The 57,671-nt window shown below is 33.8% G+C and carries 42 protein-coding genes and 4 tRNA genes (1 of these 46 running past the window's edge); 15 read left to right on the top strand and 31 right to left on the bottom strand.

The window, feature by feature from the left end; genetic code table 11:
• Positions 1-65 precede the first annotated feature (65 nt).
• Positions 66-725 (top strand): ATP-dependent Clp endopeptidase proteolytic subunit ClpP, encoded by a 660-nt coding sequence (clpP, locus tag BM024_RS04530; RefSeq protein ID WP_090678265.1) that lies wholly within the window; start codon positions 66-68, stop codon positions 723-725.
• Positions 726-729: 4 nt separating this feature from the next.
• Entirely contained in the window at positions 730-1,971 is a 1,242-nt protein-coding gene (gene clpX / locus BM024_RS04525; protein ID WP_090678264.1) for an ATP-dependent Clp protease ATP-binding subunit ClpX, read from the top strand.
• 156 nt (positions 1,972-2,127) lie between these two features.
• On the opposite strand, the gene BM024_RS04520 is transcribed toward clpX, so the two are convergent.
• From BM024_RS04520 to BM024_RS04500, 5 genes are all read right to left on the bottom strand, one after another.
• Entirely contained in the window at positions 2,128-2,517 is a 390-nt protein-coding gene (locus BM024_RS04520) for a hypothetical protein (RefSeq protein ID WP_090678263.1), read from the bottom strand.
• A 109-nt stretch (positions 2,518-2,626) separates the two neighbouring features.
• Positions 2,627-2,712, bottom strand: a tRNA-Leu gene (locus tag BM024_RS04515).
• 16 nt (positions 2,713-2,728) lie between these two features.
• Positions 2,729-2,801, bottom strand: a tRNA-Gly gene (locus BM024_RS04510).
• 585 nt (positions 2,802-3,386) lie between these two features.
• Positions 3,387-5,984: a DNA mismatch repair protein MutS gene (gene mutS / locus BM024_RS04505; RefSeq protein WP_090678262.1), complete on the bottom strand. Its 2,598-nt coding sequence runs from the start codon at positions 5,982-5,984 to the stop codon at positions 3,387-3,389.
• A gap of 95 nt (positions 5,985-6,079) precedes the next feature.
• Positions 6,080-6,589 (bottom strand): FUSC family protein, encoded by a 510-nt coding sequence (locus tag BM024_RS04500; protein WP_090678299.1) that lies wholly within the window; start codon positions 6,587-6,589, stop codon positions 6,080-6,082.
• 182 nt (positions 6,590-6,771) lie between these two features.
• Here BM024_RS04500 and BM024_RS04495 point away from each other — a divergent pair, with 182 nt between their 5' ends.
• Positions 6,772-7,323, top strand: coding sequence for an RNA methyltransferase (locus BM024_RS04495; RefSeq protein WP_090678261.1), 552 nt, complete (start codon positions 6,772-6,774; stop codon positions 7,321-7,323).
• On the opposite strand, the gene folK is transcribed toward BM024_RS04495, so the two are convergent.
• The gene (folK, locus tag BM024_RS04490; protein WP_090678260.1) at positions 7,301-8,428 is read right to left on the bottom strand and encodes a 2-amino-4-hydroxy-6-hydroxymethyldihydropteridine diphosphokinase; all 1,128 of its coding nucleotides are present in this window, start codon (positions 8,426-8,428) and stop codon (positions 7,301-7,303) included. The genes BM024_RS04495 and folK overlap by 23 nt on opposite strands.
• A 128-nt stretch (positions 8,429-8,556) precedes the next feature.
• Here folK and sppA point away from each other — a divergent pair, with 128 nt between their 5' ends.
• The 6 genes from sppA to BM024_RS04460 all read left to right on the top strand — a co-directional run bounded on the left by sppA (position 8,557) and on the right by BM024_RS04460 (position 23,446).
• A complete protein-coding gene (gene sppA, locus BM024_RS04485; RefSeq protein WP_090678259.1) occupies positions 8,557-10,323 on the top strand; it encodes a signal peptide peptidase SppA in 1,767 nt (588 codons plus the stop codon).
• 84 nt (positions 10,324-10,407) lie between these two features.
• Positions 10,408-13,032, top strand: a complete 2,625-nt coding sequence (locus BM024_RS04480) for an AsmA-like C-terminal region-containing protein (RefSeq protein WP_090678258.1) — start codon at positions 10,408-10,410, stop codon at positions 13,030-13,032.
• A 670-nt stretch (positions 13,033-13,702) separates the two neighbouring features.
• Positions 13,703-19,663, top strand: a complete 5,961-nt coding sequence (locus tag BM024_RS04475) for an Ig-like domain-containing protein (RefSeq protein ID WP_090678257.1) — start codon at positions 13,703-13,705, stop codon at positions 19,661-19,663.
• A gap of 63 nt (positions 19,664-19,726) precedes the next feature.
• Positions 19,727-20,656, top strand: a complete 930-nt coding sequence (locus BM024_RS04470; RefSeq protein WP_090678256.1) for a PorP/SprF family type IX secretion system membrane protein — start codon at positions 19,727-19,729, stop codon at positions 20,654-20,656.
• Positions 20,657-20,668: 12 nt separating this feature from the next.
• Positions 20,669-22,609, top strand: coding sequence for an OmpA family protein (locus BM024_RS04465; RefSeq protein WP_090678255.1), 1,941 nt, complete (start codon positions 20,669-20,671; stop codon positions 22,607-22,609).
• A gap of 138 nt (positions 22,610-22,747) precedes the next feature.
• The gene (locus tag BM024_RS04460; protein ID WP_090678254.1) at positions 22,748-23,446 is read left to right on the top strand and encodes an SIMPL domain-containing protein; all 699 of its coding nucleotides are present in this window, start codon (positions 22,748-22,750) and stop codon (positions 23,444-23,446) included.
• Between the two features lie 80 nt (positions 23,447-23,526).
• Here the strand turns inward: BM024_RS04460 and BM024_RS04455 are convergent, their stop codons facing one another.
• Positions 23,527-24,321 carry a DUF2797 domain-containing protein gene (locus BM024_RS04455; RefSeq protein WP_090678253.1) on the bottom strand — a complete coding sequence of 265 codons (795 nt, stop codon included), beginning with the start codon at positions 24,319-24,321 and terminating at the stop codon, positions 23,527-23,529.
• 109 nt (positions 24,322-24,430) lie between these two features.
• On the opposite strand from BM024_RS04455, the gene BM024_RS04450 reads away from it, so the two are divergent.
• Positions 24,431-25,939, top strand: coding sequence for a GH3 auxin-responsive promoter family protein (locus BM024_RS04450; protein WP_090678252.1), 1,509 nt, complete (start codon positions 24,431-24,433; stop codon positions 25,937-25,939).
• Between the two features lie 4 nt (positions 25,940-25,943).
• Here BM024_RS04450 and BM024_RS04445 read toward each other — a convergent pair whose 3' ends face one another.
• The 7 genes from BM024_RS04445 to BM024_RS04415 all read right to left on the bottom strand — a co-directional run bounded on the left by BM024_RS04445 (position 25,944) and on the right by BM024_RS04415 (position 31,681).
• Entirely contained in the window at positions 25,944-26,798 is an 855-nt protein-coding gene (locus BM024_RS04445) for an aminoglycoside 6-adenylyltransferase (RefSeq protein WP_090678251.1), read from the bottom strand.
• 202 nt (positions 26,799-27,000) lie between these two features.
• Complete coding sequence (locus tag BM024_RS04440) at positions 27,001-27,234, bottom strand: hypothetical protein (protein ID WP_090678250.1); 234 nt, start codon at positions 27,232-27,234, stop codon at positions 27,001-27,003.
• 122 nt (positions 27,235-27,356) lie between these two features.
• Positions 27,357-29,519, bottom strand: coding sequence for a S46 family peptidase (locus BM024_RS04435; protein ID WP_090678249.1), 2,163 nt, complete (start codon positions 29,517-29,519; stop codon positions 27,357-27,359).
• A 199-nt stretch (positions 29,520-29,718) separates the two neighbouring features.
• Positions 29,719-30,198, bottom strand: a complete 480-nt coding sequence (locus BM024_RS04430; protein ID WP_090678248.1) for a DUF4252 domain-containing protein — start codon at positions 30,196-30,198, stop codon at positions 29,719-29,721.
• 4 nt (positions 30,199-30,202) lie between these two features.
• Entirely contained in the window at positions 30,203-30,718 is a 516-nt protein-coding gene (locus BM024_RS04425; RefSeq protein ID WP_090678247.1) for a hypothetical protein, read from the bottom strand.
• Positions 30,715-31,203 carry an RNA polymerase sigma factor gene (locus BM024_RS04420; RefSeq protein WP_090678246.1) on the bottom strand — a complete coding sequence of 163 codons (489 nt, stop codon included), beginning with the start codon at positions 31,201-31,203 and terminating at the stop codon, positions 30,715-30,717. Before BM024_RS04420 ends, BM024_RS04425 begins: the two co-directional genes overlap by 4 nt.
• Position 31,204: 1 nt before the next feature.
• A complete protein-coding gene (locus BM024_RS04415) occupies positions 31,205-31,681 on the bottom strand; it encodes a DUF4252 domain-containing protein (RefSeq protein ID WP_090678245.1) in 477 nt (158 codons plus the stop codon).
• A gap of 168 nt (positions 31,682-31,849) precedes the next feature.
• Here BM024_RS04415 and BM024_RS04410 point away from each other — a divergent pair, with 168 nt between their 5' ends.
• Positions 31,850-32,689, top strand: a complete 840-nt coding sequence (locus BM024_RS04410; RefSeq protein WP_090678244.1) for an aldo/keto reductase — start codon at positions 31,850-31,852, stop codon at positions 32,687-32,689.
• Positions 32,690-32,901: 212 nt separating this feature from the next.
• Here BM024_RS04410 and BM024_RS04405 read toward each other — a convergent pair whose 3' ends face one another.
• Positions 32,902-34,137, bottom strand: a complete 1,236-nt coding sequence (locus BM024_RS04405; protein ID WP_090678243.1) for a 3-deoxy-D-manno-octulosonic acid transferase — start codon at positions 34,135-34,137, stop codon at positions 32,902-32,904.
• A gap of 168 nt (positions 34,138-34,305) precedes the next feature.
• Here BM024_RS04405 and BM024_RS04400 point away from each other — a divergent pair, with 168 nt between their 5' ends.
• Positions 34,306-35,436: a DegT/DnrJ/EryC1/StrS family aminotransferase gene (locus tag BM024_RS04400; protein WP_090678242.1), complete on the top strand. Its 1,131-nt coding sequence runs from the start codon at positions 34,306-34,308 to the stop codon at positions 35,434-35,436.
• Between the two features lie 72 nt (positions 35,437-35,508).
• Here the strand turns inward: BM024_RS04400 and BM024_RS04395 are convergent, their stop codons facing one another.
• The 6 genes from BM024_RS04395 to BM024_RS04365 form a co-directional block, all read right to left on the bottom strand.
• A complete protein-coding gene (locus BM024_RS04395; protein WP_090678241.1) occupies positions 35,509-36,690 on the bottom strand; it encodes a multidrug effflux MFS transporter in 1,182 nt (393 codons plus the stop codon).
• A 53-nt stretch (positions 36,691-36,743) separates the two neighbouring features.
• Positions 36,744-37,616, bottom strand: a complete 873-nt coding sequence (gene fabD / locus BM024_RS04390) for an ACP S-malonyltransferase (RefSeq protein WP_090678240.1) — start codon at positions 37,614-37,616, stop codon at positions 36,744-36,746.
• 191 nt (positions 37,617-37,807) lie between these two features.
• Entirely contained in the window at positions 37,808-39,913 is a 2,106-nt protein-coding gene (locus tag BM024_RS04385) for a peptidylprolyl isomerase (protein WP_090678239.1), read from the bottom strand.
• 462 nt (positions 39,914-40,375) lie between these two features.
• Complete coding sequence (gene lptC, locus BM024_RS04375; RefSeq protein WP_090678237.1) at positions 40,376-40,939, bottom strand: LPS export ABC transporter periplasmic protein LptC; 564 nt, start codon at positions 40,937-40,939, stop codon at positions 40,376-40,378.
• 5 nt (positions 40,940-40,944) lie between these two features.
• Entirely contained in the window at positions 40,945-42,198 is a 1,254-nt protein-coding gene (locus BM024_RS04370; protein ID WP_090678236.1) for a BamG family beta-barrel-assembly machinery protein, read from the bottom strand.
• Positions 42,176-42,928 carry a type III pantothenate kinase gene (locus BM024_RS04365; RefSeq protein ID WP_090678235.1) on the bottom strand — a complete coding sequence of 251 codons (753 nt, stop codon included), beginning with the start codon at positions 42,926-42,928 and terminating at the stop codon, positions 42,176-42,178. Before BM024_RS04365 ends, BM024_RS04370 begins: the two co-directional genes overlap by 23 nt.
• A 128-nt stretch (positions 42,929-43,056) precedes the next feature.
• On the opposite strand from BM024_RS04365, the gene BM024_RS04360 reads away from it, so the two are divergent.
• Both BM024_RS04360 and BM024_RS04355 read left to right on the top strand, forming a co-directional pair.
• Positions 43,057-43,129, top strand: a tRNA-Phe gene (locus tag BM024_RS04360).
• Between the two features lie 29 nt (positions 43,130-43,158).
• Positions 43,159-43,231, top strand: a tRNA-Phe gene (locus tag BM024_RS04355).
• 710 nt (positions 43,232-43,941) lie between these two features.
• Here the strand turns inward: BM024_RS04355 and BM024_RS04350 are convergent.
• The 7 genes from BM024_RS04350 to purH are packed head-to-tail and all read right to left on the bottom strand — an operon-like array spanning position 43,942 to position 51,651.
• Positions 43,942-44,538: a hypothetical protein gene (locus tag BM024_RS04350; RefSeq protein WP_090678234.1), complete on the bottom strand. Its 597-nt coding sequence runs from the start codon at positions 44,536-44,538 to the stop codon at positions 43,942-43,944.
• Between the two features lie 39 nt (positions 44,539-44,577).
• Complete coding sequence (gene rodA / locus BM024_RS04345) at positions 44,578-45,831, bottom strand: rod shape-determining protein RodA (RefSeq protein WP_090678233.1); 1,254 nt, start codon at positions 45,829-45,831, stop codon at positions 44,578-44,580.
• On the bottom strand, positions 45,828-47,690 hold the full coding sequence (gene mrdA / locus BM024_RS04340; protein WP_090678232.1) for a penicillin-binding protein 2: 1,863 nt from the start codon (positions 47,688-47,690) through the stop codon (positions 45,828-45,830). Before mrdA ends, rodA begins: the two co-directional genes overlap by 4 nt.
• On the bottom strand, positions 47,687-48,211 hold the full coding sequence (locus BM024_RS04335) for a rod shape-determining protein MreD (protein WP_090678231.1): 525 nt from the start codon (positions 48,209-48,211) through the stop codon (positions 47,687-47,689). Before BM024_RS04335 ends, mrdA begins: the two co-directional genes overlap by 4 nt.
• A complete protein-coding gene (gene mreC / locus BM024_RS04330) occupies positions 48,204-49,034 on the bottom strand; it encodes a rod shape-determining protein MreC (protein WP_090678230.1) in 831 nt (276 codons plus the stop codon). Before mreC ends, BM024_RS04335 begins: the two co-directional genes overlap by 8 nt.
• 9 nt (positions 49,035-49,043) lie before the next feature.
• The gene (locus BM024_RS04325) at positions 49,044-50,072 is read right to left on the bottom strand and encodes a rod shape-determining protein (protein WP_090678229.1); all 1,029 of its coding nucleotides are present in this window, start codon (positions 50,070-50,072) and stop codon (positions 49,044-49,046) included.
• 52 nt (positions 50,073-50,124) lie between these two features.
• Positions 50,125-51,651 (bottom strand): bifunctional phosphoribosylaminoimidazolecarboxamide formyltransferase/IMP cyclohydrolase, encoded by a 1,527-nt coding sequence (purH, locus tag BM024_RS04320; RefSeq protein WP_090678228.1) that lies wholly within the window; start codon positions 51,649-51,651, stop codon positions 50,125-50,127.
• Between the two features lie 239 nt (positions 51,652-51,890).
• Here purH and BM024_RS04315 point away from each other — a divergent pair, with 239 nt between their 5' ends.
• On the top strand, positions 51,891-53,141 hold the full coding sequence (locus BM024_RS04315) for an ABC transporter permease (protein ID WP_090678227.1): 1,251 nt from the start codon (positions 51,891-51,893) through the stop codon (positions 53,139-53,141).
• Between the two features lie 74 nt (positions 53,142-53,215).
• Here BM024_RS04315 and accD read toward each other — a convergent pair whose 3' ends face one another.
• The 3 genes in view from accD to tamL are tightly spaced (at most 47 nt apart) and all read right to left on the bottom strand, a layout consistent with a single transcriptional unit that may run on beyond the window.
• Positions 53,216-54,070: an acetyl-CoA carboxylase, carboxyltransferase subunit beta gene (accD, locus tag BM024_RS04310; RefSeq protein WP_090678226.1), complete on the bottom strand. Its 855-nt coding sequence runs from the start codon at positions 54,068-54,070 to the stop codon at positions 53,216-53,218.
• A gap of 47 nt (positions 54,071-54,117) precedes the next feature.
• The gene (gene fbaA, locus BM024_RS04305; RefSeq protein WP_090678225.1) at positions 54,118-55,185 is read right to left on the bottom strand and encodes a class II fructose-bisphosphate aldolase; all 1,068 of its coding nucleotides are present in this window, start codon (positions 55,183-55,185) and stop codon (positions 54,118-54,120) included.
• 46 nt (positions 55,186-55,231) lie between these two features.
• On the bottom strand, positions 55,232-57,671 hold the 3' portion of the coding sequence (gene tamL / locus BM024_RS04300; protein WP_394333267.1) for a translocation and assembly module lipoprotein TamL. 125 nt of this gene lie beyond the right edge of the window; 2,440 of the gene's 2,565 nt are visible here — the last part of the coding sequence; its start codon lies beyond the right edge, outside the window — the gene reads right to left on this strand; its stop codon occupies positions 55,232-55,234.

The following is a 57,671-nucleotide window of genomic DNA, read 5'->3' as shown; positions in this document are numbered from 1 at the left end:
ATTTGAGCGTCTTTCTGATTTTTCAGAAAGGCGCTTATTTTTTCATATAATTTAAAAAAGTAATTATGGATTACGGTAAAGAATTTCAAAAGTTTGCTACTAAACATCATGGTATTAATAGTATGTATTATGATAAGATTGTAAGTAGTATGACTCCTTATATAATTGAAGAACGTCAGATGAATGTTGCCTCTATGGATGTGTTTTCGAGGTTAATGATGGATCGAATTATATTTTTGGGAACGGCAATCGATGATTATGTGGCAAACATAATTCAGGCTCAATTACTTTTCTTGGAAAGTGTTGATAGTTCAAAGGATATAAGTATTTATGTAAACTCTCCAGGTGGGGGGGTGTATGCTGGTTTGGGTATTTATGATACTATGCAGTTTATTAAGCCAGATGTAGCTACTATCTGTACTGGTATGGCAGCTTCAATGGGGGCAGTTTTGCTTTGTGCTGGTGCTGCTGGTAAAAGGTCGGCATTGCCACATTCGAGAGTGATGATACATCAGCCTTTAGGAGGGGCTCAAGGGCAGGCGTCAGATATTGAGATTACTGCAAGAGAGATAATGAAGTTGAAGGATGAGTTGTATGAAATTATTGCAAAGCATTCAGGACAGACTATGGAGAAGGTTCATCATGATAGTGATCGTGATTACTGGATGATAGCTCATGAGGCAAAGGCTTATGGAATGATTGATGAGGTTTTAATTAGAGAATAACTAAATGGCAAAAGAAGAAATGAGATGTTCGTTCTGCGGACGTCCTAAGTCAGATACAAGTATTTTGATAGCAGGTGTAGATGCGCATATTTGTGATCGTTGTGTGGAGCAGGCTTATGGGATTGTTATTGAGGAAGAAGAAGGTGTTGAGTTTGAGAATTTGTCGAAGGAGCTTTTGTTGAGAAAACCGATGGAGATTCGCTCTTTTTTAGATGACTACGTTATAGGTCAAGAACAAACAAAAAAAGTGATGTCTGTTGCTGTTTATAATCATTATAAGCGACTGTTGCAGGAAAAGGAGCAAGATGATGATGCGGTTGAGATTGAAAAGAGTAATATCTTGATGGTTGGTCAGACTGGTACAGGTAAAACGTTGGTGGCGAAAACTATTGCTCGTATGTTGGATGTTCCTTTGGCTATAGTGGATGCAACTGTATTAACAGAAGCGGGATATGTAGGGGAGGATGTTGAAGGTATTTTGACTAAATTATTGCAAGCTGCGGATTATGATGTGGAGAAGGCAGAGCGAGGTATTATTTTTATAGATGAGATTGATAAAGTTGCAAGAAAAGGAGATAATCCGTCTATAACTAGAGATGTTTCTGGTGAAGGGGTGCAGCAGGCTTTATTGAAGCTTTTAGAGGGTAGTATTGTAAATGTTCCACCAAAAGGAGGAAGGAAACATCCTGATCAAAAGTTTATAGAGGTTGATACAAAAAATATTTTATTTGTTGCTGGTGGGGCTTTTGATGGTATTGAACGTATAATTTCTAAGCGATTGAATTTTCAAGCTGTTGGGTATGGTTCTTCAAAAGAGAATGAGCAGTTGGATAGAGAGAATTTGATGCAATATATTATACCGAAAGACGTGAAAGATTTTGGATTAATTCCGGAAATTATTGGGCGTCTTCCGGTGTTGACTCATATGGATCCTTTAGATAGAAAGACGTTAAGAGCTATTTTAACGGAGCCTAAGAATGCGCTTATAAAACAGTATGAGAAGTTGTTTGAGATGGATGGTATCGCATTTACAATTACGGATGAAGCATTGGATTGTATTGTTGATAAGGCTCTAGAGTATAAGCTTGGGGCTCGTGGATTGAGGTCTTTATGTGAGGCTATTTTAACTGATGCAATGTATGAATTACCTAGTCAGACAGAGGTTAAAGAGTTTTGTGTTGATTTGGAATATACACAGAATGCTTTAAATAAAAATTTGATGCAACGCTTGCAGGCGGCATCTTAAGTTTTTAAACATAAAAAAAGGACGGAGATTATCTCGGTCCTTTTTTTATGTTTTAATGCGTGATTGAGTTTTTGTGCTTGTTAAGGTGAATAAAGGGGGTTTTAGCGACATTATGTATTGAGTGAGGCCTATGTATTGATTGCAGAGGATATTGGCTTAAAGTTGGTCTATGGCTTTTACGGCAGTGGTGGGGAATACGTCGGCTAGGTCTGGGAATACGTCGCTAGTGAAATCGAGTATCTCTGCTTCTAAGAATCTTCGTTCAACTTCTTCTATACCTTTTTGAAACCGAAGTTCTGTATTGAATTTTCTGCTAGTGGCATAAATATTGTCTTCGATAGCAAGTTTGAAGAAGAACTTTCCACTTGGTGTTCTGAATTTATAGAATGCTACTCTGTCGATGTTTTGTTTTAAAAAGTTTATGGTCCCATGAATGGCTTCCTTGCTGGTGTATTCCATGCTAGTGAGAACTGTGTTTCCTTTTCTAGAATTAAAGGTGTATTTGAATTTGCCGTTTTCTTTGAGGCTAATGACGAATGCGCTCATATTATTTAAAATACAAGTATTAGGTGTTATTTGTTTGTCTGATTTTTTGGAACTGCACCCTTGGGATAGGGCAAAAAAAAATCCTAAACAAAACTGTTTAGGATTTTTGTACTCGAGGCGGGACTTGAACCCGCACGAACATTACTGCTCACTGGATTTTAAGTCCAGCGTGTCTACCACTTCCACCACTCGAGCAAATACTTTTATGTTGAGCGAAAAACGGGGTTCGAACCCGCGACCTCAACCTTGGCAAGGTTGCGCTCTACCAACTGAGCTATTTTCGCGTTTAATCTCTTTAAGAATGTTTCTTTCTGAGAAGCGAGTGCAAAGTTAGAAATGTTTTTCTTTTTTGCAAAGCTTTTGTAAAATATTTTTTTTTAAAGAACGTGCTTTACTTCTGTATTGCGAGTGCAAATATAGAAGCTTTTTCGAACAAAACAACGTCTTCAAGGAATAAAATTCAATATTTTTTTTAAGAGCTTGATTTGTAGGTGGAAACAAATGTGTTTTTTTTGAAATTGAATGCAAGTTTTGTTTGTATTACTTGAAATGTGGTATAGAGAAGCTTTAAATATTTTGTAAAAACTCGATTTCAGCAATAAGTTTCAAGATATAATAGAGAGATTAGGCTGTCTTAAGATGTTTTTTAAGCTAGAAACTCTTAATAAATGGTAGGAAATAATTTTAAAAGGGTGAAAATAGTTTGAAAAACATTGGTTTTTGGTGTTGTTTTCGATAACAGAAGGTGTTTTTAAATGGAAGATTAGGCTTTAAGTGACATTAGTTTTAAAGAAATTTTAAACAGTAAATAAAAAAACCTCATAAGTGAAAAGTGCTTATGAGGTTTTTGTTAGTCTTGTTAGTATATTTTATTTGTCGAGTAGCTTTTTTAATTCACTGAGTTTCATGAGTGCTTCGATAGGAGTAAGAGTATTAATATCTAAAGAACCAATTTCTTCTTTAATAGTTTCCAATAAAGGGTCTTCTATATTGAAAATACTTAACTGTAATTCTTCTTCTAATGGTTTTAATTCAACATTTCCGCTATGAGAGCGCTCAAGTTGTTTTAGCATTTTTTGAGCGCGCAGAAGTACGGTTTGTGGCATTCCTGCCATTTTTGCAACATGTATTCCAAAACTATGTGCGCTTCCTCCGGGAACAAGCTTTCTTATGAAGAGAACATTGTCCTTAAGTTCTTTTACAGAAACATTAAAGTTTTTAATTCCTTCAAATTGTTCTTGCATTTCATTCAGTTCGTGATAATGGGTTGCAAATAATGTTTTTGGTTTTGCAGGGTGTTGATGAAGAAATTCAGTAATAGCCCATGCTATAGAAATACCGTCATAGGTGCTGGTTCCTCTTCCGATTTCGTCAAGAAGCACCAAGCTTCGGTTTGATATGTTGTTTAATATGGAAGCGGTTTCATTCATTTCTACCATAAAAGTTGATTCACCCATGGAGATGTTGTCAGATGCTCCTACTCGTGTAAATATTTTATCAACTAATCCCATCTTTACAGAACTTGCTGGAACGAAACTCCCCATTTGTGCTAATAAAACAATAAGAGCAGTTTGCCTTAATATTGCAGACTTACCTGACATGTTTGGGCCGGTTATCATTATGATTTGTTGGTTTTCGTTATTTAAAAACACGTCATTAGTGATATAGGGTACATCATGAGGAAGTTGTTTTTCAATAACTGGATGTCTCCCGTCTTTAATATCTAGAACAAAACTATCGTCAATTTCAGGGCGAACATAATTGTTGTCCAAAGCCAATTGAGCAAATGAATTTAAACAGTCTATTTGAGCGATTAGGTTTGCGTTATCTTGAACCTGTTTAATGTATTGTGCGCACCATAAAGTAAACTCTTCATATAAAGTACTCTCAAGTTTTGCTATTTTCTCTTCTGCACCTAATATTTTGTTTTCATACTCCTTTAGTTCTTCTGTAATATAGCGTTCTGCATTGACTAGAGTTTGTTTTCGAATCCAGTCTTGTGGTACTTTATCTTTGTGAGTATTTCTTACCTCGATGTAGTAGCCAAATACATTGTTAAAAGCGATTTTTAGCGATTGTATCCCTGTTTTTTCACTTTCTCTTTTTTCCATTTCGTCTAGGAATGATTTTCCGGACGTTGAAATGGCTCTTAGCTCGTCAAGCTCGATGTTGATTCCTGTTGCAATAGCATTTCCTTTAGAGATAGATACTGGAGCTTCTGGGTGTATGGTTGTTGCAATTTTTTCTCGAAGTAATTCACAGTCATGCAGTTGTTTTCCAATCGATTTTAACGAGGTATTGCTACTTTGTTGGGCCTCTGATTTTATTGGAATGATCGCATCTAAAGATTCTTTGAGATAAAGGAATTCTTTTGGAGAAATCTTACCTATGGCAACTTTAGAAACCAAGCGTTCTAAATCCGATATTTGTTTTATCTGATTTTGAAATCCTTGTAGTAGTTCCTTGTTAGAAGTTAGTACCGTAACTACCTCGTGACGCTCTTTAATTTTTGATTCTATTTTTAGAGGTAATGCCAACCAACGTTTTAGTAAACGACCTCCCATAGGAGAGTTCGTTTTGTCAATAATATCTAAAAGCGTGATGGCATTTTGATTGGCGCTATGATATAATTCAAGATTTCGAATAGTGAAACGATCCATCCAAACATATGCGTCTTCTGCAATTCTTTGGATGTTTGTTATATGTTGTATTTTAGTGTGTTGCGTTTCTGATAAATAATGTAAAATTACCCCACTCGCTATAATTCCTTCTAATAAACTTTCAACTCCAAAACCTTTTAGGGATTTCGTTTCAAAGTGTTGAGTAAGTGATTCGAAAGCAAAGTCTTCTTTGAAAACCCAGTCATCTAGGTAGAAAAGGTTGTAGTTAGGTCCAAAAGCATGTAGGAAATGATTCTTTGTGTTTTTTTGAACTAAGACTTCACTAGGACTAAAATTTTGTAAAAGTTTATCTATGTATTCTTCATTTCCTTCTGAAGTTAAAAACTCTCCTGTTGAAACATCTAAAAAAGCAATTCCAATAGCTTTTTTTCCAAAGTGCAATGCTGCTAAGAAGTTGTTGCTTTTTGCGGTTAGTACTTCATCATTTAGAGCTACTCCAGGGGTGACCAATTCAGTAACACCTCTTTTAACCAGTGCTTTGGTGGTTTTTGGATCTTCTAATTGATCGCAAATCGCCACTCTTAATCCAGCCTTGACTAGTTTAGGTAGGTAGACATTGATGGAGTGATGGGGGAAACCAGCAAGTTCTGTTTCGCTAGATGATCCAGCTCCTCTTTTGGTAAGTGTGATGCCTAGTATTTTGGCTGCTCGAACGGCGTCTTCTCCAAAAGTTTCATAAAAGTCTCCAACTCTAAAAAGCAGGCATGCATCTGGATACTTGCGCTTAATATCGTTGTATTGTTTCATTAAAGGTGTCTCTTTTGGAGTGGTTGCTTTGGCTGCCATAAGTATATTTAAAAATTATAAAACACAAATATAACTATAGATTTTGGAATCTATAGTTTAGACATGTATTCTAATCTAGGTAATATTGAATATGCTTAGTTTAATGGGATATTGTAATGTCTCTTAAGACTTCGAATTCCCATTGAAGTAAGAACAGTGATTAGTAGACCTATAAAACACCCCAATGTAACAGAAATAATTCTTGCAAATGGTGCTATCTCAGCTTGCTCAAAATGGGGTTGCACCATAATGATTAGTAGAGCAACAAGTGCAACACGGGCCATATTCATTATTTTAAAAATATAACAAATACCAATGGTGGCCAATATTCCTAAAATGGTAATACTAAAAGTAGGAGCATGTAAAAGCAAACAAAATAATCCTACTATAGAGCCTATTAGATTAGATTTAAAACGTTCGATAGATAATCTCCTAGAATCTTTTCCTTCGGGGGAAATTACTAATATAATACTAATTAAGGTCCACATAAGTTCATATTCTGGGAATCGAATATATAGTTCATATCCTATTAAAAAGCCTAAAACACAACGTGTTGCATAAATAATGGGAGGAGATGTAATGATAAACTTAATGGGAGAACTCAAAACTTTTTGAAATTTAAATGTAAAAAAGCAAAAATAACAAGCCTTATGTTTTAAAACTAGGGATTTCACAATCTTTAACTCTAATCACAATAAATCAATAGAGAGCATTCGTAATTATAGAGGAACTGATTTTGAAAAAGCTTTTATAAATGGTTATTTTTGCAAGATAAATACAAAATAGTATGCGAAAGTTAGCCAATAGTGAATTAGAACGTAAAAATATAGATGAGTTTAAGGATTCTAATAAAATGCCAATCATCGTAATTTTAGACGATGTTCGAAGTTTGCATAATATTGGGTCTGTTTTTAGAACCAGTGATGCGTTTTTGATTGAAAAAATTTATTTATGTGGAATTACGGCTAAACCACCTCATAAAGAAATACATAAAACGGCATTGGGTGCTACAGAAACAGTAGAATGGGAGTATGTTGAAGACGTGATAACGGTTGTAGATAGATTAAAGAGCGAAGGTGTTGCAGTATACGCCATAGAGCAGGTTGAGAAAAGTATTATGCTGAATAAGTTCGAAGTAGAACAAGAAGTGAAATATGCCTTGATATTCGGAAACGAGGTTAAAGGTGTGTCTCAAGAAGCAATAGATTTATGTAATGGTGTGATTGAAATACCTCAATTGGGAACAAAGCATTCATTAAACATCGCAGTAAGTGCAGGAATAGTCTTATGGGATTTGTTTCAACAAATGATAGATACTACTTCAGTTTCTGTTGAATAGCGTTTAAAATAACTAAATAGTCTTTTTGATTTTCAACAAAGTCTAAATCAGAAATATCAATTACGAGAACCTTACCTTCGGGTAGGGTTTTTACGTAATTAAAATAACCTTGATTCACTTGGTCTAAATACGTGGCAGGGATGTCACTTTCATAACTTCTTCCTCTTTTTTGAATGTTTTCGAGGAGTCTGTCTGTATTTTGATAGAGGTAAATATATAAATCTGGTTTTGGAGTTTTCTTATACATGATATCGAAAACTTGTTTGTATAGTAGGTATTCATCTTCTTCTAAAGTGATTTTAGAAAAAATCAAAGATTTAAATATATAATAGTCAGAGATTATAAACTCCTTAAAAAGCTCAAATTGCCCCAAGTCATCGGAAAGTTGGGAATATCTATCGGCAAGGAAAGACATCTCTAAAGGAAATGCGTATCGGGCATTGTCTTTATAAAATTTTGGTAAAAAAGGATTGTCTGCAAAACCTTCTAATATCAGTTTTGCATTAAAGTCTTCTGCTATTTTGTGAGCTAATGTGGTTTTTCCAGCCCCAATATTACCTTCAATCGCTAGGAAATTAATAGATTGGAAGTTATAGATGTCAAGAGGTTGAGATAATACTCCTGTTTTAGTACACGAAGAGGGATCCTTGCATAGTGCTAATAGTTCATGAAAGTTCATGTTAAGTTGTGGGTGTATCCAATCAGTTTGTAAGTCTGCACAAGGTTGAAGTACAAACTTTCGTTGTTGCATGAGTGGATGCGGAATTTGCAATTCTTCTAAATCGTATACCTCTTCATTAAAAGCAATGATGTCTATGTCTATAATTCTAGCACTATATCCTGACTGTTGACTTCTAATACGGCCTAATTTTTCTTCTATAGACAATACTATTTGTAGTATTTTAATAGCAGAAAAATGACTGTGAACTAATAGAGAACAATTGTAAAAAGAATCGCTGTCAAAACCCCATGACGGAGTTTCGTATACAGGTGATACTCGAATAACAGTTCCTATGGTTTGGTGTATTTGTAAGAGGGCGTTTTCGAGATTTTGAATTCGATTGCCTTGATTACTGCCTAATGAAAGTATGATTTGATGTTGCATAATAAGTAGGCAAAATAACTAAAACTAATTGGATTTTGCGTTATAAAGAGAATTGTGAAATGCTAAATTTTTTTAAATAGATGTAACGTTATAGACCTTTTGACGACAAATTATAAAAAATACAAGATATGAAGTTTTTAAGAAATGTATTAGCGACTCTGGTGGGGTTGTTTTTGTTTTTCGGTATCCTTTTTTTTGGAATACTGATTATAGGTGCTGTTTTAGGCAGTGGCAGTGAAACGGTGATGGTGAAAGATAATTCGGTAATTAAACTTGATTTATCAAAAGTGAAGTATGATTATGCAGGTAAGTTTAACTATAAGGATTTTAATTATAAAGAATCAAGTCCAGAAGGAGTATCGGATATAATTAATGCTATAGAAGTTGCGAAAACAGATGATAAGATTAAGGGGATAACTATCATCAACAATGAAACTATGCTTGGAATTTCACAACGTAGAGCTATCCGTGAAAAGTTAGAAGATTTCAAAGCATCTGGAAAGTTTGTTGTTGCTTATGCAGATGTATATACGCAAGGCGAGTATTACATGAATTCTGTTGCTGATACGGTTTATCTAAATCCAGTAGGGGCTTTAGACTTTAAAGGTTTGGCTACTGAAATTCTTTATATGAAAGGATTGCAAGAAAAAACTGGTATAAAGATGGATGTGATTCGTCATGGGAAATATAAAAGTGCGGTGGAACCTTATTTAGAGGACCATATGAGTGAGGCAAATAGAGAGCAGACAACCGTGTTTTTAACCTCTATATGGAATACTATTGCAGAAGATATTTCTAAAAGCAGAAATATAGCAATTGATTCTATAAACGGTATTGCAAATCATTTATCAGCTCGTACACCTCAGAAAGCATTAGCTGTAGGATTAGTGGATAAAGTGGTTTATGTGGATGAGTTTCATGCTGGTATTAAAAAGGCATTAGGAGTGGCAAAGGATAAGGATTATAATACGATTGATGTTCTAGACTATGCTAAATCTGCTGCGAATGACATGAAACCAAATACCTCTAAAAACCAAATAGCGGTTATTTATGCACAAGGTCAGATTTTAAGTGGAGAAGGTGGAGTGAGTCATATTGGCGAAGGGTCAGTAAATAGAGCATTGAAAAAAGCAAGAGAAAACGACAAGATTAAGGCAATCGTATTGCGTGTAAATAGTCCAGGAGGAAGCGCATTGACTTCAGATATTATTTGGAGAGAAATTGAATTGACTAAAAAAGTAAAACCTGTTATCGTTTCAATGGGAGATGTAGCCGCTTCAGGAGGATATTATATTGCATGTAATGCTGATAAAATATTTGCAGATCCGACTACAATAACAGGATCTATTGGAGTATTTGGTGTGCTTCCAAACTTTAAGGATGTGGCAACTAAATTTGGAGTAAATGCAGAGGTTGTTAAAACTCATAATCTTTCAGTAGGTTATAGTCCTTTTCAAACATTGGATCCAGAAAATAGAGCGATTATTACTGAGGGTGTTGAAGAAATTTATAAAACATTTGTAGAAAGAGTTGCTGCGGGTAGAAATATGAGTTTTGATCAAGTAGATGCATTAGCGCAAGGACGTGTATGGACTGGGGTAGATGCTTTAGAGAATGGATTAATCGATGAATTTGGTGGTTTGGAGAAAGCTATTGCTTATGCAGCAGAGAAAGTGGAAATCGATTCTTATAAAGTAGTTAACTATCCAGAATATGAAGTTAATTTTGAAGATATGCTAAGAGGTTTCTTTGGAGCGTCTATACTAAAAACTCAAGATGAATTATTGAAAGAGAAAATAGGAGCAGAGAACTTTGAATTGATTGAGAGATTAAATTATTTCAATCAGGCGAAAGGTGTTCAAGCACTAATGCCTTGTGAAATAAATATTCAATAAGAACTCACTAACAATACATTTGAAAATGAGCCAACTATCTTAGGGAAGTTGGCTCATTTTTTTTTACTTTGTAAAAAAATGAATATGAAAAAGAATAAAGTTTTAAAATGGGTTGGGGGTTTTGTACTCTTACTGCTATTGCTATTGGTGGCTACCCCGTTTCTATTTAAGGGAAAAGTCCAGAATTTAGTAGTAGAGACTATTAATAAAAATTTGAATGCGAATGTAGCTTTTGATGAGGTTGATTTAAGTTTGTTTAAAAGCTTTCCAAAAGCAACCATAGTTATAAAAAATTTAAGTATAGTGAATAAGGCTCCATTTGAGGGAGATACTTTGTTTAAAGCATCAGATATTGGATTAAGGATGTCGGTGATGGAGTTGTTTAAAGGAAAAAATACCCCTATGCATATTGAGGGAATTGGAGTAAGCGATGCGTTTGTGAATATAGTAGTTAATAAAGAAGGGATTACCAACTACGACATTGCTATTGTAGATGAAGAAGAATCTTCAGAAAAGGACGATAATGCACCTTTTTCATTATCATTGAATAAATATGTACTAGAAAATATAGCTGTAAGTTATGTAGATGAAGCTTCAAAAATGGCTTTTACTATAAAAGACTTATATCACAATGGAAGTGGAAATTTGGCAGCGAATGTACTCGATTTGGATACAGAAACGAAAGCAATTTTATCATTTGAAAAAGATGGTACTAGATTTTTAAATGAAGTGAAGCTGGGTTTAAAGGCGGTTATCGGTATGGACTTAAATACGAATACGTATGTTTTTAAAGATAATGAAGCTTTAATCAATCAACTACCTTTGCGCTTTGATGGTAGCCTGAAATTATTAGAAGATGGACAGGCGTATGATTTGAGTTTTGGAACTCCAGACTCTTCGTTTAAAAACTTTTTAGGATTAGTGCCAGAAGTATATGCGGGTAACATTAGCAATGTGAAAACCACAGGAGATTTCAGAGTAGAGGGGAGGGTTAAAGGACTTCTTACAGACACCACAATCCCTAAATTAGATATTCAGTTGGCTTCAAGCAATGCTTCATTTCAATATCCTGATTTACCAAAATCTGTTGAGAAAATCATATTGGACGCTAAAATAATCAATGAGACAGGGTTGATGAATGATACTTATGTATTGTTGAATAAGCTGTCTTTCCAAATAGATCAAGATGTGTTCAATGCATCTGCTAATATTCGTAACCTTTCAGGAAATGCATTAGTAGACGCGAAATTAAATGGGGTGATTAATTTAGCAAATGTTACAAAGGCATATCCAGTAAAATTAGAAAAACCGTTGACAGGTATCCTAAAAGCAAATGTAGCTACTCGCTTTGATATGGAATCTGTGGAGAAAAATCAATATCAAAACATTCAAAACTCAGGAACCATTAGCTTAACGGGTTTTCAGTTTGAGTCAGATGAAATGGCAAAACCTTTACAGATAGAAGAAGCTGCGTTGACTTTTAATCCTAGTCAGGTTAAACTAAATAGTTTACGTTTAAAAACAGGAACTACGGATGTGTCTGCCACGGGCACTTTAGATAATTTCTATGGGTTTATGTTTAGCAAGCAAAATCTAAAAGGTAATTTTGATGTAAGATCTAATAATTTTGTAGTTTCAGATGTTTTAAAAGCGGATGATAAAGCAGCGAAAACTTCTGAATCATCTGAAGAAGCAGTCTCAAAGAGTGTTTCAGAACCCTTAAAAATACCTGCTTTTTTAGATTGTACTATTCAGGCAAATGCGAAGCAAGTGGTATATGATGATTTAAAGTTACAAAATGTAGTGGGAACGTTAATAATCAAAGATCAAAAAGCCTTGTTGAAAAATATGAGTACGGATGTATTTGACGGAAAAATTGCGTTTGACGGAAGTATATCAACAAAACAGACTGTGCCTGATTTTGATATGACATTAGGAATGAAAGCATTAGATATTGGAAAAGCCTTTACGGGACTTGATGTTTTAAAAGCGATAGCTCCAATTGCTGGAGTGTTGAATGGTAAGATAAATTCTACAGTTACATTACAAGGGAAGTTAGATTCGAAGACAATGTCTCCAGTAATGAGTTCTTTAACGGGTGATTTGTTAGGTCAATTATTGAATACTACTATAAAACCAGAAAACTCTAAATTATTGAGTACTCTTACTGATAAAGTGGATTTTATTGATTTAGAAAAACTGAATTTAAACAATTTAAAGGCGCATTTGATTTTTAAAGAAGGAAAAGTTCAAGTGCAACCTTTTGATTTAAAATATCAAGATGTCGCTGTGGTGGTTCAAGGTGAACATGGGTTTGATCAAAGTATTAACTATAATTTAGATTTCAATGTTCCAGTAAAATATTTAGGAGATGATGTAGAAGGTTTGTTGGCAAAACTGTCTCCGTCTGATATAAATAAATTAGATGCAATTCCTGTAAAAGTGGGCTTGTTGGGTAGTTTTTCAAAACCACAAGTAACAACGGATCTGTCCAAAGTAGTCCAAGGAGTTACGAATCAAATTTTAGAACAACAAAAACGCCAGTTGTTAGATAAAGGAAAGGATGCATTGGAAGATTTGTTAGCTGGTAAAAAGAAAGAAGTTAAGTCGGATGGTGAAAATATACCGGAAGAACCTAAAGGAGTGAAAGAGGAAGTGAAGAATAAAGTGGAACAAGGGTTGAAGGACTTATTTGGTAAAAAGAAGTAGAGATAATTGTTAATAAGGTAAAAGCTAAGTAATAAAAGAGATGTTTAGAAATCTCTTTTATTACTTAGCTTTTTTTATGAATCTGTTAGAGAATGTAAATAAAATAAAGATAAACTATAATTTTATATGTTATTGGGTTTGTATTAGTATTTGTGAAATGGATGTTTTTTGAATCTGTTGTTTTTTATCATAACTTTTGAGTATTTAGAAGAGTTTCTAAAATCTTATTATAAGCATATTTAAAAATCGAGGTTTGTTACAAGTTGGTATTCAAATGCATAACAAAATGTGAATGTCAACAAAGTCTCTATTTCGTGTATCTCATTCTTTTTTGTTTTATATATTCGCAAAATAGAGTATATTTGCGCCAATATTAAAGGGTGGTTATGAGTTAAGTGGCTTATAATCTGTCTTTTTGAAGAAATGCTCAAGCATTTTACCTTACTAACGAATTTTACTGATTATCATATTAATACTTTGATAAAAATTAGATCTGAATTCACAATTTGTGATTATTCATTAAAATTCGGTTTCCCTTATTTTATACATCTAACGACTAGCAAAGTTCTATATTAATTGTTGATCAGTATCAATAATTATTTATGAATGAATTATCTATGGAGATAGGAGCCCATGGATTTATATTAATATTAAACAAAAATTATTAGGTATGAGCAAAAAGAAGACGTTGCTGTCCAGTATTAAGAATTTAATACTAGGAACGGCAACAACTGTCATGGTCGCGCAAGCGGGTTATGCACAGGTGAATTATGTGTACCCGCATAATGCAGTTGGTTCGCATGTTGACAACCCTACAAATGCTTTATCGAGCGATAATTCGTTCGCAAAAGTAAAATCGTATGGTGGATTAGCATTAGGATTAGGAGCTTATGAAGGTAAGTTGGAATTAACTTTTCCAAATACTATTCCAGCAAATCAAGAAGCTTACATTCGATTAGGCTTTAATCCAGATGTTTTAAATGCCATTTTAGGTGGTGGGTTAGGAACCGTCTTAGCCGATGTTCTAGGAACCGTGATTTTAGGAGATCACTTTTTCGATGTTAGAGCATATGAGGCAAATCAAGAAAGGTTGAAAGTTTTAAGTAACAACTTAAATCATTTCACAGACCGTTCAAGAATGGTTCAGAATCAACATGGGCATTATTTGTTAGCTTTAAAACCGTCACAGAGTTACAACAAAATTGTTATTCAAGATAAAACAAGAGCACTTTTATTAGGTTCATCAAATTTTACAGAAGTTTATAATGCTTATACTTCTACGGGAAGCGATCCATGTAATCAAATATTGCATACTTATTATGATGCTAACGGAGGACTGTTAACTCTTGATGCTTTAGGTTTAGCTCGTGGTGGAGTAACAAATGCTTATAAAGCTATAGACTCTGATCCAAATTCATTTTCTGAAATTAGTTTAGGACTCCTTGCAGTTGCCGGTGAAATTAGCCAAACTATCAAATTAGAGACTCCTCTAACCAATGAAATGCAATTTCATTTAACTATGCAAGTAGGTAATCCTGCATTGTTACAGTTAGGGTTGAATTCAGACGCAATAAGTGTTCAAGCATTGAGTAATGGGAGCATAGTTTATGAAAAACCTGTTAATAAAGACTTTTTAAGTTTAGACCTTCTTGGATTATTAAGCAGTAACAAAAAGGCAAGAATTCCTTTTTACCCAAATGCAGCTTTTGATGAAGTGCGTGTAGTGTTGAAATCAGCTGTTGACTTGAATTTAACTAAAACAACTAAGATTTTTGATATCCAATTTACTTCTTATAGTGCAGAGCTTGCATTAGAGGGTTGTGGAAGTGTTAGTTTAAGAGATGCGGTTCCAAATCTTCAAGACAACATTAACTACGAGTTTTTTGATATGGATGGTAATGCTATTTCTGCAGAATTAGCTAATAATATTACTCAGTCTGGTATTTATCAAATAAAAGGAATTGAGGGTAATGGGTTTTGTCCAAATGATCGTGTTACTGTAAATGTAACTGTTCTTCCTTTGCCAATATTAACTGTAAAGACTCCTAATAGTGCTTTAAATATTGGAGAGTCTATTACTTTAGAAGCGACATCAGATGCAACAATAACCTGGTATGATAACGATGGTAAGAAAATTACTAATTTAAAAGTTGGTCCTTTTAATACTGCGGGTTCTTATACTTATACGGTTGTTGCTGATAATGGAGAGTGTTTAAATACTCACTATGTTCATATTAATGTGATTGACCCAGATGATTGTCCTCCATTAATTGCTCGTAATTATGCTACTAAATCCTCTTGGGGATCTATAATTACAGGTGGGGTTTCGAATCAAAATAATGCAATAGACGGAAATCCTCAAACACATTCAACTATTACAACCGGTTTAGGGTTGTTGGGAATTGGAACTACTTGGCAAACGCTACAGTGGGATCATACAATTCCTGCGGGAACTCCAGTAACTATTAAGTTAGGACCTGAATATAGCTTGTTGTCATTGGCAGGAGGTATTTCTGTCGTTGGAACGAAAAGAAATAGTTTAGGACATGCAATTGATGTGGGGGTTCTAAAACCAGTTTCGGGTGCATTGCTAAATTTATTACCGGGGCAAAATATTGTTGAATATACATTTGTGCCATCTACAATTGGTGGAGCAAAGGATTATGATGGTGTTCGTATTTCTATAGGTGCTCTTTTAAGCGTTGCTCAAAATGCAAAAGTTTATGGTGCTTATTATCATGAAGTGGCTACTCAGTTAGCGTGTGATGGTAAAGATATTCAAGATATACTTTATGGTGTTGTTGATTTAGGTATTGGTGCTTTAACTGCAACAGTTGGTGTTTCAGATGCTTGGAATGTCGCAGATAAAAACCCTAGTAGTTATGCAACTATGTTTGCTGGTGTAAACGTATTGGCTGCTACTGAAATGACAACTGTGTTCCATACACCTTCTCAGCCTGGTGATACATTGCGTTTAGATATTTCTAAACCAGGTGTTGTATTGACTTTAGGTTTAATTAAAGGATTAGAAATTCAACGTTACTTGGGAGATGCAAAAGTAGGTGGTGTTATTCATAGTGATTATCATTTATTAGATTTGAGACTTTTGAATAATGGTTCTACAAGAATTTTAATTGCTCCAGAAGATGGTGTTTACGACCGTGTTCGCATTCGCTTAGGTGGTGTGGTGAACGTTTTAGATTTCTTAAGAGTTCATGAAATAAGTAGAACAGCTGCTACTAAAATTATTGGAAGTGATATTGATAATAGTATTGAAGCTTGTCAAAATCAAGAGTTAAGTTTTGAAGTTAAAGATGAGTGTACAACTTATAAATGGTATGATGCAGAAAAAGGAGGAAAAGTTTTAGCAGTTGGTAATAAGTATACAATTCCTGCTAATCTACCTGCTGGAGATTATAAATTCTATATTCAACCTATTCGTTATGGATGTGAAAACTACGATCGAACAGTAGTGAATGTTACTGTTAAAGAAGGAGTTCCTGCTGATGCTGTACTTGATGTAACAGTAAATGGAGGTAACGATATGGAAATTTGTACAGATAGTGGTGATGTTACTTTAAAAGCTACTGTTGATACAAATTTAGAAGATGTTGAATATGTATGGTATAAAGAAGTTAATGGAGTTGTAGAAGTCCTTCCAAATGCTACTTCTAATGAAATTACATTACACAATTTATCTACTGGTAAGCATATCTATTATTTAGGTCTTGTTGCTAAGGGATATTGTGAAACAAACATTTCAGATAGAACTAAAATTGAATTTACTGTTAAGAAAACAAGTTCTGCAGGTTCAATTACAGTTAGTGGTTCTGAATTTTGTTTGTCAGATGCTGTTGTTATTACTCCAACATCGGTTTTGACACCTGTTGTATTTAACTGGTATTTTAGTAATAACAAAACACAACCAATCGTTTCAGGAATGGTTGTAAATGGTGCAACTTATACAATTGATGCGCAAGGAAAATTAACTATTAGCGGATTAGCTATAGGAACATATTCTTATTTTGTATCAGCAAGTAATGCAGATACATGTGAGAATAAAGACGGTGAGTTGAAAGAAGTGGTTGTATTGATTTCTGATGCGCCAACTCCTACAACTACTCAAACTACTCAAGCTTTCTGTGCTGCTGATGCACCAACAGTAGCTAACTTAAATGTTACGGGTACAAATGTTCAATGGTATACAACACCTAATGGAGGAACGCCTTTGGCTTCATCTACTTTATTGGCAAACGGTGTTTATTATGCTTCTTCTTCTGTAGGTACTTGTGAGAGTGCTACAAGATTAAAAGTTACTGTTAACCTTTCGCAAGGTGAATTGTTAACTGGTAATTCAGCTCAAACATTCTGTGTTGCTGATCAACCAACGGTTTCTGATATTGTAACTAATCAAATTGGAGCTAAATGGTATAGCGATGCTACAGGCGGTACTATCCTTAGCGATGCTACACCTTTAGTAAACGGAGTAAAATATTACGGAGTTTTAGGTGGTGGAACAACTTGTGAGTCGGCTATTCGTTTAGAGGTATCGATTACTTTAACAGATGTGAATACACCAACTACGGTTAATACGACTCAAACTTTTTGTGCTATTGATACACCAAAAGTAAGCGACTTAAAAGTTACTGGGATTGCTGTTAAATGGTACACATCTGTTACTGGTGGAACTGCTTTGACTCCTAATACTGCTTTAGTAAATGGAAATAAATACTATGCTGTTTCTGTATCTAACGGATGTGAGAGTTCTGTTCGATTAGAGGTTACTGTGATTGTTAACAATCCTGCAACTCCAACAACTACTAAAACAACACAAGAGTTTTGTACAGTTGATAATCCAACAGTAGCAGAGATTGATGTTAATCAAAATGGAGTTATATGGTATACTGCTGCAGCTGGAGGTACTGTAGTAAGTTCTACGACTGCTTTGGTTGATGGTGCGACTTACTATGGAACTTTAGTAGATGCTAGTGGATGTGAGAGTGCTATTCGTTTAGCAGTTAAAGTTTTGGTGTCGAATGTTTCAACGCCAACAACTGATAACTCTTCTCAAACATTCTGTAAGGTTGATAGACCTACAGTTGGTTCTATTAATGTGAATGAATCAGGTGTTAAATGGTATGCAACTGCAACAGGAGGAACTGTTTTAAATGCAAATACACCTCTTGTTACTGGAACTTATTATGGTGTAATCTCTTTTGGATCTTGTGAAAGTGAAGTTAGGTTAGCGGTTAAAGTAACCGTTATAGATGTTCCAGCTCCAACAACAGATTCAACGCAACAAGAGTTTTGTTTAGTAGATAATCCAACAGTAGCTGATTTAGTAGCTAAAGAAAGCAATGTGAAATGGTTTACTTCTCCAACGGGAGGAACTATTTTAGATTCTACTGTAGCTTTAGTAAGTGGTACTACTTATTACGCTGCTATTATTCAAGAAGGATGTGAAAGCTCTACTCGTTTAGCTGTTGATGTTAGTATTAAAGATGAAGTTGCTCCAACTACAAATAACACTGTACAAATATTTTGTGCAAGTCAAAATGCAACTGTTGCAGATTTGATTACTAATGAAAATAATGTTGTATGGTATTTAACTGAAAATGGTGGTACAGCTTTAGCTCCAACCACTTTGTTAAAAGATAATACAACTTATTATGTAGCTCTTAAAGGAGCAATTTGTGAAAGCTCTGTACGTTTAACTGTTGAGGTTAAATTTTTTGAAAATCAACCAGCTACTTTAGTAGGGGATTTTGAAGCTTGTTTAGGTGAATCATTTACTTATACTACAGAGGCAGGAATGAGCGAGTATGTTTGGACAGTTAGAGGTGGTGATGTTGTTGCTGGAGGAACTGCTTCAGATAATTTTGTAACTGTATTGTGGACATCTTTAGGTGAACATGCAGTTTTGGTAGATTACACTGATAAGAATGCTTGTGCAAATAGTAGCTTATTTGAAGCTGCTGTTAAAGTAATCTTGTGTTCTGATTTAGGTATTGCTATGACAGTTGATAATGAAGAGCCGATTGTAGATGAAAATGTAACATTTACTATCGTTGTATCTAATGAGGGTACTACTGATTTCTTTGATGTTCTTGTTCAAAATGTATTACCTAACGGTTATACTTTTGTTTCAGCAACAACAGCGGAAGGTGCTTATACACTTAATTCAGGTGCTTGGAATATTCCATCTTTAGCTTCAAATACTAAAGCAACTTTAAAAGTAGTAGCTAAAGTGAATTTTGAAGGGAATTATTTGAATGTTGCAGAGATTATGACATCTACACCTGCGGATTTAAATAACGCTAACAATAGAGCAGAGGCAGAGGTAACTCCACATTGTTTAACGATTTACAATGAGTTCTCTCCAAACAATGATGGTTCTAATGACTTCTTTAAAATTGATTGTATTGAATATTTCAATAACAACTATATCGAGATTTATAATCGTTTAGGAAGCTTAGTGTTTAGTGCTACTAATTACAAAAATGACTGGAATGGTACGGCTAATGTTGGTGGTACTGTAGGGGGTAAACAAGTTCCTGATGGTACTTATTACTATGTACTTGATTTAGGTAATGGTGTAGTTAAAAAAGGATGGTTATATATCATTCGATAAACTTATTGGAAAGGGGGAATCCAATTCTCCCTTTTTATAAAAATTCACAAACATTTAGATACTATGAAATTCATAAATAAAATAAGCCAAACAATATTAACATTGGCGTGTGTAGGTACAGCATCGGTTTATGCTCAGCAAGACCCACAGCATACTCAATACATGTACAATATGATGACAATAAACTCTGCATATACTGGATCAACTGGATCGTTAGAAGGAGTATTGTCTCATCGTTCTCAATGGATGGGTGTTGATGGAGCACCATCTACTCAAACTTTATCTATTCATACTCCGCTTGGAAATGAAAGATTAGGTCTTGGTTTTAACTTTGTAAATGACAAAGTAGGACCTGCTACGGAGCAATATTTTGAAGGAAATTTCTCTTATAGTATTCCTACTGGAGTTACTTCTAAATTAGCTTTAGGTTTAAAAGCTGGTTTTCATTTAATGAATACAGATTGGAGTAAAGGTAGATTTGAAGACCAAGGAGATATCAAGTTTGCGGAGAATATAGATAATAAATTTTCGCCTAGAGTTGGAGCTGGTTTCATGCTTTATGACAATAATTGGTATATCGGAGGGTCTGTTCCTAATTTCTTGAAGTCAGACCATTATTTAGATGACAAAGAAGTTATGGTTACAAATGAGCTTCATTATTATTTAATGGGGGGATATGTGTTTGACGTATCTTCAAATTTGAAATTCAAACCTACTTTCTTGTTGCGTGCAGTTAAAGGAGCTCCTTTAACCGTTGATGTATCTGCAAACTTCTTGATTCAAGAAATGCTTACATTAGGTGCGGCTTATCGTTTTGATGATTCTGTGAGTGGTTTAATTGGATTCCAACTTCTTCCAGAACTTATGGTTGGATATTCTTATGACTACAGTGTAACCGATTTCAATAAATATAACAATGGTTCGCACGAATTCATTTTGAGATATCAAATGGGTAAAAAGTACAATAAAACAAAATCACCACGATTCTTTTAATAAAAGATACTTATGAAAAAACTATATGTAATTGCTTTGGTGCTAGCCACTTCTTTTGGGGTAGCGCAAAACAAAAACTTAAAAAAGGCTAATGAGTGGTTTGAAGGAATGCACTATTTAGAGGCTGCAACTGCTTACAATACTTATTTAGACGAGATTTCAGAGCCAACTGCTGAATTTGTGCAAAATGCGGCAGATGCCAATTTTTATGTAAATGATGCTAAAAATGCTTTGAAATGGTATGAGAAATTATACAAAATGAAAGGGGAGCATCTGTCTGATTTATATTTCTTAAGATACCAACAATCACTTAGAGGTGTTAAGAATTATGAAAGAGCTGAGGAGGTAACTAAAGAATATCTACGTCAAAAGGGTAATGCAGATAAAATTGATTTCTATACGAAGCAAAAAAAATATACAGATAGTTTAGCGCAAGCAACTTCTTTATATACCGTGAGTAATTTAGGAGTTAATTCTAATAAGTCTGATTTCGGAGCTTCTTTTTATGGAGATAAAGTTGTTTTTGCTTCTTCTAAAGATAGTTTGCAAGTAGATAGTAAATTGTATTCTTGGAATCAACAACCTTTCTTGTCTATGTTTGTTGCAGATCGCAACGCAGAAGATGGAAGTTTGTTTAATGATAAGGTAGTTTTTCCTGAAATCAGATCTCCTTACCATGATGGTACTGTAGCGTTCAGTAAAGATGGCAAAACAGTTTATTTTACTACGAATATCGTATCTAAGAAGAACAAACAATTAAAGAGTAATAAAGGGTTTAATAACCTACAAATATTAAAAGGTACTATCGAGAACAACAAGGTTGTTAAAACAGAGAAGGTATCTATTAATGATGTTGATTATTCAGTTGGACATCCAGCGCTTAGTCCTGATGGTAAATGGTTGTTTTTTGTTTCAGATATGCCAGGTGGTTATGGTGAAACGGATATCTATGTTGCAAGAGTAACTGAAGATGGAGACATCACAGATGCTAAGAATTTAGGAGCAACTATTAATACCGAAGGACGCGATATGTTCCCATTCTTTGTTGAGAATACTCTTTACTTCGCTTCTGAAGGTCATTATGGACTTGGAGGATTAGATATTTTTTCAGCTAAGAAAATTGGTGATTGGAAATTTGAAAATCCTAAAAACTTAGGAGCGCCTGTCAATAGTAATAAAGACGATTTCTCTTTCATTATTGACGATAAAATCAGTTACGGTTATTTGTCTTCAAACAGAGATGGTGGAACTGGAGATGATGATATTTATAGCTTTAAAAAGGCTCCAGATGTTTGTATTGAAACTATCAGTGGAAAAGTTACAAATGTTAAAAATGGTGTTCCTATTATAGCTTGTTCAGTAAAAGCATTTGATGAGTTTGATGACTATATTGGAGAAGTGAAATCGGACATTGACGGTAAATATAGTATTGAAGTGCCTTGTGGATCTAAAGTGCGTATAGAAGCGTCTAAAGAAGGGCATTCAACAGAAAGCAAAACAGTTCCTTTAGCTGGGAAACATGGTAATGAGATTCCAAATATTAATTTCGAATTAGTGAAATATGAGGATTTAATTAAAGTGGAAGATGAACAAGAAAAAATAGACATCAATCCAATTTTCTTTGAATTCGATAAATCAAGTATTACAGAACAAGCTGCTATTGAGTTGGATCGAGTTGTATATGCAATGACTAAGTTTCCTAACATCAAAATCAAAATTGAATCACATACAGATTCAAGAGGTAGAGATGCCTATAACTTGAAATTATCTGATGATAGAGCGAAATCTACACAACAGTATATAGTTTCTAAAGGAATAGATGCAGCAAGAGTAATTAGTGCCATTGGTTATGGTGAGACTCGTTTGAGAAACCGTTGTAAGAATGGAGTAAAATGTTCAGAAGAAGAGCATTTCGCAAATAGAAGATCAGACTTTATCGTTATCGAAAAGTAGTCTTAATTTTATACTTTTTTATTTTAAAACCTCAAGAGCAATTGTTCTTGAGGTTTTTTTTTATGATGAAGAAGGTTTGTGCAAAAACATTTTTTGAATTGGCATCGTATTTGGTATATTTATAGAAAACATTATAACATGAGAAAGTTTATTACATTATTCACAGTTCTATTTATTTCATTCACTATGACAGCACAGAACAGTCAATCCATCGAAACAAGTCCACAAATTGCCATTACTGGTATTGGTAAAGTAAGTATTGTCCCAGACCAAGTAGTAATTTCATTTGGGGTTGAAAACAGAGCCGATGACGCAGCAACTGCAAAGAAATTAAATGATGCTTCTATAGCAAAAGTTATTTCATTTGTAAAAAGCATGAAAATAGCAGAGAAAGATTATCAAACGCAACGGGTGAATCTTTTTAAGAACAGAGATTACGAAACAAAAACAGATTATTACCAAGCAACTCAAACAATGGTAATCACTTTAAAAGACTTGAAAAAGTATGAAGAGTTGATGGTTGGACTTATGAACGCTGGAATAAATCAAATACAAGGAGTAGATTTTCGTTCTTCTAAAATAGAAGATTATCAGACAGAAGTGCGTACGAAAGCAGTAACCGATGCAAGAAAAAAAGCAGATGATTATGCAAAAGCTTTAGGACAAACTATAGGCAAAGCTATTTTTGTTTCAGACCAAAATACTTCTGTATCACCAATGCCTAGAAACATGATGTTAAAAGGTTATGCTGCGGATGCTGGGGCTATGGAAGAGACATTAGCAATTGGTGAAATTGAAATCACATCAACAGTTTCTATTCGATATATATTGAACTAATATATATAGCGGTATAGAAATTCGCTTTAAACTAAAAGAAGCCTTACTCTTTGAAAGTAAGGCTTCTTTTGTTTTAAAAACTACAGGCTAATGTTAACTACATAGCCTTCATAAGTTCGTATGTTGAAAACAGTACCATCTTCAAATAGTAAATACTGTCCTTTTATCCCTTTTAAAACCCCTTCATAACAAGGTGTTTTTTCAAGGTTTAAACTTTTAATCTTGGTTGGGAACTCTAGGACTGGATAGTCTATGTTTATTAATTCTGAATTTGTCGATTCAAAATAAGGTTGAACTTCATCAGGTAATTTTGATTTTAAATCACTTCTTATTTTTGCTAAATCCACGTCTAATATATCGTTTTGAAGCATTTTTCTCCAATTCGTTTTATCTGTAAACATATCTTTTAAAGCTACTTCCGTAATTCCTGCTAAATAGCGGTTAGGTACTTCAACTATTTCTATAGCCTTTGAAGCCCCTTGGTCAATCCAACGAGTAGGAACTTGTGTCTTTCTCGTTACTCCAACTTTAACGTCACTTGCGACAGCTAAATAGACGATGTGAGGCTGTAGTTGAACTCTAGACTCATAGTTTAGATCTCTATCTTCAATACCTAAATGAGCTGTACTTAATTCTGGACGCATAATCCAATCTCCTACAGCGGGACTACTCATAAAGCAATCATAACAAAATCCTTGTCTGAATATTTTTTTTGCTTGGCCACAGTTTAGACATTCATATCCTTTGAATTCTATCTTGATATTTCTGTCTAATATTTGATTGATATTGATAAAGCTATTTTTAAAAGTCAGGTAGTAGGAAATAGGATGATTCCACTCTGTTTGCATTTTATTTAAAACTCCTTCGTATTGCATAAAGAAAATTGTTATTTTTGGGTACGGGGTAAAAATACGAAAACATTTTTTGTTGATAGAATCCCTACTTCTAGAAAGAAGTAAATTGCTATAATATAAACCTTAGAATATGGCTTTCACTATTATTAACTCCATAGCTTCTTGGATATTAAAGAAGAGAATACATCAGATTGATTTATTTCGAAAATTTCCAAATGAAGTGCAACAGGAGTTGCTATTTAATTTGATTCAAGCCAATTCTCAAACTGTATTGGGGAAGAAGTACGATTTCTCGTCTATTAAGAATTATCAAACCTTTGCATCAAGAGTTCCATTGTACACTTATGAAGAATTTGAACCTTACATTGAAAGAAGTCGTAGAGGTGAAAATAATGTACTATGGCATGAGCCTATAAAGTGGTTTGCTAAGTCTAGTGGAACAACAAATGCTAAAAGTAAGTTTATTCCAGTGAGTAATGATGCTCTTGAAAATTGTCATTACAAAGCTGCTAAGGACTTGTTGTGTTTATATTTGAACAATAATGAAGACTCACAATTATTTACTGGTAAGAGTCTTCGATTGGGTGGTAGTAAGCAGCTATATGAAGATAACAATACGATTTTCGGTGATTTATCAGCAATCTTAATTGATAATTTGCCTTTTTGGGCAGAGTTTAGCAGTACGCCAAGTAATAAGACTTCTCTTATGAATGAGTGGGAAAGTAAGATGAAGGCAATCGTCAAAGAGACAAAGAATGAGAATGTAACTAGTTTAGTAGGCGTTCCTTCTTGGATGTTAGTGTTGTTGCATAGAATTGTTCAAGATTCCGGATATGATAATCTGTTGGAATTATGGCCTAATGCAGAAGTGTATTTTCATGGAGGTGTTAGTTTCGAACCATATAGAGAACAATATAACAAGTTGTTTCCTAAAGCTGACTTTAAGTATTATGAAACTTACAATGCTTCGGAGGGATTTTTTGCCATCCAAGATCAAAGTGATTCGAATGAGTTATTGTTAATGTTAGATTATGGTATTTTTTACGAGTTTATTCCTATGAGTAACTTTGGTACTTTAAATCAACGGGTAATCCCATTGTCAGAAGTTCAATTGGGCGTTAATTATGCAATGGTTATCACTACCAATGCAGGTTTGTTGCGCTATATTATAGGTGATACTGTTCGCTTTACTTCACTATTACCATATAGGCTAAAAATTACAGGTCGTACAAAACATCATATAAATGTTTTTGGAGAAGAATTAATGATTGAAAATACGGATCGTGCTTTGGCCATGACGTGTTCCAAATTTAATGCTGCTGTTGCAGAATATACGGTTGGTCCTATATTTATGGATGGTAAGGAAAAAGGAGCACATGAATGGCTTGTGGAATTCACAAAAGCTCCAGAAGACGTTCAGGCTTTTGCAAAAGCATTAGATATTAATTTGCAAAGTTTAAATTCAGATTATGAGGCTAAAAGAGCTAATAATATGACCTTGAACCCTTTGGTTTTTCATGAGGCACCTATAGGTTTATTTCATGACTGGCTTAAGAAAAACGATAAATTAGGTGGGCAGCATAAAATACCAAGACTTTCTAACGATAGAAAGTTATTAGAGGAACTATTGGTGCAATAATACTTTACAAATCTAAAGGTTTGTGCTTATTTAGATAGTGCAAACCTTGATGTGTTTCAAAAAAGTTTTGTTTAAAATTAAGTTTCAATGATATTTTCGTTTGTAGTTTACTAAAATAAGTTGCCATGGATAGAAGGGCCTCCCAATTGGCTTTAAGATTTGCATCGGAATAGGTTTTCAAAACATTGATATAGTCCTCAGTAGGTAGAAGTTTTTGAATGTTCTTTCCTGATTTTCCAAAAGAAATAGAAAAATCATGCTCAATTCCTATGTTCCATTCAATCATTTTCATGAACATGGGACGACAAACAGTTTCCATCATGTCTTTTGCATAAGTGATTTCTTTTCTTAATAGTCCTTTTACCACATAGGTGCTAACCCACCAAAATTCATTTGAAACTTCTAGAAACTCAATTTCTGTAGGTTTCTGGATATGATAATCGCAATCATTGGATTCGAAAGAATCTACAAAGAAGTTGTCTTTGTCTAATAAAACCTGAGTTAAACTGTCAATTTTAAAATGAGAATGAAATTTTTCTACTGGAAATAGGGTTAAGTCTATGCGACTACCGTCTTCAAAAATCATTAAATATGCAAATGAAAGTCTATTTTGGTTGTCTTCATTTCCGAGTGTCATAGTGTCGGGTAATTGCTGTAAGATTGGGGTTCCTAGAAAAGAACGCCAACTGTCATCATTCTTAAAGCTGTCAATGTCTTCAACTATAAAAAGGATGTCGTAATCTTGATAATCATCCTCGGCAATTAATGGATTCGCTCTCGAACCATTTAAAAGCACAACCCTAATTTTGGAGTTTTGCTGTGCAAATTCTAAAAGTAATTTCTCAGTATCTCTCATCATTTTCAAGTTGAATATTTTTACATATCTACTCAAAAATAATAAATATAGAAGGAAGTTTTTAAATAATAAAATAAGCGTTGTTAGAAAAGTGCAAATTACTGCCTAGAGATCCACTATTTTTTCTGAAATACAGATGCGAAATGGTATAAAAGAAAAAATCCTCGACTAGCGAGGATCTTTTTATAAAGCTTGAAAGCAAAGATTATTTTACTTCTTCTACTTTTACTTCTTCTGTAGCTACTGGAGCAACTTCTTCAGTTCCTTCAGTTACAACTTCTTCTACTTGAACTTCTTCAGTTACTGCTGGAGCAACTTCTTCAGTTGTAGCTTCGATTGTAGTTTCTTCAACAGCAGGCTCTTTTGCAGTATCTTTACAAGATACAAAAGAAACACCCATCATAGCTACTAAAGCAACGCTTAATACAATTTTTTTCATCTTACTAAATTATAAAAGTTAATTATTAATTCGAGACAAAGATATAAATTTTTTGATTCGTAAAACTTTTTGCAACTTTTTTTTTAAAAAAAATAATAGCACGTAAGTTGTTGGAAATCAATCTATTTTGTTGTTGTTTTCTTTGGATGAACTAGTTTCATCTCTTCAATCAAATGAGAAGCATTCGCAAACTTGTCTATGATGAACAAAATGTAGCGTGCGTCCACCATAATATTGCGACAAATCTCTGGGTCGTAATAAATGTCACTCATAGTTCCTTCCCATACTCTGTCGAAGTTTAAACCGATTAAATTACCTGAAGCGTCAATAGCTGGGCTTCCTGAATTTCCTCCAGTTGTATGATTTGTTCCAATAAAATTCACAGGTAGTTTTCCGTTTGTATCAGCGTAAATTCCGTAATCTTTATTCTTGTAAAGGTCAATCAGTTTTTGATTCACATCAAATTCGTAATCATTTGGAACATATTTTTCCATAATACCTTCTAAATAGGTAACTGGCTCATAATATACTGCGTCTTTAGGAGCATATCCTTTTACTTTACCATATGTAATACGCAAAGTACTATTAGCATCTGGGAAAATACGTGCATCAGGATATAATTCTAGTTGTGCTTTCATATAGGTTCTTTGTAATGCCTCTATTTCAGTATTTAAACGGTCGTATTCTGGTTGTACTTTTTGAAGATAGTTTTCAGCCATAGTTTTCGTTAACGCATAACCAGGGTCTTTTTGCAATCTCTTAAATACTGCTTTAGAATCTCCTTTTAAAAGTTCTTTGAAACCTTCAAAAGAAGTTAGTTTACTTTCTTTATAGATATTAGTTCCAAGTTTTGAAACATCTACATTGGTTAAGTTCGGGGCTAGAAATTCACTTGGAGATTTTTTTGCGTATAATCCAATTACAGCCTCAAAAACACTTTCATCTACTTTGCTGTTGTAATTCTTGTAAAAGCTCTCCATGCTTGCTAGTAAGTTCTCTTTTCTATCATTAAACGATTGTTCGCCTTTAAAGGAACGTTCTAATTGATATAATCGGTAACCTGCAACAAGTAGTTCTACATTTCGTAAACCTGCTTCCATGTAAAAATCTCTAGCTAATGCATAGGGTGCTATTTCTGTATAAAGCTCGTCAAAGGACGAAAGTAAAGTTCCGTATTCAGCTTCTTTTCCTTTTTCTTGAACTCGTTTGCTGAAATCTGCTTCAAATTCTTTTTTAGCACCTACTGTGTTTGATTTTTCTAATCCTTGACTTTCTCCAATCCACTTTTTCCAATAGTTAGCAATTCCAGCATATTTAGAAGCGTATTGAATTTTAATTGCTTCGTCATTTCTCATAAACTCATTAGTAACTTTTAAGGCTACATCTCTAATACCAATTTTTGCTGGGTTTAAATCATTTAGTATTTGTTCTACTGCAAATGATGGTAAGTATTCTTGAGTTCTGCCAGGATAACCAAACACCATAGTGAAATCATCTTCCGCTACACCATCTAAAGATATAGGTAAGAAGTGTTTTGGAGTATAAGGGACGTTGTCTTTTGAATAGGATGCAGGTCTGTTGTTTTTATCGGCATATATGCGGAATAATGCGAAATCTCCTGTATGACGTGGCCATACCCAGTTATCTGTATCTGAACCGAATTTACCTATTGAAGATGGTGGTGCCCCTACTAATCGAACATCTTTGAATGTTTCAGTTACAAATAGGATATATTGATTACCTTCATAGAAGGATCTGATTTTATTTTCTTGCCAATTTTCTTTTGCAAAATTCGACGTGGTTTGTGCAATGTTGTATTGAATTTTGCCTTGTTTCTCACTTTCTGAATCATTTGGTTCAATTCCAGCAAGTATTTGAGGAGTTACGTCTTCAATTTTAACGATAAATGTAACTTCTAAATCATTATTAGCAAGTTCTTCATTTTTAGTTTTCGCCCAAAAACCATTTTCTAAATAATTGTTTTCAACAGATGAGTGAGCTTGAATTTGTCCATAACCACAATGGTGATTAGTCAATAAAAGACCTTCAGGAGAAATAACTTCAGATGTACATCCACCATTAAAGTGGGGTACAGCATCTTTTAAGCTTGATTCGTTTACATCATAAATGTCTTTCACAGACATCTTCATTCCTAAACTCTCCATTTCGGTTGCATTCATACCTTCTAATAAAGAAGGAATCCACATACCGCCTTGTTGTGCATAGATAGGAAAAGCTACACATAGTACTAGTGCTTTGAATAAATTTTTTATGCGTCTATTCATTGTATAATTGTTATGAAAATTTTCAGCAAGATACAATTTTATAATAAAGCTCGGAAATAGAACTAATTAACCGAACTATAGATGAATTTCACTACTTGTGTTAGATAGGTTTCGTGGTTTTAAGAAGCATGTATAGAGTGTGTTATAAAAAAAGAACGCCTTGTAAAACAAGGCGCTTATAATATTTAATGAGATTGATTTATTTGGTACTAGTTTTTTTTATTACATCTTTCACATCGTCAGAAGTAAAATTACCTTTGATTCTTATTATTGTGACAGATTTTCCTTCATCTACTGTCATTATAAGATCTTTATAGCGGTCATTTTGTTTATTCCCGAAGAAATTCACAAATTGGTTCTTTTCTTTTATACTCATCAAGGACGCATAGGATTTATCTTGTAATAAAGCTTTCATTTCTGTTTGCATCAACTTAATCGTTTTTGAATCATCATCACAAGTGTAGATTTCTATCTGCTCTAGTTTGTTAGCTAGTTTTTTTAAATCTGTATTTCCAGCTGTGGCTTCTAAATTGGGCATCATGTCTAATAATGCTTTTGAAATATAAACTACTGTTACATTATCATTGTTTGCTAGTTTGTCAAATAATTTATTTTGAGCATACAACCCTTGTATTCCTAAAAATAAAAAAGAGATGATATATAAAATGTTTTTTCTCATAGTATTATGGATTTGAAATAATTAGGTGTTTATTTAATGCACGCGTACTTTCTGAAAGAGTTTCTTGTGACATAGTCAACTGTTCAAGACCCTTATTGTAATTTTTGGAAAGTAACAATAGTGCTTTCTGTGCTTCTTGAATTTTGTTCTTATCTACTTGTGATATTTGTGCCGTTTCATCATGTTGTGTTATTTGGTTAAAGTACAATGGCAGCGAAATAGCAATAGTTAAAATAGCGGCAACTGCCATCCATTTCCATTTATTAAAAGCAAAGAGTTTGTGTTGTTTTTCTTGGAGCGCCAAAGAATTAATAGTGGAATGTAGTTTCTGCTCTAAATCAGTCGGAATTGATATATCGTCCTTTTGAAATAGTGCCTGCATTAGCAATTGCTCTTTTTTGTAAGCTTCGGGTATATTCTCTTGGCTGAAAAATTCTTTAAGAAAAGATTCTTGTTGAGTGTTGGTTTTACCCTCAAAATATAAAGTAATAAGTTCCTTTATGTTTACTGTGTTTTTCATCCTTTTCTCCACTTTAAAAATTGTTCTTTAATTGTTTTTCTTGCTCTTGACAAACTAACCCTAAGGTTAATAGCACTCATTCCTAGCTGTTCTTCAATCTCTTCATTCGAATATTCTTCCCAATGCTTTAACCAAAAAGCAGTTCGTTGTTGCTCTGGTAATGTTTCTAAAATTTTTTGAATGACTTTAGTCTCATCTGACCAGTCTTGTACTTCTTCAATAGCCTTCTTGTCTGATAATTGTTCAAAAGAAATCTCTTTTTTAGTTTTCTTCAAGTGGTCTAGGCATAAGTTTCGCAAGCAGGTTACGGAGTAAGCTTCAGGATTCTTAATGCTACCCAGTTTGTTTCTTTGAGACCATAGTTTAATATAAACTTCTTGAACCATGTCTGAAGCAACATCAGAGTCTTGAACAAATCGAAAGGCAATTCGATATAGCTTTGGATGATAAGGGATGAAAATATTTTTGAATTCATCTTCTTTCATCTTATTGAGAATCGTATTTATTCATTAACGTTGCTAAATCTTTTTCATCAATGTTACCGAAAATTCTAATAATCTTAGGAGAATTATCTTTAGAAACTAATACTAGAAACTCTCTAATAGATTTTTTTTCTTTTCTTAATAGTACTTTAATGTTTTCTCCTTTATTTTTAATGTGACTTAACGTTTCATAATTGCCACTAGAATTTAGACTTTTAATCTCTTCATTAACTTCAAGTTTAAGCTTCTCATCACTAGTTGATAAGTCATGTATTTCAATTTTACTTATGCTTTTTAAAGAGCTTGGAAGTTCCGAAGCTGCTCCAAACATCTTTCCCAACCATAAAACAAGTCCATCTACTTTAAAGCTATCGACATTCTCTGCTTTTGCAGCCTTTTTTAATAATTTGTCTAGATTTTGAGCAACTCCGACTTGACTAAAAAGCGTGATGCATACGATTGTTATAAATAATTTTTTCATAATAATAAAGTTAGTTGTTTAATATTGTATTTCGACGTCGTTTATATGTAAGACTTTGTAATCATGTTTTTTGTTACAAAATGAAGTAAGTTTTTTTCTTTCTCTAAAGTTTTTGTAATTTGAACCTCTAGTTTTTCTTAGCAGAAGACATTTTTAAAAAATGAAATTATGAAAGTATACAAATTGAAAAATGGGGTTACTGTACCTCAAGTTGGATTCGGAACATGGCAAATAAAAGAAGGTGAATTAGCCTTTAATGCGGTTAGTACAGCTTTAGAAGTGGGATATAGACATATTGATACTGCTGCGGTTTATGGTAATGAAGTGAGTGTTGGAAAAGCAATTAATCAATCAAATCTAAAGCGCGAAGAAATATTTGTAACTAGTAAGCTATGGAATTCCGATAGGGGGTATGAAGAAACTTTAAAAGCTTTTGAAGTGAGTTTGAAAAAGTTGAATTTAGAGTATATGGATATGTATCTATTGCATTGGCCTGCTAATGCGAAGCAATTTGATAATTGGCGAGATATTAATGCATCTTCTTGGAAATCATTGGAGAAACTATATGAGGAAGGTAAGGTTAAAGCTATTGGTGTGAGTAATTTTATGAGAGAACATTTAGAAGCGTTATTACCAACTGCTACTATAAAGCCAATGGTTAATCAAATTGAGTTTCACCCTGGTTTTATGCAAGAAGATACAATTGCTCTGTGTGAAAAGGAATCAATATTAATTGAGGCTTGGAGCCCTTTAGGATCGGGAAAAATGCTAGATAATGAGGTTCTGATTGCGATAGCTAAAAAGTATAATGTTAGTGTGGCACAATTATGTATCCGCTGGGTGCTTCAAAAAGGACATCTTCCGTTACCAAAATCTGTGACTCCTGAACGAATTAAAAACAACCTAGATGTTTATGGTTTTATTATTTCTGATGAGGATGTAAATCGTATAGACGCACTTCCTTATATTGGAGGTTCAGGGTTGAATCCGAGTGAAGTGGAATTTTAAAGAATGAGAATTTCTTTTATAAGGTTAGAAAACAAAACTCCCATCTGTTGAAGATGGGAGTTTTATTTTTGGTAGCTACATAAGTATTTTTAAAAGCGTTCAAATTTAGTCTAACTCAACTATATTGGAATAGGGCAATTGTAGATTCTAGATTCTATATAAGAGTTATTAGCTAGCATTCATCTATGTATAGTGATGCTTTGTAAAAGGAATTATTTAAAAATGTGATTTATAATTTTATCCGTCGCATTCTTGTTTTTTAGTATGAAGCTACTATTAATCGAAGCTGTTTTTATGCGGTCTGCTTTATTGTCTAAGAAATAATCAAACTGGAATTTCATTTCTTCTGCATCATGAACAACGAAACATCCTTTTAAAGAAATTAAGTCTTTAGCCTCTTGGAACTTTTTATAGTTTGGACCTATAATTACAGGTACTCCAAAGGTAGCTGCTTCTAATATATTGTGAATACCCGTACCGAATCCACCACCTATATAAGCAATGTCAGCATAGCTGTATGCTTTAGTTAGAAGGCTGTAAGTGTCGATGATAAATACTTTGTAATCTTCAATGTTTTTGTCTGAACGTTCAGAATACAGAATATTTGGAACTTTTAGCTTAGATACTAAATCCGTTATTTCAGTTTCCTTTATATTGTGAGGAGCTATTATAAACTTAGTTTTTTTAGAGGTGTTATTTATATACTCTGTTAATAGTAAGTGATCCTCAGGCCACGAGCTACCTATTACAATAGTAGGAATGGTTTTAGAGGAAGTGAATTCATCTAAAAACTCTAATTTATTATCATTCTCTAATATTTGAGATACTCTATCGAAGCGTGTGTCACCGACTATTGTAATATTAGTGTGTTTTAATCGTTGAAGCAATAATTCCGACTTTTCATTTTGTACAAAAAAATGAGTGAATGCGTAAAGAGCTTTGCGATAAAAACCTCCATACCATTTAAAGAAAACCTGATTTGGACGAAAAATACCTGAAACAAGATAGGTCTCTATTTTTCTTGTTTTTAAAGCGTTTAAGTAGTTTGGCCAATATTCATATTTTATGAAGAATACTTTTTCAGGATGCACTAAATTTAAAAACCTTTTGACATTGCTTTTTGTATCCATCGGAAGATAGAGAACTATATCAGCGATTGTGCTATTTTTTTTTACTTCATAACCAGACGGAGAGAAGAAAGTTAATACGATTTTATAGTTTGGAAACCTCTTTTTTAGTTCTTCTATTAATGGAAGACCTTGTTCGTATTCTCCTAATGAGGCTGCGTGTATCCAAAAAACACGATCCGTTGGTTGAATGTGTTCTTCTATTTTTTTCCACCATTGATTTCTTCCATCAACGAATAATTTCATCTTAGGGTTAAAAAACGCAATGAAAGAAAGAAAAGTAGTAGCGAATTTTATAAGGAGATTGTATATAAAAAACATATAAAAATATTTGAAAAACGAAATTACGTTTCTTTTGATAATTAATATCGGTTAAACCGATAAATTATTACTTTTGTAGGGCTTAAAAAATTAAATAATAGAAAGTAGGTGTAACGTGTAAGGTGTTGTTAAACAAGGGGATGTCTGCTTAAAAATATAAAAAATAAAATGAGAAAAATTCAAATGGTTGACTTGAAAAGTCAATATGAAGGAATTAAGGAAATCGTAAACCAATCGATTCAAGAGATTTTGGAAAACACTTCTTTTATAAACGGACCACAAGTGCATACTTTTCAAAAGGGCTTAGAAGAATATCTAGGAGTGAAACACGTAATCCCATGTGCGAATGGAACAGATGCTTTGCAAATAGCAATGATGGGATTGGGATTGAAGCCTGGAGATGAGGTGATAACTGCAGATTTTACTTTTGCTGCAACTGTTGAGGTTATTGCATTGTTACAATTGACTCCGGTTTTAGTAGATGTTGATCCTAGTAATTTTAATATTTCTGTAGAGGCTATTAGAAATGCTATCACTCCTAAAACAAAAGCAATTGTTCCTGTTCACTTATTTGGTCAAGTGGCACCTATGGAAGAGATAATGAAATTGGCTGAAGAACACAATTTGTATGTAATTGAGGACAATGCTCAAGGTATTGGTGCTTCTTATACTTATAGTAATGGGACAAAGAAAAAAGCTGGTTCTATCGGACACATAGCTGCGACGTCATTTTTCCCATCTAAAAACTTAGGTTGTTATGGAGATGGAGGTGCTATTTTTACAAATGATGATGACTTAGCTCATGTTATTCGTGGAATTGTTAATCATGGAATGTATGAACGTTATCATCATGATGTGGTAGGAGTAAATTCTAGATTAGATAGTATTCAAGCTGCGGTTCTAAATGCAAAACTGCCAAAATTAGACAGTTATAACACTGCAAGAAGAAATGCTGCAAATGCTTATTCTAATGCATTAGCTAATCATCCAAACATCATTACACCTATTGTTGAAGGAGATGAAGATAGTCATGTGTTTCACCAATACACATTGCGTATCGTAAATGCAGACAGAAACGGATTAATGGCTCATTTACAGTCTAAAGATATTCCATGTGCTATTTATTACCCTATTCCTTTGCACAGACAAAAAGCGTATTTAGATTCACGCTATAATGAAGCTGATTTTACGGTGACGAATCAATTGGTAGAAGAAGTACTTTCTCTTCCTATGCATTCAGAACTTGATGAAGATCAATTAGTGTTTATTACAGATGCTATTCTTGAATTCTTAAAGTAAGATAATATATATGTAAACAAAAAGCCACCTATTTATAGGTGGTTTTTTGTTTACATACGAGTTGAAAGTATATTATTTGGATGTTGTGGTTTGATTAATAATAAAGCCAGTAAATGCACAAACAAATAAAGCAAGAGCTACTATAGTCATAGAGCCATTATTAAGGCTGTTTAATAAGAGAGAAGTTAAAAAGGTGAAAGCTAATTGAGATGATCCAAAAAGGGCAGAGGCAGTACCTGACTCAGCTTTAAAAGGTTGCATAGCTAATGCAGTCGATGTTGGGAACAACATACCTAGGGGCATTACAAAAAAGAATAGTGGTATCAACTGCAGAAAAATGGATGCATCCATTAATAATAACATTAATAAAACCAATGCGGAAATTGACTGCATTGATGTTCCTAGTTTTAATATGTTTTTTGGTTTCAATCTTCTGTTTAAAATAGTAGAAGTTAAAAAAGCTCCTATTAAAATTCCGCAAGAATTAAGTCCAAACACAAAACTAAAAGCGGTACTGTCTAAACCGCCAACTTCCATGACTAATACTGGTGAGTTTGAAATATATAACATTAAACAACTAAAGGCAATACTGCCTATAACTGTATAAGTTATAAAATGTTTATTTTTAAATAGAAGAGCATAATTTCTAAAAACCTCTAATAAGTTTAGAGAGGGAAGTCTATTGGAAAAGTCTTCTTTTAAAAATGTAAATACCATCATTATACTTAAGATTGCAAAACCTGCCATAGCAGAGAAAACGTGGCGCCACTCAAGGTATTTTAAAATAACGTTTCCTAAAATTGGAGCTACTATTGGGGCTATTCCCCCAATTAAAGCTAAAATCCCGAATATCTTTAACGTTTGGTCTTTTTCAAAACGTTTGTTTACAATGGATCTAGCAATTACTAAACCACCACTACTTCCAAATGCTTGTGTAAATCGATAAAACCACATCCATTCTATATTTTTTACTTCTATGCAAGCGTAAGAAGCCAGAACAAAAATTGAAAGAGAAATTAGTATTGGTTTTTTTGCTCCAAAACGGTCAGATATTGGCCCCCAAAATAATTGTCCTAAGGCTAATCCCCCTAAAAAGGTAGAGAGCGAAATTTGAACTTTTTGTATATCAGTTTGCAAATCATGAGCGATGGTCGGAAATGCAGGTAGATACATGTCAATGGCGAGAGGACCTAAAGCCGTTAAGCTGACTAATGTTAGGATTAGAATCCATTCTTGTATGTTGAGTGTTTTCAAAATGCTATTATCAAATAAAAAATCCTTGAGTTTATCAAGGATTTAGAGGTTATTTAAGCTGAATGCGTTTCAGCGTCTTTGTCAATCTTTTTTATCAAGCCTACTAAAACTTTTCCAGGACCAACTTCTGTAAAAGAACTAGCTCCATCAGCTATCATTTGTTGTATGGATTGTGTCCAACGAACAGGTGCAGTTAATTGAAGTATTAAGTTTTTCTTTATTGATTCAGCATCACTAACCGCATTCGCAGTAACATTTTGATATACTGGACATGTTGGTGTAGAGAAGGTGGTTGCCTCTATGGCAGCAGCAAGTTCTTCTCTTGCTGGTTCCATCATTGGAGAGTGAAATGCACCTCCAACAGGTAGTAATAAAGCTCTTTTAGCTCCTGCTTCTTTAAGTGCTTCACATGCTTTCTCAACAGCAGTTGTTTCTCCAGAGATTACAAGTTGACCAGGACAATTGTAATTTGCAGCTACTACAATACCGTCAATTGATGCACAAATATCTTCAACAACTTTATCTTCTAGCCCTAATACTGCTGCCATAGTTGAAGGGGTAATTTCACAAGCTTTTTGCATTGCTAAAGCTCGTTGAGAAACTAATTTTAAAGCATCTTCAAAAGTAAGAGTTCCATTGGCTACTAGAGCTGAAAATTCTCCTAAAGAGTGTCCTGCTACCATCTCTGGTTTAAAGTTTTCTAATGTCATCGCTGAAATAACAGAATGTAAAAAAACAGCAGGCTGCGTTACTTTTGTTTCTTTAAGTTGTTCCGCAGTTCCTTCAAACATTATGTCTGTAATTCTAAAACCTAAGATTTGATTCGCTTTTTCAAAAAGCTCTTTCGCAACTTCTGAAGTTTCGTATAAGTCTTTACCCATTCCTGTAAACTGAGCACCTTGCCCAGGAAAAACATATGCTTTCATACTGTGATGTTTTAATTTTAGTAAGATTCTTTTTGAGGGAAGAATCGTTTTTCTAATTATAAATAAAGCGACAAAAATAAGCTATTTATCTAACTTTTCATACTAATGAGAAAAGGGGAGTTGACCTATAAACATAAAAAAAGCTGTCTCTTTTGAAGAAGAGACAGCTTTTTTAAAATGTGAGAGTTGGTTTATAAAACTGTTCCGACTCTGTTATCTTTAATTTCAGCAGCATTTTTCAAAGCATTTAAAGCTTTTGAAGATGCGCTATTTTTATTAGCAATAGATTCTTTTTGCTTATAGTTGTTGTAGTTTGGTAATTCAGGAGCTTTGTTTATAGCTTTTGTTTTAACCATATAAACACCTTTTGTTCCATCAACTAATTTTGAGTTTTGACCTACTGCGGTTGCAAATGCAGTTCCAACTACTTTTGCTTCTTGACCGATATTAGTTATTAGTGGGTTTTGTAGAGTTGCATCACTTACTGAAGCTATTGCAGCTCCACTTTTAGAAGCTATTTCTTCAATTGTTGCTCCATTCATTTTTTGGCGAATTAAAGTTGCTTTCTTTTCATCCATTAATATTGGTTCAACAGTTGCTCTTGCTTCAGTTACTGAAAGTAGACCTGTGTCATTTTTAGATTTTAATCTCGCTACGATATATCCATCAGAGATGTCAAAACGTTTGATGTCACCTACTTTTGAATCTCTACCAAAAGCCCATGAGATAACAGTTCTTTGGTTACCAACAACTGGAAGTTGTTCGTCAAATGGACGTACTGTTATGTCTTTTTGGAAAGCTAACTTCATTTGAGTTGCTAATTCTTCTAAATTACCTGAAGCTGCATCTTGTTCAAGTTTTGTCGCTTGTGTGTATATTACGTCTCCAGTTGCGTCAGAAATTTCTATCTTTTGAGCAATAGTAGCTAATTGAACAGCCTCTTTTTTCTCGATAACTTTTATTACATGGTAACCGAAATCAGTTTCTACAACTCCTATTTTACCAACTGGATTGTCGAAAATGAATGCATCAAATTGAGGTACCATTTGTCCTCTTGAGATATTATCATACTCACCAGCTGTGTTTTTTGAACCTGGATCTTCTGAATTTAATTGCGCTAATTCTCCAAATTTCTCTGGATTAGCTTGCACTTCCTTAAGTAGTCTGTCAGCTTCTGCTTTTGCTTCTTCTTTAGAACGAGGATTTGATTGTGGAGCTTGAGATCCTTCAAAAGTAATTAGGATGTGAGCAGCTTTTACTTTTTCACCTTGTTTTTTATTAACCAAACGAGTTAAGCAGTAATGGTCATTAAAATAGTATGGACCAAATACTTCTCCTGGAGTAAGATTGAATAATTGTTCTTGAAATTCTAAAGGTAAGTCGCTTTTAGTGTAGTAAACGCTGTCAAATTTTACATCTGAGTTTGTGTTTACATAATCGATAACGTTTTTAGTTGTCTTAAAACCTGCAACAGTATCGTTTGTGCTTGTTGAAGCATTATATACAACTGTAGGCTTTAATAAATCTGCAACTCGTTCTTTAACTTCTTCCTTGTCTTGTTCTGATGGAGAACCGTCTATGAAAGCATATTCTATCTCACGCGTAAAGTCAGATTTAAATTTATTTTCATGTTGCTTAATGTAAGTAGAGATTTCATCGTCACTTACTTTTACTTCTTCGTTGTTGATAGTTGAGTAAGCAACAGTAACATAGTCAAAGCTTACTTTATCGTTTTCACTTTTGTATACTGCTTTTGCATCTGTAGACGTAGTGTAAATAGATGCAGTAATTAAAGCATTGTACATTTGTTGAATACCTACTTTTTCTAATTCTTTTTCATAGCTTAACCATGAGTTCCATTGATCTTGTCCAGCATTTTTCATACCTAAAACAAACTCGTTGAATTTAGCTATATCAAATTGACCAAGTTGGTTTTGAAATTGTGGATTACTTGCAAAGTTTGGATTTTGCTTAATTACATTTATCAATTGGTCTTTACCAATTTGTAAACCTAATTTTTCGAACTCTGATGTAAGAATTATGGAATTTAGCTCTTGATTCCAAACAGCTTGGTTAGCTTGAGCGTTGCTCATCTTACCGTTTTGTTCGGCTTGTGCTACTTTGTGTAGGAATTCCTGTGTGTTTATTTCTACGCCATTAATGCTTCCTACATTTCGAGAGCCTGAATTTAAACTTCCACTGTTTACCAAGTCTCCGATTATGAATGCTAGTAATGCAATTCCAATCACCGCAATTAATAATACGGATTTCTGTCTAATTTTTGATAAAACTGCCATGTTTATTTGTTATGTGTAAATTTTTCCGTGAGCGAAAATACAATTATCTATTTAATAATGAAAGAAGACTTCTTTATTTTTTAATATATAAAGAAATACAAGGTATTTCATTTGCCATTATAGCTAAAACATGATAAAAATTATTGTTTTGTAGTTATTGGAAAAATAGTGAATGTTAATATTTTGGTTTTTTTTTGATGAAAAACAATCTTTATAAAGATTGTTAAGTCGAGTATGTTTTTAAAAAAAAACTAGTTTGATTACTAGTTTTTACGATTTTGGTGATCTTGCATTTTCTTAAGGTTTTTTCTTCTAAAAAAGAACATGAATGCTGCTATAGCGGCAATTAAGAAACTCATCCAGAATTTTTCACCATTTATGATTTGCTCAATGCCAAGGTAGATGAATAATATAGCAAACGCTAAATAGAAATAAGATATGATTTTTATTATTGTCATGTTTTTAGTCTTTTTTTATGCTTTCTGCATAGCTGTTCTTAGCTTTTATAGTTTTGAATTCACTGTCCGAATCTAATCCAATACCTTGTGTAAAGCTTTGGTCTTTATCCGATATTTTGTACTTTCCTTCTGTATATATCCAGCTGTTTTTTTGGTCGAAGTATAATTGGTCGGCCTCAAGAACATTTCCGTCATGAGTTGTGATTACAACATTTCCTCTCAAATCTATTAGTTCCGTAGTTGCATAACTTATAGCGTAGTCTGAGACTACGTAATTTTTATTAAACTCATCATCGAAAAATGTAAGATGAATCCCAGTTGGAAATTCTGTAAATGGATATTTTACTTGTTGATAGTCGAGCATTTTAGTGCTCTTTAATATAGCTTTAGTTTTTCCAGAGTCGACGTAGTTTAATAAGATATTTTCTGCATCTCCAGAAGGATAGAAGGTAACTTTATTAATACGCTGAATGTCTTTGAAATTGCTTTCACAAGAAAGTAGCATAGGTAATGTTAAGAACAATAGTCCCCACTTGTTTAAAAGTGTTTTTTTTAAAGTTCTATCCATTGTGTTTATTCGAACTTTCTTTTAACAAACCAAAGGTCGTTTAGAGAAACACCAACAGATAAGTTAAAATAATTTTCTTTAATTAAGTTGTTTTTGTTAGTTCCTTTTTGTCCGTATTCAACACCAATATTTAGGTTTGTTAGATTTCTTCCGATAGGGAAACCCGCTCCTAAACTAAAAGCATAGTCATTAATTGCTTGGTCATTTAAAATAAGACCTGTGTTTTCATATCTGAAACCACCTCTATAAACGATTCGATCAAAATAGCTAGTGAATGAATTGTATTTAGGTATGTAAAATCCTCCTATAGAATATCGTTGTGAATCTTCGTAGTTAGCATTTTTAAATACATTGTTCTGGTTTAGCTTATTGGTTTGTGTTTGAGTGAATTCTGCACCTACAAACCATTTGTGTTCTTTACCAATTCCTAAACCTGCTGATAAGCTACTAGGGTTGATTGTTTTGATTGTATTCTCTTCTGTAGTTTTTCTTTCTAAAACAGTATTGTTGTAATTAATAATTGATAGAACCGTACGATTATTCGTGTTTAATTTTGTTTCAGGACTATATGTTAGGCTTGCACTCCAATCATAATTTTTTAATTTTCCACTATATTGAAGTCCTGTATTAATTGTAACGCCACTGTATTCAGAGCTTTTAACTTCAGATGTTCCATTTGGAATGAAGTAATCGTCTCCATTGTCTATTACAAAGACAGTTGTTTTATTGTCAATTTGTCCGAAGTTGTATCCCATGTCTATTCCGAACTGTAAATTTGGTAATATAGAGTATGCAACACCTGCGAAAACTTTATTGATTCCCCCGTCTCCGTTAAATTGAGTACTGTGTTTTTGTCCGTTTACTTCTTTTAAAGAATTTATTTTATATCCAGTAGCAGAGTAAGGTAGCAAGCCAAACGAAACACCAAATTTACCTAAAGGTAGGCCTAATGCTAGATAGTCAATACTTGCTCTATTGGCCTTTTCAGTAGCATCTGATGATTTTAGAGTATAGTTTTTAAAAGTAGTTCCTATAGAAAAGGTTGTAAGTTTTAATTTTGAATAAGAAGCAGGGTTGTTTAGGTTGATATGTATAGAATCTGAATATACACTCATGCCTCCCATTGCTTTATATTCATTTGTATTGTTCGAGTTAATGTCTCCCACTCCATAAAATGAATATGGTGATGCGGTGCCTTGTTGTGCTATTGCTGTTGTTCCAACTAGCAAGCTCAGGCTAAGGAAGATTTTTTTTATCATTTTCAATAATTAGGTATTGATGTAAGGAATTTAAACTCTCTAATAAAAAGTTTGAATTAGCAAATATGGTGCTTTTTAGTCTTTTCGCCAAAAAATCTGTGTCTCCTCCTGTTAAAATAACTGTTAAATTCGGGTATGTGTCTAGGTATTTATTTATAAATCCATCTAATTCATACAGAATTCCATTGATAATTCCAGAATGGATAGCTTCTGTGGTTGAGTTTCCTATTAAAGTGTTCGGATATTTGGACGTTAACAATGGCAGTCTATCCGTATAGTCGTTGAGTGATTTGTATCTTAATTGTATTCCTGGGGATATGGATCCTCCTAGATATTCGTTTTTTTTATTTACAAAGTCAAATGTTATACAAGTTCCTGCGTCTATTATTAATTTGTTGTTAAGAGGATATTTTAGAACAGCACCTGCAACTAATGCCATGCGATCTATGCCTAAAGAAAGAGGAGTTTCATATAGGTTTTTGAATGGCATGGTGGTTTGTGGTGAAATAATGATTGTTTTTCCGAGATTGTGCAACCATTTTAGATTCTGTGAATTCCATTTACCTACTGAAGAAACGATGATTTCGACAGGAGAATTGATTTTTTTTAAAATATTTTCAATTTCTTTTTTAATTTTTTCAGTGTCTAAAATTAAATGTTGAATTAACGTATCTTTCTCAAACAAAGCTAATTTGGTTCGAGAGTTGCCAATATCAAGTGCTAGAATCATTCGATTTATATTTGAAATACAAAGATAGCGAATGATTTTTTCTATTAAAAGTTTTGTTTAAATGAAATTGTGTTCTATATTTGCAACCGCTTAAGAGAACAACAGCTCTCAATACTTAGAAGCCAAATGGTGCCTTAGCTCAGTTGGTAGAGCAAAGGACTGAAAATCCTTGTGTCCCTGGTTCGATTCCTGGAGGCACCACAATAAAACTTCTAAGAAAAATAAGGCATGGTGCCTTAGCTCAGTTGGTAGAGCAAAGGACTGAAAATCCTTGTGTCCCTGGTTCGATTCCTGGAGGCACCACAAAAAGTAACCCACTCAAACGAGTGGGTTTTTTTGTTTTTAAAAATTTATAGTTTAAAATATCTTACACTACTTTCTCAATGAAGCTACAAGTACATCTGTTGAGTTTTTAGTGCTAAAATATAGCACTTTTGGTTGCTGTATAGGGGGTGTGAAAGATATAAGAATTGAAATTGTAGATTTCTACATAGTAAATTAAGCTTTTATTGTTGTTTCCTTCTGGGCTACTTAAGGATGGAGTATAGGTGCTTTTACTCGTGACCGAAATAGGGCTGAATCCTGAGCGGAATTTAAGCGAGGTGAGTCTATGTTGCTATGGGGTAAATAACGTTCTTAGAACTGTCCTTCACAAGAATTAAAAAGCTTTTCATTTTATTTATTCCTCAGTTTTTGTAATTGATGCTATATGTGATTCGGTGACTGATGTCATCTCTTTTGTTTTTTAGTATCTCTTTGAGGTGTTAATCTCTATGATTAATGTGTTCAAGGAAGTGGGAATTACTTAGCTTTCGGTTTTTGTTTTGAGACAAGAATAGTTTTTGTGAATTAAAAAGAATCATGTTGATTCTAAAAATACTAAGCGAAAGAGTTGTTGTTAATATTCGTTTCGTTGATTAAGAGGGTAAGTGACTATAAGTTTTGTAGAATGGAGTAAAAAAAAACAGCCATCATAGGTTGACTAAGATGGCTGTTTTTTTTGGTTAAATCGATTAGTTTATCGCTTTGTATTTCAATTCAAGTTTATTTACTTCGAATTCAAGTTTTTTCTTGTTATTTGAAAGTTTAAGAAGGTTTTCTCTCGCTTTTAATTCTTTGATAGGTGTTAAGCTACCTTTTGAAAGATTTCTTTCAAATTTAAGGTTTGCTTTATTGTATTTATCTTCTGCTTTGTAAAGCTTTGATTTTGCTTTGTCTAATTGTTTTTGCGTTTTGATTAAAGTAGCTTGTTGTTTAAGCGCTTTTTTATTTTCTTTTTCAATTCGCTTTTGATCTCTTTGTGCAGCTTTTTCTTTTTTAGAAGCTAATTTTTCTTCAGCTTTAATACGTTTTTGTTCGTCTTTTAAATTTTTTGCTTTTAACTTATCAAGGTCAGCTTGTTTTTTAAGTTGGTTAGCTTGTTTTTGCATGTCTGCTGCGGTTGTTTCAACTGCTTTGGTTGTTGGTTCAACAACAGCTTCTTTTATTGTTTCTACTGATTCAGAAGGTGTAATCTTAGTTGCTGGAATAGTAGTCTCGCCTTCTTGAGCGTAAGTGTTAGTTACCAATGCAATTGTGAAGAACGAAATTAATGTCAATGTTTTTTTCATATGTATTTTTTTTTGCAAATATATCAATTTATATGCCATTTACCACTCATTGATTTTATTTGCATCCAATTTAAGAAAGATAAACAATAATAATGTAAAGGCCATTAAACTAGATCCTCCATATGAAAAGAAAGGTAACGGTACTCCAATTGTTGGAAATAGTCCAATTAACATTGTTGTATTTAATGCAAAATGGATGAACAAGAAACATACCACACAATAGCCGTAAACTCTATTGAATTTTGTCTTTTGATTTTCAGTTAGATATAAGAGTCTGAAAAATAGAGCAACGAATAAAATTACAATCACGGAAGCTCCAACAAAACCCCATTCTTCTCCTACTGTGGTAAAAATATAATCGGTATGTTGTTCAGGGACAAAACCACCTTTTGTTTGTGTTCCTTCTAGAAAGCCCTTACCGGTCCAGCCTCCGGATCCTATAGCAATTTTTGATTGATTTAGGTTGTATCCTTCTTTTTGTAAATTGATATCCTCTCCAATTAAAACATTGATTCGGTCTTTTTGATGTGGCTCTAATACCTCGTCATATACGTAGTCAACTGAAAGTACAAAACCAGACATAACCACACCTAGTATGATGTATAAGAAAGGATTTCTATTAATTTTTTTATTGAAGTAAAAATGAATTCCCAAGCATACAAAGATGGCGATAAGTATATAAACAGGGATGACTATTAAAGATGCAGTAAATAAGACAATAGTAATGAATCCAGTCCAGAGGTACCAACTTGGTAAACCTTCTCTGTATAATACAAATATTAATGAAGCGAAAAGCATAGCACTACCTGTGTCGTGTTGTAATATGCTTATTGTTGGTATTCCAATTATGGCTAGGGCAATAATTTGTTCTTTATAAGAGCTGAGACTGTCCTGTATGTCAGACAAATATTTAGCTAATAGTAGTGCTGTAGTTGTCTTTACAAATTCTGATGGTTGTATACCGAAACCTGCTATTTGATACCAATTGGTTTGTCCTTTGACTGATTTTCCGAAAAAGAATAAGCCCAATATGGAAAGTAGCCCTATGATATAGAATATGATAGCGTATTTCTCGTAGAATTTAGCATCAATAGAAAGGATTAAGATGATAAATGGGATACAAATGATTACGAACATTAATTGTCGTCCATATATTTGATTTAAATCAAATATAGATGTTATCTCTAGTGGAAGCGAAGCAGAATAGATGTTAAGCCATCCTGCTGATACTAATAGTATATATAATACAATTGAAATCCAGTCTAGATTTTTTTGTACACTGATTGCTCTCATTTGGTTTTCTTATCTGCCATTTGTTGAAGTGTAATTACCTTATTGTATTCGCTTTCAAGGCTTCCTTCAAACATTCTTTTTTCTAAATCTTTCCGAGTTATTTCTTTTCTTAAATATTTTTCTATCATCAAACTCGTTATAGGTGCTGCCCATCTGGCTCCCCAAACTCCATTTTCTATAAATACAGCAATTGCAATTTGTGGGTTGTCTTTTGGTGCAAATGCAACAAACACGGAGTGATCTGCAAGCTGATATCTCTTACCATTGATACGAGTGAAGTTTTCAACAGTTCCCGTTTTACCACAAATATCTATGCCTTCGACTTGAACGCTTCTCCCAGTACCGAAATTATAAACATCATGAAGTCCTTGAATTACTGGAGCAAAGTGTCTAGGGTCTATGGAGGTAACGTGTTTGGTTGTGAATCTAGGGTCTATTTTGTCGTGTTCTATGTTTTTTATAATATGTGGAGTGTAATAGTAGCCTCTGTTTGCTACAGTTGCCATCATATTTGCTAGTTGGATTGGAGTCATGATAATTTCTCCTTGTCCAATTGAATTAGATATTGTTGTTGTGCTTCTCCATCCGCCGTTTGGATACCAACGATCGTAATAATCTGATGATGGAATGTGGCCTTTTCTTCCTTCTGGAAGGTCGTAGCCTAAGAATTGTCCAAGCCCAAAACTTTTTAAATGTTCGCTCCAATGGTCCATTCCTTCTCTTGAGTTTTTGTACTTTTCAATGACTCTTTTATAGGTCTGTGCGAAATAGGTGTTACAGGAACTTGCAATAGCTTGATTTAATGCAATATTTCCAGAATCATGACATTTCATAAAAGCTCCTCTTCCGTAATAGAAACCATGATTACATAAAAAGCGAGTTTGTTCGTTCACAACACCTTCTTGCATTCCAATTAAACCGGTTAGGATTTTGAAAGGAGAACCAGGTGAGTATTCTCCTGATAAAACTCTGTTGTATAAAGGTTTGGATATAGAGTCTCTATAAAGGTTAGTATAGTTTTTAGAGCGCTCTCGTCCTACTAAAAGACCAGGGTCATAACTAGGAGCGGTTACTAAACTTAATATTTCCCCTGTTTTTGGTTCAATGGCAATAATTCCTCCTCTTTTGTTTTGCATTAAAAGTTCACCGTATTCTTGAAGTTCAATATCTAAAGTTAGGGTAATGTCTTCTCCTTTAACAGCAAGTGTATCATAGAATCCATCTTTGAAGGAACCAATTTCTCTGTTAAAACGGTCTCTTTGAATATACTTGACTCCCTTAACTCCTCGTAGGATATTTTCGTATTCTTGTTCGATTCCCTGAATACCAATTAAGTCTCCACTTTTATAGTAGGGATTTTGTTTTATATTACCTTCATTAACCTGTCTAATGTAACCAAAAACATTGGCTCCAACAGAAACTTGATAGTCTCGTAAGTTTCTCTTTTGGATATAGAAGCCGTTAAAATGTCTGATTTTCTCTTGAAAAGCAGCGTATTCTGCTTTGTTTAGTTGTGGTAAGAATACAGAAGGTAGTCTAGGGCTGTATACTCTAGCTTTCTGTAATTTATTGTTAAATTCTTCTAATTCTATCTCTAATATTTTACACAAGGCAAGAGTGTCGATGTTTTTGACTTCTTGTGGAATAACCATAATGTCGTAAGACGGTTGATTAGCTATTAATAGTTTTCCGTTTCTATCGTAAACATAGCCTCTTTCAGGGTATTCGTAAACAATTTTTAAAGCATTGTTTTCCGATTTTTTTATATAGGTATCGTCAATGATTTGTAAATAGAAAAGCCTCGATAGAATAGCAATCGTTACGAGTATGATTACAATAGGAAGCAGTGCTTTTCTCATTTCTTAGTTGGTTTTATCAAATAGATAATTATAATACTGGTAAGTATTGTGAATAAAGTAGTGAGCAAAGTTCGTAAAAGTATTTCCCAAATAAAGTTAAACCTAAGAATTTCCAATGCAAATAAAGAGCAATGGTGAATAATAGTTGCTAAAATAAGATATGTTAGAACTTCCATTCCTTTAAATAGCTCTTTGCTAACTTTATCATTCAGATTTGTTTGATGATATTGAAAGCTGACTCCAAATGAAAATTTCAGCAGGTTTGGACGAACAAAGGCTAGTATTAATGATGCTGCCGCATGTACACCTCCAGAGTTTTCGAACATATCTACAGATAGTCCCAAAAGAAAACTGAGGACATATAAAAAAGATCTATTTCCGGTGGAAGGGTATAAGAGTATGAAAAGAATGTATGGAAAAGGATTGATAAAGCCAAACAAGTCAATGTTGTTGAAAATCAATACTTGGGCAGCTAGCAAAATTATGAAGCGCGATATATTGGAGAGTATTACATTATTCATTGCCTGTGTTTTCTTCTAATTCTTCAATCTCTTCGCTGTCTTTATTTTTGATGACATACACGTATCCTATGTTTGTCATATCATTGAATAAACGAACATTAATGGTATAATAGTTAGAGGTTTCATTTGTATAAGCTTTTTCTATAACTCCAATTGGAATATTCTCGGGAAATATAGTTGAAATACCTCCTGTTACTATAGTATCGCCTTTGAAAATGTCTGCTAATCGGGGAATGTCTGTCAATTGAACGTATCCCGTGTTTTTGCCATCCCATTGTAGGGTTCCAAAATGATTAGCTCCTTTTATCTTCGCATTAATTCTAGATTCTGTATTTAGAATACTTTGAACAGTGGCGTATCCATTAGATGCTCTTTCGATGATTCCTATCACACCGTTGCTATTGATAACACCTAAGTCGGCTTTTATGCCATGTTTAGTTCCTCCTTTAATAGTTAAATAGTTCTCTTTAAGATTGAAGGAATTTCGAATTACTTTAGCTGGAATAACATCAAATTCGTCACTAGGTGTTGGAAAACGTTTTAAAACTTCTAATGAATCAGAAGGTCCTACTGAATTGTATAACAATTCTCTTAGTTGAGCGTTTTCGTCTGCAAGAATTTTATTTTCATCCTTTAAATGCAAAAATTCTTTGGTGTTGTTAATCTTATCGTACACAAAACCTGTAACCCCATTGGCGGAACTAATAAAGCTACTTTTGTGAAAAGAGTGCGTTTGAATTATCAGAACTAACGATATGGTTAAAAGCAGCAAAAACAGTAGCTTACTACTGTTTTTTATAAAGAAGTTTATTATTTGCTGCATGTTATGGTATTATTTTATAAGTATACTTTTGTATTTATCTATATTTTTAATTACGAGACCTGTTCCTCGAACCACAGCTCTAAGGGGATCTTCTGCAATATAAACTGGTAGGTCTGTTTTTTGAGAGATACGCTTGTCTAATCCTCTTAACATTGAACCTCCACCAGCTAGATAAATACCTGTATTGTAAATGTCAGCGGCTAATTCAGGTGGTGTTTGTGAAAGTGTTTCCATAACAGCATCCTCAATTCGTTGGATAGATTTATCAAGGGCTTTGGCAATTTCTCTGTAAGATACAGTTACTTGCTTTGGTTTTCCTGTTAGTAAATCTCTACCCTGAACCATCATGTCATCAGGAGCTGCTTCCAATTCTTCAGTAGCTGCTCCAATTTGAATTTTAATTTTTTCAGCTGTGCTCTCTCCAACAAAAAGGTTGTGTTGAGTGCGCATGTAGTACACGATGTCGTTAGTGAAAACATCTCCTGCAATTTTTACAGATTTGTCACACACAATACCTCCTAGAGCAATAACAGCAATTTCGGTGGTTCCTCCTCCTATATCTACGATCATATTACCTTTTGGTTGCATGATGTCTACACCAATACCAATAGCGGCAGACATAGGCTCCATTATAAGGTAAACCTCTTTACCATTCACACGTTCACAAGATTCTTTTACTGCACGCATTTCTACTTCGGTAATTCCAGAAGGAATACAAACAACCATCCGTAGGGCAGGAGTAAACATCTTTTTTCTTAATGAAGGAATGCTCTTGATAAAGAGGCTTATCATTTTTTCTGAAGCATCAAAATCTGCAATAACTCCATCTTTTAATGGTCGTATGGTTTTGATGTTTCCATGTGTTTTTCCTTGCATCAAACTTGCTTCTTTCCCCACAGCGATAATTTTCCCTGTAGTTCTGTCGCGTGCAACTATCGAAGGGTTGTCAACCACAACTTTTCCGTCGTGAATGATAAGCGTATTCGCCGTACCAAGGTCAATTGCAATATCTTCGGTCATGAAATCAAAAAATCCCATACAATTATAATGTCTTTAGAGTTAAATATTTTAAGCTTACAAAAATAATAAATTAATGTTTAAAATGACGAGTTCCTGTAAATACCATTGCAATATTATTTTCATTACAGTAGGTTACGCTTAAATCGTCTTTGATTGATCCACCTGGTTGAATCACAGCAGTAATTCCAGCGTTATCAGCAATTTCAACACAATCAGGGAATGGGAAGAAAGCATCGCTCGCCATAACAGCTCCGTTTAAATCGAAATGAAAAGAATTTGCTTTTTCAATAGCTTGTTTTAAAGCATCTACTCTAGATGTCTGACCTGTTCCAGAAGCACAAAGTTGTTTGTTTTTCGTTAGAACTATCGTATTTGACTTAGTGTGCTTGCATATTTTGGAAGCAAATAACAAATCTTCGATTTCTTTTTCTGTAGGACTTGTATTAGTAACGGATGTTAATCCTTCTTTATTGTCAGTAATAGCATCTTTGTCTTGAACTAGAATTCCGTTTAAACATGTTCTTACCTGTTTTGTTGGGAGTTCAATGTCTTTTAGTACTAATATAATTCTGTTTTTCTTTTCTTTTAGTATCTCAATTGCTCTTTCTTCATATGATGGAGCAATTACAACTTCACAGAATAATGAGTTTATTTCTTCAGCAGTTGCTGCATCAATAGTGTTGTTTGCAATTAATACACCTCCAAAAGCTGAAGTAGGGTCACCTGCTAGAGCATCTAGATATGCCTCTTTCATAGAGTTTCTTTGTGCTATACCACAAGCATTGTTGTGTTTTAAAATAGCAAATGTTGGAGCTTCACCTTTAAATTCATTCATTAGGTTTACAGCTGCGTCAACATCTAGTAAGTTGTTGTAAGATAATTCTTTTCCGTTTAATTTTGTAAATAAACTATCAAAATCTCCAAAAAAATGTCCTTTCTGATGTGGATTTTCTCCGTATCTCAACTCTGTACCTTGGTCGTAGCTGATTTTTAAATGAGTTTCGTCTGTATTGAAGTAATTAAAAATAGCACTGTCATAATGAGAAGATACATGGAATGCTTTAGTAGCAAGTAAGCGTCTTTCTTCCAGTTTTGTAGCTCCTTCATTTTTTTGTAGCATATCTAAAAATAACGCGTACTCTTGAACTGAAGCAACAATAACAGTGTCTTTAAAGTTTTTAGCTGCCGCTCTAATTAAAGAAATACCGCCTATATCGATCTTTTCAATGATGTCTGCTTCACTTGCTCCTGAAGCAACAGTCATTTCAAATGGATATAAGTCAACAATAACCAAGTCAATTTGTGGAATGTCAAATTCTTTCATTTGGCTAATATCACCTTCATGATCTTGACGGTTTAGTATACCACCAAAAATTTTTGGATGAAGTGTTTTAACACGTCCACCTAAAATAGAGGGGTATGACGTAACATCTTCAACTGCTACTACAGGGATACCTAAGTCTTTAATAAAAGTTTCGGTTCCTCCAGTTGAATAAATAGTAACTTGATTTTTGTGTAATTCTTTTACAATTGGCTCTAAACCAGTTTTGTCAAAAACAGAAATTAATGCCGATTGAATTTTTTTAGTTGCGTTCATGTTATGCGTTTGTTTAATCTGCAAAAGTAGTTATTGTTACGATATTTCTAAAGTTTAATGCATAACATTTAACTTTTTTATTTGTCTGTCAAATTACATGTTTTATATTCGTATTGAACGGCTTATAAATAAGAAATGATGTAATAGATTTGAGGAAAGAAAGGGAATTGCAGCGAATTGTAACAAAACAAGTGTTTTCTCCACTAATAGATGGGTTTCAATATGATAAATAAATCAATATGATGTTGTATTTTAGATTACTTAGTGAGAGCTTACGATTTGCACTGCATGCGCTAAGAAGTAATAAATTAAGAACATTGCTATCTCTATTGGGGGTAACGGTAGGTATATTTTCTATTATTGCGGTATTGGCAGCTGTAGACTCTATGGACAGAAATATTAAGTCGGAATTGAATGGTTTTGATAGAAATATGATTTATTTGTTTAATCATTCTTTTGGACCTACAGATGTTCCAAAATGGAAGGTAGAGCAATTTCCAGAAGTGACATATGATGAGTATGAATATTTGAAGAGAAATCTGGAGGGACTTGATAAGATTTCTTATAATGTTTTTACTCGTAGTGAGAATGTTATGTATGAGGGAAATTATGCAAACTCGGTGAATGTAAGTCCGTGTACTACTGATAATCAATTCTTAGATAATGTTAAGGTAGCTGAAGGACGGTTCTTTAATGAGTCTGAGTCTAATTCAGGTGTACCTGTTTTGGTTTTGGGACACGAGGTAGCGACTAGTTTATTTGGAGAACAAGACCCTATAGGAAAACAAGTTCGACTGTATGGAAAGAGGTTTTCTGTTATTGGTGTAATAGAAAAACAAGGTGCATCAAACTTTGGTATGAATAAAGATTCTTCTGTTTACTTTCCGGTTAATTTTCTTAGACAGCTTTATGGTGATAATAATGATATGGTTACTCCAGTTATTGTCCTAAAACCTTTGAGTGGGGTAGATATGGATCAGTTTCAGGATGAAGTTGTTTCAAAACTAAGAATGAAACGTGGTATTAAACCTACTGAAGAAAATAATTTCTTTGTAAATCTTTGGGGTGGTTTAATGGATTTTATTGACAATATTGTTGCTCAAATGAATGTAGTAGGATGGATAGTAAGTGGTTTTTCGCTTTTAGTTGGAGGTTTTGGTATTGCGAATATTATGTTTGTATCTGTAAAAGAAAGAACGCATCTCATAGGTATACAGAAGTCTTTAGGAGCGAAGAAACGGTTTATATTATTCCAGTTTTTGTTTGAAGCTATAATTCTCTCTTTAATTGGAGGAGTTGTAGGAATGTTGTTGGTGAGTTTAATAGCGTTTGTAGCTACTCAGTTTCTGGATTTTAAGTTTGTTTTGAGCTTTTCAAATATTGTAATTGGTATGTCACTTTCTGCCTTTATAGGATTGTTGTCTGGATTATTACCTGCTCGTTCAGCATCGAAGCTGGACCCGGTGGAAGCAATTAGAACAGGAGGTTAGGAAGAATTTTTGAAATGATGATATAAAAAAGTCGCTTTAGTTATTAAAGCGACTTTTTTTATTTGAGTATATAATTATCGAACTGGTCTATTTAAAACCAAATCAATATATAGATTTACTTTGTTTTTTAATTCTTTACGATGTGTAATGAAATCTAAAAAGCCGTGTTCTAATAAGAACTCAGATGTTTGAAAACCTTCTGGCAAATCTTTTCCAGTTGTATCTTTGACAATTCTAGGTCCTGCGAACCCAATTAATGCACCAGGTTCTGCAATATTAATATCCCCAAGCATTGCAAATGATGCAGAAATACCACCAGTGGTAGGATCTGTACAAAGTGAAATATATGGAACTTTTTTATCTGTTAGTCTAGCAAGTTTTGCTGATGTTTTAGCCATTTGCATTAATGAATATCCTGCTTCCATCATACGAGCACCTCCAGATTTAGAAATCATCATAAAAGGGATTTTGTGCTTGATAGAATAGTCAATACCTCTTGCTATTTTCTCCCCAACTACTGCGCCCATTGAACCTCCAATAAAAGCGAAGTCCATTGCAGCTACTACTAAATTTTCTCCTTTAGATTTGCCTACGGCTACTCTAACAGCATCCTTAAGTTGTGTTTTTGCAGTTGCCTCTTTTAAGCGATCAACATACTTCTTAGTATCCTCAAATTTCAAAGGGTCTTTAGAACTAAGGGTTTTGGCTATTTCCTTATAGTCATTATTGTCAAAAAGAATTTCGAAATATTCTTTACTACCAATTCGCACGTGGTAGCCATCTTCTGGACTAACCCATAGATTGCGTTCTAGTTCGTCAGAGTCTATTATTTTTCCCGTTGGAGATTTGTACCAAAGTCCTTTAGGGATATCTTTTTTATCTTCTGTTGGCGTCTGAATTCCTTTTTCTTTTCTCTTAAACCAAGCCATATAATTCTGTGTTTTGTTTGATAAAATATACAAGTAAGAAAAACTTACTATAGTGTATTTACATTGTTAAGATCTTTGAATGCTTCTTCTAATCTAGTATTAAAAGTCAATTCGCCTTCTCTCATCCATTTTCGTGGATCGTAATATTTTTTATTTGGAACGTCTGAACCTTCAGGGTTTCCAATTTGTGTTTTTAGGTAATCAATTTTAGATGAAACATAGTCTCTAATACCTTCTGTGAATGCAAATTGTAAATCGGTATCGATGTTCATTTTGATAACCCCGTATGAGATAGCTTCTCTAATGTCTTCAAGACTTGATCCTGAACCTCCGTGGAATACAAAGTCTACAGGATTTGCAGGAGTATTGAATTTGTTCATTACGTATTCTTGTGAGTTTTTAAGAATCACAGGAGTAAGCTTTACGTTTCCTGGTTTGTAAACACCATGAACATTTCCAAATGCAGCAGCAATAGTGAATCTAGGACTGATTTTCATTAACTCTTCATAAGCATAAGCTACCTCAGCAGGTTGAGTATATAGTTTTGAAGAATCCACATTGGTGTTGTCAACCCCATCTTCTTCACCTCCAGTAATACCTAGTTCAATTTCTAAAGTCATACCCATTTTGCTCATTCGATCAAGGTATTGTTTTGAAATTGCTATGTTTTCTTCTAAAGGTTCTTCTGATAGGTCAATCATGTGTGAGCTAAACAATGGTTTACCGTACACTTTCATGTTTTCTTCACTAGCATCTAATAAACCGTCAATCCAAGGAAGTAAATTCTTTGCACAATGGTCTGTGTGTAGGATTACTGTAGCTCCGTAAAGTTCAGCTAAAGAATGAATATGTTTGGCTCCGGCTATGGCTCCAGCAATAGCAGCTTGTTGGTTCTCATTTGATAGTCCTTTTCCTGCATTGTATGCAGCTCCACCATTGGAAAACTGAATAATTACAGGAGCGTTTAATTTAGCTGCTGTTTCCATAACTCCATTTATAGTACTAGAGCTTGTCACATTTACTGCAGGTAATGCAAAACCTTTTTCTTTTGCATATCTAAATATTTCTTGAACTTGGTCGCCTACTGCAACTCCTGGTTTGATATTGTGAGTCATAGTTGTTGTGTATTTTTAAGTCGCAAAATTAATAATTATAATTGGATTAAAACGGATAATTGATTCCAAGATTTACAACTGACTGATTAAAGTTGAGTTCTTTGAACCATTTTTTTCCATCTTCTTTAGCTGGATTGTAAGTCTTAAAACCTAAGTCTAGACGAAATACAAAGAAACTAAAATCATATCGAATTCCAAAACCACTACCAATTGCGATTTCTTTTAGAGAGCTTATATTGTTAAAAGTGTATTTTGGATCTGTAGTTTGGTCGAAAACATTCCAAATATTTCCTGCATCAATAAATAGAGCACCAAACCACTTTCCTGAAAAATTAAATCGATATTCGGCGTTTAAAGCAATTTTCATATTTGCTTCATTGAAATCATTTATTCCTCCACTACTTCCAGGGCCTAAGCGGTAAGATTGCCATGCTCTATTATCATTGGAGCCCCCTGCAAAATAACTTCTCGAGAAAGGGATACTATTTGAGTTTCCATAAGGTATGGCAATTCCTCCAAAGGAGCGAAAAGCTAATACTTGTTGTCTTCCTAAATCCCAGTATTTTATAAAATCTATTTCTGTTTTAATGTATTGAGAAAATTCAACATCTAAGAAAGTGCGATTGCCGTTAGCATTGATATTGGAATTGGTTCCTTTAGTAATAAGATTCATCGCGGCGCCAGCAGATTCGACTTTGGTTTTGAATGTAAAGAAGTTATTGTCGTTAATGTCGGTTCTAGATGAAAGCGTATAGGTTATGTTTGCTGCTAATATTAGATTGTTTTCTGAAAGGCGAATACGTCGTTCATTGATACTTCTTATTTCTCTAACATCATCAGCAGAAATGTTTAATGGGTTTTGAGGGTTTAGAGCTTCATTGATAAATGAGTTGGCTCCGCCATCTTGAATAGTTAGGTTTCCATTGTTATCCACATATTCTGGGTTTACATCATAATCTGACGCTATATTGTTCAGCGTTTTGTAAGAAGATTTATAAACCGTAAAGTAATTAGAAGGATTTGTGTTTCTTACATATTGTAAATTGAATAGGTCTAAGCTGAATCCTGCATTCCTTTTAGGTGACCATCCATAATTTAGAATACCAGTGAAGTTATCTTTATCTAGACCGATGTTTTTTTGTTTGGAAAGACCAAAACTCATCATGGTTGTTGGAAGCATACGCTTCGGAATGATTCTTTCTGTTCGCAATGGAAAGAATAGCCTAGGAAAGGAAAGTTTAACATCTGCTCCATATTCTGTTACATTGAAAAAGACATTATCAGGGTTGCTCATTTGACGTGATGAACCGATACTTCCTCGTAGTCCAAACTCTAGAGTTTCAGCACCTTTGAAGATATTTCGTATCATCAAACCTACATTTCCAGCTACTCCAAAATCTTGAATATTAGAGTGGGTGACATCTAAGGAAGGATTAAAGGTTAATTTCTTTCTAGGGGTCAGAAATATATTAGTGATGAGAGATTGTCCTGTGCTGTCTCTTTTGTCTTCTAAATATTCTATAGAGGGATAATTAAAAACCTTTAGGTTGCTAATAGCCCTTGAGGTTAGTACACGTCGGAAATCGTTGTATGTACTTCCTTTGGTAATAAAAACAGCATCCGTAATAGCCTTTGGTCTGTAATCTAGTTTATTTGCACTAAGGATGTTGAAGTTGTTGTATTGTATACTGTCGTGAACATTTTGGAGGTTTCTAGAGGAGTTATTCGTGAAAATATTTACTTCACTAATCTTATAGATTTTAAAAGGTGTTTGAACTAAAGTATCTCCAGACTTTACAGTTCTATTGTCAATGATGATGTCAATGTTTGCTGTATTTGGGGTAGGAATCAAAGTGTCTACTTCGTAGCGAATGTTGCTTTCTTGAAAGTAATAAGCTCCATTATTTCTAAAATCAGTAGTTATACGTTTTCTTTCGTCGCTAAAATGACTTACTTGAAAAACATCTCCCTTCTTTAATAGGGTTTTGTCTATGTGTTTTCTATATATGCTGTCCAATTCAGCTGTAAGTATAGTTGTTTTTAAACTATCGATTTTATATGCCTCACCAGTTTCAATATGGTAAGTCGCTTTTATCTTTTTTTGATGGGTTGTATCTAGGTCTGTTGTTATTTTAGTGTCAAAGTATCCTTGATTAAAAAAATAGTTTTTTAAGCGTAGAGTCGAACGTTCTGTACGCTTAGAATCGTAAATAACTGGTGCCTCCCCAGTGTTTATTAAGAAGTTGTTGATACCTGCAATAGCAAAAGATTCTCCCAGTCTATCTACTTGTTTTCGTGATAGTAGGTTAACTAGGGCTTTTTCTTTTTTAGGGTTCTTATTGAGCCATGCATGATAGGTGGAATCTGCCTTTGGATTGGCTAAATTGTATAGGTTTAGTCGCAGTCGATATCCAATAAGTGGAATATAACTATTGGGTTGTTGGTAGAGTTGATTGACTGTTTCTTCTTTATTTGTTTTTTTACCA

Source organism: Myroides guanonis, assembly GCF_900114085.1.
GTDB lineage: Bacteria > Bacteroidota > Bacteroidia > Flavobacteriales > Flavobacteriaceae > Flavobacterium > Flavobacterium guanonis.
This window is presented reverse-complemented; position numbering and strand designations above follow the sequence as displayed.

Bases quoted from the DNA above. Each gene is read 5' to 3' on its own strand.
- BM024_RS04455 (WP_090678253.1), bottom strand. From the start codon at position 24,321: ATGCAATACGAAGGAGTTTTAAATAAAATGCAAACAGAGTGGAATCAT.
- BM024_RS04335 (WP_090678231.1), bottom strand. From the start codon at position 48,211: ATGAATAATGTAATACTCTCCAATATATCGCGCTTCATAATTTTGCTA.
- BM024_RS04480 (WP_090678258.1), top strand. From the start codon at position 10,408: ATGAAAAAGAATAAAGTTTTAAAATGGGTTGGGGGTTTTGTACTCTTA.
- BM024_RS04315 (WP_090678227.1), top strand. From the start codon at position 51,891: ATGATGTTGTATTTTAGATTACTTAGTGAGAGCTTACGATTTGCACTG.
- mreC (WP_090678230.1), bottom strand. From the start codon at position 49,034: ATGCAGCAAATAATAAACTTCTTTATAAAAAACAGTAGTAAGCTACTG.
- folK (WP_090678260.1), bottom strand. From the start codon at position 8,428: ATGCAACATCAAATCATACTTTCATTAGGCAGTAATCAAGGCAATCGA.
- BM024_RS04495 (WP_090678261.1), top strand. From the start codon at position 6,772: ATGCGAAAGTTAGCCAATAGTGAATTAGAACGTAAAAATATAGATGAG.
- fabD (WP_090678240.1), bottom strand. From the start codon at position 37,616: ATGAAAGCATATGTTTTTCCTGGGCAAGGTGCTCAGTTTACAGGAATG.
- BM024_RS04325 (WP_090678229.1), bottom strand. From the start codon at position 50,072: ATGGGATTTTTTGATTTCATGACCGAAGATATTGCAATTGACCTTGGT.
- clpX (WP_090678264.1), top strand. From the start codon at position 730: ATGGCAAAAGAAGAAATGAGATGTTCGTTCTGCGGACGTCCTAAGTCA.
- clpP (WP_090678265.1), top strand. From the start codon at position 66: ATGGATTACGGTAAAGAATTTCAAAAGTTTGCTACTAAACATCATGGT.
- BM024_RS04410 (WP_090678244.1), top strand. From the start codon at position 31,850: ATGAAAGTATACAAATTGAAAAATGGGGTTACTGTACCTCAAGTTGGA.
- BM024_RS04400 (WP_090678242.1), top strand. From the start codon at position 34,306: ATGAGAAAAATTCAAATGGTTGACTTGAAAAGTCAATATGAAGGAATT.
- fbaA (WP_090678225.1), bottom strand. From the start codon at position 55,185: ATGACTCACAATATCAAACCAGGAGTTGCAGTAGGCGACCAAGTTCAA.
- BM024_RS04430 (WP_090678248.1), bottom strand. From the start codon at position 30,198: ATGAGAAAAAACATTTTATATATCATCTCTTTTTTATTTTTAGGAATA.
- BM024_RS04370 (WP_090678236.1), bottom strand. From the start codon at position 42,198: ATGATAAAAAAAATCTTCCTTAGCCTGAGCTTGCTAGTTGGAACAACA.
- BM024_RS04350 (WP_090678234.1), bottom strand. From the start codon at position 44,538: ATGAAAAAAACATTGACATTAATTTCGTTCTTCACAATTGCATTGGTA.
- BM024_RS04445 (WP_090678251.1), bottom strand. From the start codon at position 26,798: ATGATGAGAGATACTGAGAAATTACTTTTAGAATTTGCACAGCAAAAC.
- BM024_RS04465 (WP_090678255.1), top strand. From the start codon at position 20,669: ATGAAAAAACTATATGTAATTGCTTTGGTGCTAGCCACTTCTTTTGGG.
- rodA (WP_090678233.1), bottom strand. From the start codon at position 45,831: ATGAGAGCAATCAGTGTACAAAAAAATCTAGACTGGATTTCAATTGTA.
- BM024_RS04420 (WP_090678246.1), bottom strand. From the start codon at position 31,203: ATGAAAGAAGATGAATTCAAAAATATTTTCATCCCTTATCATCCAAAG.
- BM024_RS04520 (WP_090678263.1), bottom strand. From the start codon at position 2,517: ATGAGCGCATTCGTCATTAGCCTCAAAGAAAACGGCAAATTCAAATAC.
- BM024_RS04475 (WP_090678257.1), top strand. From the start codon at position 13,703: ATGAGCAAAAAGAAGACGTTGCTGTCCAGTATTAAGAATTTAATACTA.
- mrdA (WP_090678232.1), bottom strand. From the start codon at position 47,690: ATGAGAAAAGCACTGCTTCCTATTGTAATCATACTCGTAACGATTGCT.
- lptC (WP_090678237.1), bottom strand. From the start codon at position 40,939: ATGGATAGAACTTTAAAAAAAACACTTTTAAACAAGTGGGGACTATTG.
- BM024_RS04450 (WP_090678252.1), top strand. From the start codon at position 24,431: ATGGCTTTCACTATTATTAACTCCATAGCTTCTTGGATATTAAAGAAG.
- sppA (WP_090678259.1), top strand. From the start codon at position 8,557: ATGAAGTTTTTAAGAAATGTATTAGCGACTCTGGTGGGGTTGTTTTTG.
- purH (WP_090678228.1), bottom strand. From the start codon at position 51,651: ATGAACGCAACTAAAAAAATTCAATCGGCATTAATTTCTGTTTTTGAC.
- BM024_RS04385 (WP_090678239.1), bottom strand. From the start codon at position 39,913: ATGGCAGTTTTATCAAAAATTAGACAGAAATCCGTATTATTAATTGCG.
- BM024_RS04440 (WP_090678250.1), bottom strand. From the start codon at position 27,234: ATGAAAAAAATTGTATTAAGCGTTGCTTTAGTAGCTATGATGGGTGTT.
- BM024_RS04470 (WP_090678256.1), top strand. From the start codon at position 19,727: ATGAAATTCATAAATAAAATAAGCCAAACAATATTAACATTGGCGTGT.
- BM024_RS04460 (WP_090678254.1), top strand. From the start codon at position 22,748: ATGAGAAAGTTTATTACATTATTCACAGTTCTATTTATTTCATTCACT.
- BM024_RS04405 (WP_090678243.1), bottom strand. From the start codon at position 34,137: ATGTTTTTTATATACAATCTCCTTATAAAATTCGCTACTACTTTTCTT.
- BM024_RS04435 (WP_090678249.1), bottom strand. From the start codon at position 29,519: ATGAATAGACGCATAAAAAATTTATTCAAAGCACTAGTACTATGTGTA.
- mutS (WP_090678262.1), bottom strand. From the start codon at position 5,984: ATGGCAGCCAAAGCAACCACTCCAAAAGAGACACCTTTAATGAAACAA.
- accD (WP_090678226.1), bottom strand. From the start codon at position 54,070: ATGGCTTGGTTTAAGAGAAAAGAAAAAGGAATTCAGACGCCAACAGAA.
- BM024_RS04365 (WP_090678235.1), bottom strand. From the start codon at position 42,928: ATGATTCTAGCACTTGATATTGGCAACTCTCGAACCAAATTAGCTTTG.
- BM024_RS04415 (WP_090678245.1), bottom strand. From the start codon at position 31,681: ATGAAAAAATTATTTATAACAATCGTATGCATCACGCTTTTTAGTCAA.
- BM024_RS04425 (WP_090678247.1), bottom strand. From the start codon at position 30,718: ATGAAAAACACAGTAAACATAAAGGAACTTATTACTTTATATTTTGAG.